The 55824-nt window shown below is 65.6% G+C and carries 53 protein-coding genes (2 of these 53 only partly in view); 25 read left to right on the top strand and 28 right to left on the bottom strand.

Going from position 1 to position 55824, the window contains the following annotated elements; genetic code table 11:
* From OVA12_RS03290 to OVA12_RS03245, 10 genes are all read left to right on the top strand, one after another.
* A protein-coding gene (locus tag OVA12_RS03290; protein ID WP_268134469.1) for an ABC transporter substrate-binding protein crosses the window boundary here: on the top strand, window positions 1-1425 show its 3' portion. 123 nt of this gene lie to the left of the window's left edge; 1425 of the gene's 1548 nt are visible here — the last part of the coding sequence; its start codon lies beyond the left edge, outside the window; it ends in the stop codon at window positions 1423-1425.
* 102 nt (window positions 1426-1527) lie between these two features.
* The gene (locus OVA12_RS03285; RefSeq protein WP_106751226.1) at window positions 1528-2493 is read left to right on the top strand and encodes an ABC transporter permease; all 966 of its coding nucleotides are present in this window, start codon (window positions 1528-1530) and stop codon (window positions 2491-2493) included.
* A gap of 1 nt (window position 2494) precedes the next feature.
* Window positions 2495-3370: an ABC transporter permease gene (locus OVA12_RS03280; RefSeq protein WP_161677055.1), complete on the top strand. Its 876-nt coding sequence runs from the start codon at window positions 2495-2497 to the stop codon at window positions 3368-3370.
* Window positions 3367-4401, top strand: coding sequence for an ABC transporter ATP-binding protein (locus tag OVA12_RS03275; protein ID WP_268134466.1), 1035 nt, complete (start codon window positions 3367-3369; stop codon window positions 4399-4401). Before OVA12_RS03280 ends, OVA12_RS03275 begins: the two co-directional genes overlap by 4 nt.
* Window positions 4398-5420: an ABC transporter ATP-binding protein gene (locus tag OVA12_RS03270; protein WP_268134464.1), complete on the top strand. Its 1023-nt coding sequence runs from the start codon at window positions 4398-4400 to the stop codon at window positions 5418-5420. Before OVA12_RS03275 ends, OVA12_RS03270 begins: the two co-directional genes overlap by 4 nt.
* A 1-nt stretch (window position 5421) precedes the next feature.
* On the top strand, window positions 5422-6873 hold the full coding sequence (locus tag OVA12_RS03265; protein WP_268134462.1) for an ABC transporter substrate-binding protein: 1452 nt from the start codon (window positions 5422-5424) through the stop codon (window positions 6871-6873).
* A complete protein-coding gene (locus OVA12_RS03260) occupies window positions 6870-8345 on the top strand; it encodes an amidohydrolase family protein (RefSeq protein ID WP_268134460.1) in 1476 nt (491 codons plus the stop codon). The genes OVA12_RS03265 and OVA12_RS03260 overlap by 4 nt, the downstream gene beginning before the upstream one ends.
* Window positions 8342-9001, top strand: a complete 660-nt coding sequence (locus OVA12_RS03255; RefSeq protein WP_268134458.1) for an aspartate/glutamate racemase family protein — start codon at window positions 8342-8344, stop codon at window positions 8999-9001. The genes OVA12_RS03260 and OVA12_RS03255 overlap by 4 nt, the downstream gene beginning before the upstream one ends.
* Before the next feature lie 21 nt (window positions 9002-9022).
* Window positions 9023-9946 carry a dihydrodipicolinate synthase family protein gene (locus OVA12_RS03250; protein WP_268134456.1) on the top strand — a complete coding sequence of 308 codons (924 nt, stop codon included), beginning with the start codon at window positions 9023-9025 and terminating at the stop codon, window positions 9944-9946.
* 11 nt (window positions 9947-9957) lie between these two features.
* Entirely contained in the window at window positions 9958-10734 is a 777-nt protein-coding gene (locus OVA12_RS03245; RefSeq protein ID WP_268134454.1) for an SDR family oxidoreductase, read from the top strand.
* A gap of 325 nt (window positions 10735-11059) precedes the next feature.
* On the opposite strand, the gene OVA12_RS03240 is transcribed toward OVA12_RS03245, so the two are convergent.
* From OVA12_RS03240 to OVA12_RS03220, 5 genes are all read right to left on the bottom strand, one after another.
* Complete coding sequence (locus tag OVA12_RS03240) at window positions 11060-12049, bottom strand: ABC transporter ATP-binding protein (protein ID WP_268134452.1); 990 nt, start codon at window positions 12047-12049, stop codon at window positions 11060-11062.
* Entirely contained in the window at window positions 12042-13025 is a 984-nt protein-coding gene (locus tag OVA12_RS03235; protein ID WP_268134450.1) for an ABC transporter ATP-binding protein, read from the bottom strand. Before OVA12_RS03235 ends, OVA12_RS03240 begins: the two co-directional genes overlap by 8 nt.
* 3 nt (window positions 13026-13028) lie before the next feature.
* Window positions 13029-13943, bottom strand: a complete 915-nt coding sequence (locus tag OVA12_RS03230; protein ID WP_268134449.1) for an ABC transporter permease — start codon at window positions 13941-13943, stop codon at window positions 13029-13031.
* 128 nt (window positions 13944-14071) lie between these two features.
* A complete protein-coding gene (locus OVA12_RS03225; protein ID WP_268134446.1) occupies window positions 14072-15055 on the bottom strand; it encodes an ABC transporter permease in 984 nt (327 codons plus the stop codon).
* 67 nt (window positions 15056-15122) lie between these two features.
* Entirely contained in the window at window positions 15123-16724 is a 1602-nt protein-coding gene (locus OVA12_RS03220) for an ABC transporter substrate-binding protein (RefSeq protein ID WP_268134444.1), read from the bottom strand.
* A gap of 485 nt (window positions 16725-17209) precedes the next feature.
* Between OVA12_RS03220 and OVA12_RS03215 the strand changes: the two genes are divergently transcribed.
* Window positions 17210-17779, top strand: a complete 570-nt coding sequence (locus tag OVA12_RS03215; RefSeq protein ID WP_268134442.1) for a histidine phosphatase family protein — start codon at window positions 17210-17212, stop codon at window positions 17777-17779.
* A gap of 13 nt (window positions 17780-17792) precedes the next feature.
* Here OVA12_RS03215 and OVA12_RS03210 read toward each other — a convergent pair whose 3' ends face one another.
* From OVA12_RS03210 to OVA12_RS03175, 8 genes are all read right to left on the bottom strand, one after another.
* Window positions 17793-18686, bottom strand: coding sequence for a LysR substrate-binding domain-containing protein (locus OVA12_RS03210; RefSeq protein WP_268134440.1), 894 nt, complete (start codon window positions 18684-18686; stop codon window positions 17793-17795).
* A 411-nt stretch (window positions 18687-19097) separates the two neighbouring features.
* On the bottom strand, window positions 19098-20363 hold the full coding sequence (locus tag OVA12_RS03205) for an ABC transporter substrate-binding protein (RefSeq protein ID WP_268134438.1): 1266 nt from the start codon (window positions 20361-20363) through the stop codon (window positions 19098-19100).
* 23 nt (window positions 20364-20386) lie between these two features.
* Complete coding sequence (locus tag OVA12_RS03200; protein ID WP_268134436.1) at window positions 20387-21340, bottom strand: branched-chain amino acid ABC transporter permease; 954 nt, start codon at window positions 21338-21340, stop codon at window positions 20387-20389.
* On the bottom strand, window positions 21337-22251 hold the full coding sequence (locus OVA12_RS03195) for a branched-chain amino acid ABC transporter permease (protein ID WP_268134434.1): 915 nt from the start codon (window positions 22249-22251) through the stop codon (window positions 21337-21339). The genes OVA12_RS03200 and OVA12_RS03195 overlap by 4 nt, the downstream gene beginning before the upstream one ends.
* Entirely contained in the window at window positions 22248-22994 is a 747-nt protein-coding gene (locus OVA12_RS03190; RefSeq protein ID WP_268134432.1) for an ABC transporter ATP-binding protein, read from the bottom strand. Before OVA12_RS03190 ends, OVA12_RS03195 begins: the two co-directional genes overlap by 4 nt.
* Entirely contained in the window at window positions 22987-23760 is a 774-nt protein-coding gene (locus tag OVA12_RS03185) for an ABC transporter ATP-binding protein (RefSeq protein WP_268134430.1), read from the bottom strand. The genes OVA12_RS03190 and OVA12_RS03185 overlap by 8 nt, the downstream gene beginning before the upstream one ends.
* The gene (locus OVA12_RS03180) at window positions 23753-24841 is read right to left on the bottom strand and encodes an aldo/keto reductase (protein ID WP_268134428.1); all 1089 of its coding nucleotides are present in this window, start codon (window positions 24839-24841) and stop codon (window positions 23753-23755) included. Before OVA12_RS03180 ends, OVA12_RS03185 begins: the two co-directional genes overlap by 8 nt.
* Window positions 24838-25293, bottom strand: coding sequence for a TIGR04076 family protein (locus tag OVA12_RS03175; RefSeq protein ID WP_326493885.1), 456 nt, complete (start codon window positions 25291-25293; stop codon window positions 24838-24840). The genes OVA12_RS03180 and OVA12_RS03175 overlap by 4 nt, the downstream gene beginning before the upstream one ends.
* Before the next feature lie 176 nt (window positions 25294-25469).
* Here OVA12_RS03175 and OVA12_RS03170 point away from each other — a divergent pair, with 176 nt between their 5' ends.
* Window positions 25470-26123 carry a GntR family transcriptional regulator gene (locus OVA12_RS03170; protein ID WP_268134426.1) on the top strand — a complete coding sequence of 218 codons (654 nt, stop codon included), beginning with the start codon at window positions 25470-25472 and terminating at the stop codon, window positions 26121-26123.
* Between the two features lie 60 nt (window positions 26124-26183).
* The gene (locus tag OVA12_RS03165; RefSeq protein ID WP_268134424.1) at window positions 26184-27680 is read left to right on the top strand and encodes an aldo/keto reductase; all 1497 of its coding nucleotides are present in this window, start codon (window positions 26184-26186) and stop codon (window positions 27678-27680) included.
* Window positions 27681-27746: 66 nt separating this feature from the next.
* Here OVA12_RS03165 and OVA12_RS03160 read toward each other — a convergent pair whose 3' ends face one another.
* Window positions 27747-28142, bottom strand: coding sequence for a hypothetical protein (locus OVA12_RS03160; RefSeq protein ID WP_268134422.1), 396 nt, complete (start codon window positions 28140-28142; stop codon window positions 27747-27749).
* A 99-nt stretch (window positions 28143-28241) separates the two neighbouring features.
* Between OVA12_RS03160 and OVA12_RS03155 the strand changes: the two genes are divergently transcribed.
* Entirely contained in the window at window positions 28242-28997 is a 756-nt protein-coding gene (locus tag OVA12_RS03155) for a helix-turn-helix domain-containing protein (protein WP_326493884.1), read from the top strand.
* A 5-nt stretch (window positions 28998-29002) separates the two neighbouring features.
* Here the strand turns inward: OVA12_RS03155 and OVA12_RS03150 are convergent, their stop codons facing one another.
* From OVA12_RS03150 to OVA12_RS03125, 6 genes are all read right to left on the bottom strand, one after another.
* Window positions 29003-30733, bottom strand: coding sequence for an ABC transporter ATP-binding protein (locus OVA12_RS03150; RefSeq protein ID WP_268134418.1), 1731 nt, complete (start codon window positions 30731-30733; stop codon window positions 29003-29005).
* Window positions 30734-30852: 119 nt separating this feature from the next.
* On the bottom strand, window positions 30853-31377 hold the full coding sequence (locus tag OVA12_RS03145) for a cyclic nucleotide-binding domain-containing protein (protein WP_268134416.1): 525 nt from the start codon (window positions 31375-31377) through the stop codon (window positions 30853-30855).
* A gap of 22 nt (window positions 31378-31399) precedes the next feature.
* Entirely contained in the window at window positions 31400-33694 is a 2295-nt protein-coding gene (locus OVA12_RS03140; protein WP_268134414.1) for an NHLP bacteriocin export ABC transporter permease/ATPase subunit, read from the bottom strand.
* A 12-nt stretch (window positions 33695-33706) separates the two neighbouring features.
* The gene (locus OVA12_RS03135; RefSeq protein ID WP_268134412.1) at window positions 33707-35893 is read right to left on the bottom strand and encodes an NHLP family bacteriocin export ABC transporter peptidase/permease/ATPase subunit; all 2187 of its coding nucleotides are present in this window, start codon (window positions 35891-35893) and stop codon (window positions 33707-33709) included.
* A 7-nt stretch (window positions 35894-35900) separates the two neighbouring features.
* The gene (locus OVA12_RS03130) at window positions 35901-37223 is read right to left on the bottom strand and encodes an NHLP bacteriocin system secretion protein (protein WP_268134410.1); all 1323 of its coding nucleotides are present in this window, start codon (window positions 37221-37223) and stop codon (window positions 35901-35903) included.
* Window positions 37224-37241: 18 nt separating this feature from the next.
* Window positions 37242-38813: an efflux transporter outer membrane subunit gene (locus tag OVA12_RS03125; RefSeq protein WP_268134408.1), complete on the bottom strand. Its 1572-nt coding sequence runs from the start codon at window positions 38811-38813 to the stop codon at window positions 37242-37244.
* Between the two features lie 548 nt (window positions 38814-39361).
* On the opposite strand from OVA12_RS03125, the gene OVA12_RS03120 reads away from it, so the two are divergent.
* From OVA12_RS03120 to OVA12_RS03110, 3 genes are read left to right on the top strand one after another with little or no spacing between them, the layout of a single operon-like run.
* Window positions 39362-40348: a hypothetical protein gene (locus tag OVA12_RS03120; protein ID WP_268134406.1), complete on the top strand. Its 987-nt coding sequence runs from the start codon at window positions 39362-39364 to the stop codon at window positions 40346-40348.
* A 10-nt stretch (window positions 40349-40358) separates the two neighbouring features.
* The gene (locus OVA12_RS03115) at window positions 40359-41141 is read left to right on the top strand and encodes a CheR family methyltransferase (protein ID WP_268134404.1); all 783 of its coding nucleotides are present in this window, start codon (window positions 40359-40361) and stop codon (window positions 41139-41141) included.
* A complete protein-coding gene (locus OVA12_RS03110) occupies window positions 41138-42160 on the top strand; it encodes a chemotaxis protein CheB (protein WP_268134402.1) in 1023 nt (340 codons plus the stop codon). Before OVA12_RS03115 ends, OVA12_RS03110 begins: the two co-directional genes overlap by 4 nt.
* A 169-nt stretch (window positions 42161-42329) precedes the next feature.
* Here the strand turns inward: OVA12_RS03110 and OVA12_RS03105 are convergent, their stop codons facing one another.
* Window positions 42330-42521 (bottom strand): DUF3307 domain-containing protein, encoded by a 192-nt coding sequence (locus OVA12_RS03105; RefSeq protein WP_268134400.1) that lies wholly within the window; start codon window positions 42519-42521, stop codon window positions 42330-42332.
* Between the two features lie 221 nt (window positions 42522-42742).
* Between OVA12_RS03105 and OVA12_RS03100 the strand changes: the two genes are divergently transcribed.
* Genes OVA12_RS03100 through OVA12_RS03075 form a run of 6 tightly spaced genes read left to right on the top strand, consistent with a single transcriptional unit; the run spans window position 42743 to window position 51314 of the window.
* Complete coding sequence (locus OVA12_RS03100) at window positions 42743-44665, top strand: methyl-accepting chemotaxis protein (protein WP_268134398.1); 1923 nt, start codon at window positions 42743-42745, stop codon at window positions 44663-44665.
* 20 nt (window positions 44666-44685) lie between these two features.
* Window positions 44686-45171: a hypothetical protein gene (locus OVA12_RS03095; RefSeq protein WP_268134396.1), complete on the top strand. Its 486-nt coding sequence runs from the start codon at window positions 44686-44688 to the stop codon at window positions 45169-45171.
* Entirely contained in the window at window positions 45158-47641 is a 2484-nt protein-coding gene (locus OVA12_RS03090; protein WP_268134394.1) for a chemotaxis protein CheA, read from the top strand. The genes OVA12_RS03095 and OVA12_RS03090 overlap by 14 nt, the downstream gene beginning before the upstream one ends.
* Window positions 47638-48132: a hypothetical protein gene (locus OVA12_RS03085; protein WP_268134392.1), complete on the top strand. Its 495-nt coding sequence runs from the start codon at window positions 47638-47640 to the stop codon at window positions 48130-48132. The genes OVA12_RS03090 and OVA12_RS03085 overlap by 4 nt, the downstream gene beginning before the upstream one ends.
* Window positions 48129-49850 (top strand): response regulator, encoded by a 1722-nt coding sequence (locus OVA12_RS03080; RefSeq protein WP_268134390.1) that lies wholly within the window; start codon window positions 48129-48131, stop codon window positions 49848-49850. Before OVA12_RS03085 ends, OVA12_RS03080 begins: the two co-directional genes overlap by 4 nt.
* 3 nt (window positions 49851-49853) lie before the next feature.
* Complete coding sequence (locus tag OVA12_RS03075; protein WP_268134388.1) at window positions 49854-51314, top strand: chemotaxis protein CheW; 1461 nt, start codon at window positions 49854-49856, stop codon at window positions 51312-51314.
* A gap of 383 nt (window positions 51315-51697) precedes the next feature.
* Here OVA12_RS03075 and OVA12_RS03070 read toward each other — a convergent pair whose 3' ends face one another.
* From OVA12_RS03070 to OVA12_RS03040, 7 genes are all read right to left on the bottom strand, one after another.
* Entirely contained in the window at window positions 51698-52030 is a 333-nt protein-coding gene (locus OVA12_RS03070; protein ID WP_268134386.1) for an NHLP leader peptide family natural product precursor, read from the bottom strand.
* Window positions 52031-52126: 96 nt separating this feature from the next.
* A complete protein-coding gene (locus OVA12_RS03065; protein ID WP_268134384.1) occupies window positions 52127-52456 on the bottom strand; it encodes an NHLP leader peptide family natural product precursor in 330 nt (109 codons plus the stop codon).
* An 84-nt stretch (window positions 52457-52540) separates the two neighbouring features.
* A complete protein-coding gene (locus tag OVA12_RS03060) occupies window positions 52541-52870 on the bottom strand; it encodes an NHLP leader peptide family natural product precursor (RefSeq protein WP_268134382.1) in 330 nt (109 codons plus the stop codon).
* Between the two features lie 43 nt (window positions 52871-52913).
* Window positions 52914-53249: an NHLP leader peptide family natural product precursor gene (locus tag OVA12_RS03055; protein WP_268134380.1), complete on the bottom strand. Its 336-nt coding sequence runs from the start codon at window positions 53247-53249 to the stop codon at window positions 52914-52916.
* A gap of 59 nt (window positions 53250-53308) precedes the next feature.
* Window positions 53309-53641: an NHLP leader peptide family RiPP precursor gene (locus OVA12_RS03050; protein ID WP_268134378.1), complete on the bottom strand. Its 333-nt coding sequence runs from the start codon at window positions 53639-53641 to the stop codon at window positions 53309-53311.
* A gap of 121 nt (window positions 53642-53762) precedes the next feature.
* On the bottom strand, window positions 53763-54107 hold the full coding sequence (locus OVA12_RS03045; RefSeq protein ID WP_268134376.1) for an NHLP leader peptide family RiPP precursor: 345 nt from the start codon (window positions 54105-54107) through the stop codon (window positions 53763-53765).
* A gap of 52 nt (window positions 54108-54159) precedes the next feature.
* Window positions 54160-54507, bottom strand: coding sequence for an NHLP leader peptide family RiPP precursor (locus tag OVA12_RS03040; RefSeq protein ID WP_108724192.1), 348 nt, complete (start codon window positions 54505-54507; stop codon window positions 54160-54162).
* A gap of 327 nt (window positions 54508-54834) precedes the next feature.
* Here OVA12_RS03040 and OVA12_RS03035 point away from each other — a divergent pair, with 327 nt between their 5' ends.
* A complete protein-coding gene (locus tag OVA12_RS03035; RefSeq protein ID WP_268134373.1) occupies window positions 54835-55806 on the top strand; it encodes a GNAT family N-acetyltransferase in 972 nt (323 codons plus the stop codon).
* Window positions 55807-55809: 3 nt separating this feature from the next.
* Window positions 55810-55824, top strand: partial view of a GNAT family N-acetyltransferase gene (locus OVA12_RS03030; protein ID WP_268134371.1) — the 5' portion only. Its footprint extends 951 nt past the window's final position; 15 of the gene's 966 nt are visible here — the first part of the coding sequence; its start codon is at window positions 55810-55812; its stop codon lies off the right edge, out of view.

Raw genomic sequence — 55824 nt, 5'->3', positions numbered from 1 at the left:
CCGCAGGCCGGCGAGGAGCTCAGCTCCAACATCATGTATTACCATCTCTACGATCCGCTGGTGCGCCGCAGCGCGGATCTGGAGTTCGGTCCGGGCCTCGCCGAGAGCTGGAAGCTGGCCGATGACACCACCTGGGTCTTCACCCTGCGCGACGGCGTGAAGTTCCATGACGGCGACACCCTGAAGGCGTCTGACGTTGTCTTCACTCTGGAGCGCCTGAAGAAGTCGCTGATGGCGAACCTCGCCGCCAACATCGAGAGCTTCCGCGCCATCGACGACCGCACGGTCGAGATCAAGACCTTCCGCCCCTATGCGGCCCTGCCCAATGATCTGGCCGCGATCCTGATCATGTCGGAAGACCATGTGAAGAAGGTCGGCGATGCCATCGACATGAAGCCGGTCGGCACCGGCCCCTACAAGCTCGGCGAATGGGTCAAGGAAGACCGCATCGTCCTGGAAGCCTTTGACGGCTACTACATGGGCGAAGCCAAGGTCGACAAGGTCACCTTCCGTCCGATCACCAACCCGGCCACCCGCACGGCGGCGCTCCTGACCGGCGAGCTGGACATCGTGCAGGATCTGGCCGTGCGCGACGTCGCACGCGTCAAGGAAACCAAGGGCTTCGAGGTCGTCACCCGTCCGAGCCTCCTGAACCTGGTGCTTGCCCTCGACATGCGCGAGAAGAGCCCGACCATCGAGGGCAAGAACCCGATGACGGACCAGCGCGTGCGTGAGGCGATGGCCCGCGCCATCGACGTCACCACCCTGTCGCGCGCCATCATGAACGGCCTGTCGACGCCCTCGGCCCAGTATGTGCCGGCGAGCCACATCGGCCATCTTGACGGCGCCGACTTCCGCCAGATGTATCCCTTCGACGTGGAGAAGGCCAAGGCGCTGATGGCCGAGGCCGGCTATCCGAACGGCTTCACGCTGACGCTGGATGCCACCAACAACCGCTATGTCAACGATGCCCAGATTGCCCAGGCGCTGGCCTCGATGCTCGCCAAGATCAACGTCACGGTGAAACTGAACCTGATGCCGAAGTCCAACTTCTTCGGCTACATCCGCGTGCCGTCCGACAACTCCAGCTTCATCATGTCCGGCTGGGACGTGCCCTCGGGCGATGCCGGCTCGATGTATGGCGTCATGTTCTACAGCCGCGGCAAGAAGGAAGGCTACGGCCAGGTCAACCGCGGCTCCTACTCCAATCCGGAGGTGGATGCCCTCATCGACAAGGCCGACAGCACCCCGCGCGTCGAGGAACGTGACGCTCACCTGCAGAAGGTGACGGAGATCCTGATGAAGGACATTCCGATGATCCCGGTCCACTACGAGCAGGACATCTACGCCGCGCGCGACGGCGTCGACTTCAAGCCCCGGACGGACAAGTTCATCTGGGCCTACGAGCTCGACGTGAAGGAATAAGCCTCATCAGGCTTTTCCGGTCCGGCAGGAGGCGTCTCCTCACGCCTCCTGCTCTGCCCTTCCCTGCCCTCCCGGCGTCCTGCCGGATGAAGGAACTGGCGCGTGCTTGGCTACACAATCAAACGTCTGCTGCAGATGATCTTCGTGCTGTGGATCGTCTCGGTGATCGTGTTCCTGATGATGAGCTTCACCGGTGATCCGGTGTTCATGGTCATCCCGATCGACTCCACCGAGGCTGAAATCGCCCAGGCGCGGGAAATCCTCGGCCTCAACAATTCCCTCATCGAGCAATATGCCGTGTTCCTTAAAGGCATCCTGCAGGGGGACTTCGGCCGCTCCTATGTCTATCGCCAGCCCGCGCTGGACCTGATCCTCGAGCGTCTGCCGGCCACCTTCGAGATCGTGCTGGTTGCCATCGTCCTGGCAGCCGTTGTCGCCATTCCGCTCGGCGTCTACGCCGGGGCCAATCCGAACCGCGCCAGCTCGCGGGCGATCATGTCGGCCTCGCTCCTCGGCATCTCGCTGCCCAGCTTCTGGGTCGGCATGATGCTGATCTTCCTGCTCGCCGTGCAGTGGCAGATGTTTCCCTCCTCCGGCCGGGGCGACACGGTCGATCTCGGCTGGTTCCGCACCTCGCTCCTGACCGCAGATGGCTGGCATCACATCCTTCTGCCCGCCCTCACCCTGTCGCTCGGCACCATGGCCATCATCCTGCGCATGACGCGCGCCGGCATGATGGAGGTGATGCGCCAGGACTACATCAAGTTCGCAAGGGCCAAGGGCGTGTCGCGGCGCGGCATGCTCTACGGCCACGGCCTGCGCAATGCCATGATCCCGGTCGTCACCATCTTCGGCCTGCAGCTCGGCGACCTCATCGCCTTCGCCACCATAACGGAAACGATCTTCGCCTGGCCGGGCCTCGGCAAACTGCTGATCGATTCCATCTACCGCGCCGACCGGCCCGTCATCGTCGTCTACCTGATGCTCGTGGCCGTGCTCTTCGTCGTCATCAACTTCCTGGTCGACATCATCTACACGTGGATCGACCCGCGCATCACGGTGAAATGACATGGCAGCGGGCTTCCTCTCCTCCGAATTCGTTCACAACTACAAGCGCAACGCCTCCGCCATCGCCGGCAGCCTGATCCTCGTCGTCTTCGCGCTGATCGTCGTCGCCGGACCGCTGATGGTGGCGCAGAACCCCTACGACATCGCCCAGCTCGACCTGATGGATGCCTTCAAGCCGCCCATGTGGCTGGAGGGCGGCGAGGCCCGCTTTCCCTTCGGCACCGACGGCCAGGGCCGCGACGTGCTGGCCGGCATCCTCTATGGCACCCGCGTGTCGGTGCTGATCGGCCTCAGCGCCATGGCCATGTCCTGCGTCATCGGCACCACCCTGGGGCTGCTCGCCGGCTTCTACGGCGGCCGGCTCGATGCGGTCATCATGCGCATCGCCGACATCCAGCTGTCGTTTCCCTCGATGCTCATCGCCCTGTTCCTGATGTCGGCCTTTGGCACGGGCATCGACAAGGTGCTCATCTCGCTCACCGCCGTCGGCTGGGTCGTCTATGCCCGCACCGTGCGCGGCTCGACGCTATCGGAGGTGCAGAAGGAATACATCCAGGCCGCCCGTGTCGCCGGCCTGCGCGACGGCAAGATCATCCGCCGCCACATCCTGCCCAATGTCATGACGCCGCTGATCGTGGTGGCAACCGTCCAGGTCGGCACCTTCATCCTGATCGAGGCCAGCCTCTCCTTCCTCGGCGTCGGCGTGCCGATCACCGAACCCTCGCTCGGCCTCCTGATCAAGAACGGCTTCGACGTGCTGTTCTCCGGCCTGTGGTGGACCTCCGTCTTCCCCGGCATCGTCATCATGGCCCTTGTCTTCGGCATCAACCTGTTCGGCGACTTCCTGCGCGACGAGCTCAATCCGAGGCTGAAATGACCGCAACACCTGCACTTGAGGCGGTCTCCCCTAAAGAGATCCCCGCAAAGACCGGCGCCCCGCTGCTGGCCGTCGAGGGCCTGCGCACCTGGTTCCACACCTTCTCCGGCACGGTGAAGGCCGTCGATGGCGTCAGCTTTGCCCTCCGCCCCGGCGAGATCATGGGGCTCGTCGGCGAGAGCGGCGGCGGCAAGTCGGTCGTCGGCTTCTCGATCCTCGGCCTGATCGACCCGCCGGGCCGCATCGAGGATGGCCGCATCCTGTTCGAGGGCCGGAACCTTGCCGGCCTGTCCGAGGCCGAGCTGCGCCAGATCCGGGGCCGGGACATCGCCATGGTGTTCCAGGACCCGATGACCTCGCTCAATCCGCTGCACACGGTCGGCCGGCAGATGGACGAGATGCTGCAGCTGCACACCGATCTGGACGCGGCCGCGCGCCGTGCCCGCTGCATCGAGATGCTGGAAAGCGTCGGGATTTCCCGTGCGGCCGACCGTCTGTCGGCCTATCCGCACCAGTTCTCCGGCGGCATGCGTCAGCGCGTCGTCATTGCCATCGCCATGCTGGCCCGGCCGAAGCTCGTCATCGCGGATGAGCCGACCACGGCGCTCGACGTCACCATCCAGGCCCAGATCCTGAAGCTCATGCGCCGGCAGATCCGCGACAACGGCACGGCGATGATCCTCGTCACCCATGATCTGGCCGTCGTCTCCGAGATGGCGGACCACATCACCGTCCTTTACTGCGGCAAGGTGGTCGAACGCGGCCCGACCGACGACGTCATTCGACGGCCGGCGCATCCCTACACGCGCGGCCTGATCGATTCCATTCCCGACCCGGCCCATCGCCAGCCGCGGCTGAAGCAGATCCCCGGGGCAGTGCCGGACATCCGCAAGCTGCCGAAGGGCTGCAGCTTCAAGGACCGCTGCTTCCGCGCGCAGGCCCTGTGCGGCGAGCAGGTGCCGGAGCTGGTCGTTCAGGGCGACCGCGCCCATGCCTGCCACTTTCCCCTGACCGAGGGAGACAGCCGATGACGGCGATGCTCGAGGTCGAGAACCTCACCCAGGAATTCCGGCTCGGCGGCTCGCTGCTGGAGCGCATGCGCTTCGACAAGGGGCACCTCTCCTTCCCCGACAAGCGGGTAAAGGCCGTCAACGGCGTCAGCTTCCGCATCGCCAAGGGCGAGGTGATGGCGCTGGTCGGCGAGTCCGGTTGCGGCAAGTCCACCGTCGCCAAGACCATCGCTCGCATCTACCGCCCGACCGGCGGCAAGATCCGCATCGAGGGCGAGGACATCGCCGGCTACGGCGTCCGCGAGCTTTTGCCCGTGCGCTCGCGCATGCAGATGATCTTCCAGGACCCTTACGCCTCGCTGAACCCGCGCCAGCGCGTCCGCGACATCGTTGCCGAACCGCTTCTGGAACAGACAACGGGCGCCGCTGCCCGCCGCGAGGTGGCCGAGCGCACGCTGGCGCTGCTGGCCAAGGTGGGCCTCAACACCGAACACGCCGGCCGCTATCCGCACCAGTTCTCCGGCGGCCAGCGCCAGCGCATCGGCATCGCCCGGGCGCTGTCGGTCAACCCGGGCCTCATCATCGCCGACGAACCGGTCTCCGCCCTCGACGTGTCGATCCAGGCGCAGATCCTCAACCTGATGATGGACCTGCGTGACGAGTTCGGGCTCGCCTATCTCTTTATCAGCCATGACCTGTCGGTGGTGCATCACATCGCCGACCGCGTCGGCGTCATGTATCTCGGCTTCCTCGTCGAGACCGGCCCGCGCGAGCACATCTTCTCCGCTCCGCGCCATCCCTACACGCGGGCGCTTCTCTCCGCCGCGCCCTCCATCGAGAAGACGCGCAGCCGGCCAGAGATCGAGCTGAAGGGCGAGGTGCCCTCGGCCCTCGACCTGCCCTCGGGCTGCTGCTTCCGCACCCGCTGCCCGCTCGCCTTCGAGCGCTGCCGCCTCGAGCGGCCGACCCTGAAGCCCATCGGCGGTGGCGCAGAGGTTGCCTGCCATCTCACCGACGAACCGGATCGCGACAGAGCCTGACATGACCACGACCATCGCCCTTCCCCGTCTGCCGCTCGGCGATCCGCACGACTGCACCGACGCCAACGATGAGCTGACGCTCTATCAGGCCTTCTACGACACGCTGATCCGCCGCACGGACACGGGCTATGTCCCGCATCTGGCCGAGACCTGGTCCGTGGAGCCGGATGCGCGCACCTGGACCTTCATCATCCGCGCCGGCGTCCGGTTTCACGACGGCAGCCCCTGCGACGCGGCGGTCGTTGCCGCCTCGCTGGACCGCATGGCCCGCGAGGACAAGGGCTACACGCTGGGCTCACCCGCTGTCTGGCGGCAATATCTCGGCGGCGCACGTCTGGATGCCAGAGGTCAGGTCCTGACCGTACATCTCGCCCGTCCGATGGCCGACCTTCTGGATGTCCTCGTGCAGGGCTTCATCGTCGCGCCTTCGGCCTTCCCGCGTCTGGATGCCGGGGAACGCACCGCGATCTGCGGCACCGGCGCCTACATCTGCGAGAGCATCGGCGAGGGCGAGGTGATCGCCCGCCGCAACCCCGACTGGTTCGGAACGCCGGCGAAAAACGCGACCCTGCGCTTCCGGCTGGAGGCTGATCCGGTCCGCCGGCTGGCCATGGTGGCCGATGGGCGAGCCGCGCTCGCCAATTCCATTCCGCAGCCGCTGGTCAATGCCGGGCCTCCGGCGGGCGTGCAGTTCAAGCGCTTCACGATCCCCGTCTGCATCATCTATCTGCTGAATGCCGCCAAAGGCCCGCTGGCCGACGCGAGGGTGCGGCGCGCCCTGTCGCTGGCCATCGACCGCACCCGCATCATCAGTGAGGTGGTGCCCGATGCGGCCACGCCCCTCAACGGCTTCGTCAGTCCCCTGCATTTCGGCGCCGGTCGCGCGCCGGTCGAGGGGCCGGATCTGGCAATGGCAAAGGCGCTTCTGGCGGAGGCCGGCCACGCCGACGGGCTGACGCTCGCCGTCGATTGCCCGACGCGCCTGCCCGACGAAGCCGAGCGGCTGACAGCCATCCTGGGGAGTGAACTTGCCCCGCTCGGCGTGCGGCTTGACGTGCACTATCACAGGGATCGCGAGGCCTATGCCCACATGGTGCGGCGCAAGGAGATCCGCGATCTCTGCGTCTTCGATTCCAGTCCCCTCTCCACCTTCCGCATCCTTTACGAGAAGATCGACAGCCGCGTTGCCGGCGCCTGGTGGGAGGGGTACCGCAACCCGGACGTGGAGCGCCTGATCGACGCCGCGCGCACCGAGACCGATGATCGCCGCCGCCAGCACATCCTTGAGGAGGCCTATGCCGAGCTGCAGCGCGACCCGCCCTGGCTCACGCTTTACAATCCGATCCGCACCATTGCGCTGCGCGGCGCGCACCCCGGCTTCGTCATGCCCGTGGACGGCGTGATCGACCCGGCCACCCTGCCGCTTCTGCCGGAAGACGGGGCGCCGGCATGAGCAGGACCATGACCGGGGGCAGCGAGGCCGACCTGATCCTGACCGGCGGCTGGGTCATCCCAATGGATCCGGCCCGCCAGATCATCGAAAACGGTGCCGTTGCGGTCCGTGACGGCCGCGTGCTGGCGGTCGGTCCCGCGGCGGACATCGCCGCGGCCTATACGGCAGAGCGTATCATCGACACCACCGGCAAGGCCGTTCTGCCCGGCTTCATCGATGCCCACGCCCATGCCGGCCACGGCCTGATCAAGACCATGGCCATGGACGGCGGCGACCGCTGGGAGGAGATCTGCGGCGAGGTCTACACCACGGGCTCAACGCCGGAATTCTGGTATGCCGAGGCGCGGCTGGCTGCGCTCGAGCGCCTGCGCTTCGGCGTCACCACCGGCGTTTCGCTGCTGGGCGGCGGTGACACGATCCTGCGCAGCGACGATCCCGTCTATGGCAGCGCCCACATCGAGGGCGTGCTGGAGGTCGGCACCCGCTCCATCGTCGCCGTCGGGCCGACCCGCGCCCCGCATCCGCGCCTCTATGCCAACGGTGCCCGGGATCCGAAATCCGTCGACTTCGCCACCCAGCTCGCCACGTCGGAAACCTTGCTGGCCCGCTGGCACGGCGCGGGTGACGGCCGCATTCGGCTGGCCCTGATCTATCCGGTGCTGCGCGACGAGCATGCGGAAAAGATGTCAGCGGCAGACTTTGCGGACGCCTGCGCTCAGGCACAGCGTACCCGGGCCCTGTCGCGCGAGGCCGGGGTTCTCTTCACCCAGGATGGCTACACAAAAGGCGCGGTCCTGCGCGCCGAGGCGCTCGGCCTCCTCGGCCCGGATGCGCTCCTCTCCCACGCCACCAACCTCACGGACGAGGAAATCGCCATCGTCGCGGCCACCGACAGCCGCATCGCCCACAACCCCTCGGCCATCGCCTCGATCCTTGGCCGCTGCCCTGCCATCGAACTGATGCAGGCCGGCGTTACGGTTGCCATCGCGTCGGATGCGACCGCCCCGGACCGCTCCGGCGACATGTTCCGCCACATGCAGCAGGCCATGCACTATCATCGCCGCCATTTCCGTGATCCGCTCGTCCTGCCGCAGGGCAAGGCGCTCGAGATGGTCACCATCGACGCCGCCCGTGCTGTCGGTCTCGAAACCGAGATCGGCTCGATTGAGCCTGGCAAGCGCGCCGACATGATCGTTGTAGGGCTGGACCGGCCGCATCTCGCCCCCGCCAACATGGTTGTTCACCGTGTCGTGTGCTTCGCCAATGGCAATGATGTGGACACGGTCATCGTCGGTGGTGAACTCTGCCTTTCGGGAGGCAAGGCACTCAAGGTGAGCGAGAAAGCGATCATCGCTGACGCCAACCGCGAGGCCGAGGCCATGATCGACCGCATCGGTGCCCGCGCCGATCTGGCCCTGCCCGCCCATTTCTGGGGCACCCCGCGCCCCGCCATGCCGGAGACCGTCGCATGACGCTGCATATCCTCAATCCCAACTCGTCGCGCGTGGTCACCGACGGAATCGACGCCGCCATCGACCCGATGCGCGCCGTCAGCCCGGTGGAGATCCGCTGCCACCTGCTCGCCGAAGGCCCGGCCGGCATCGAGACCCAGGCGCATGTTGACGGTGTCGTGCTGCCGCTGCTCGCCCAGGCCCGCGCGCTGGAGGACGGCGCCTCCGCCTTCGTCGTCGCCTGCTTCTCCGATCCCGGCCTTGCCGCCCTGCGCGAGCAAAGCCGCAAGCCCGTGCTCGGCATCGGCGAGAGCGCCTATCTGACCGCGCTGACGCTCGGCCAGCGCTTCGGCATCCTGTCGATCAAGCGCGGCTCCGTGGCCCGCCACATCAAGACCCTCGGCGCGATGGGCCTTCTCGACCGGCTGGCGGCCGACCGTCCGATTGACCTCGGCGTCGCCGAACTCAATGACAGCGACCGCACCTTTGCGCGGCTCACCGCCGTCGGCACGCGGCTGCGCGACGATGACAGCGCCGACGTTTTGATCCTCGGTTGCGCCGGGATGGCGCGCTATCGCCTTGACCTTGAAAACACCCTCGGGATACCGGTGGTCGACCCATGCCAGGCGGCCACCGCCATGGCCATCGGCCGCATCGCCCTTGCCCGTTGTTCCTGATCCTGAACCGGAAGCCTGAAAATGACCCGACTGACTGAAACGGCCCGTGGCGTCTATGTCATTGCCGCCACCCCCTTCACCGACAGCGGCGAGATCGACTTCGACAGCTGCGACCGCATGGTCGACTTCTACCTCGACGCCGGCGCGACGGGCCTCACCGTCCTCGGCATCATGGGCGAAGCCCCGAAGCTGACGACGGACGAGTCCTCGACCATCGTCGCCCGCATCCTGAAGCGCGTGAACGGCCGCGTGCCGATCGTCGTCGGCGCCTCCGCGCCGGGCTTCGCCCAGATGCAGGACCTCACCCGCCGGGTGATGGATGCCGGCGCGGCCGGCGTCATGGTCGCCCCTCCCGGCTCCCTGCGCACCGACGACCAGATCGTCACCTACTACACCCAGGTGGCCGAATTCCTCGGCGACACGCCCTTCGTCGTCCAGGATTTCCCGCTGACCACCGGCGTGCAGATGGCCGTTCCCGCGCTTGCCCGCATCTTCAACAGCCTGCCGACCGCCGTCTGCCTGAAGCACGAGGACTGGCCGGGACTGGCCAAGATCACGTCCCTGCGCAAGGAAGGCACGCTGAACCGCCGCATCTCGATCCTCTGCGGCAACGGCGGCGTCTTCCTGCCGGAGGAGATGGAGCGCGGCGCCGATGGCGCGATGACCGGCTTTGCCTATCCGGAGATGATGGTCTCCGTGGTCGAGCACCACGGCAAGGGGGACATGGAGCGCGCCCGCGACCTGTTCGATGCCTATCTGCCGCTCGCCCGCATGGAACAGCAGCCCGGCGCCGGCCTTGCCATCCGCAAGTACATCATGTTCAGGCGCGGCATCATCGCGAGCCCGGCGCAGCGCAAGCCCGGCGCCAACCTCGATGCCCTGTCGCGCGCTGAAATCGACACGCTGATGGCCCGTCTCGACCGCCGTCTCAAGGAACTCGCATAAGGAACGCTCCCATGGATCTCGGACTGAATGGCAAGCGCGCCCTGGTGCTGGGCGCGAGCCGCGGCCTCGGCCGCGCCATTGCCGAAGTGCTGGCGCGTGAAGGCGCGCATGTCATCGCCGCTGCCCGCACCGCCTCGGCCATCAACGAATGGGCCGCGGCCCTGCCCGGCGCGAAGGTCACCGCCCTGCCGCTTGACCTGACCAACCTTGCCGCCATCGACGCGGCGCTCGACAAGCTGCTCGCGGACGGCGGCGTTGACATCCTCGTCAACAACATCGGCGGCCCGCCCCCGGGCCCCGCACTCACCACCGACCGCGCCCTCTGGATCGCCCAGTTCGAGGCGATGGCCGCCAACCTCTTTCACCTGAGCGGCCGGCTGATCCCGGCGATGCAGGCGAAGAAGTGGGGCCGCGTCATCACCATTGCCTCGTCGGGCGTCGAACTGCCGATCCCCAATCTGGCGCTGTCGAACGGCATCCGCTCCGCTGTCGTCGGCTGGTCGAAGACGCTGGCGTCCGAGGTTGCCCGCGACGGCGTCACCGTCAACGTGGTGCTGCCCGGCCGCATCCACACCACCCGCATCGACGAACTGGACGCTGCCGCCGCCAAGCGCAGCGGCAAGACCGTTGAGGAAACTGCGAAGGCCTCGGCCGAGTCGATCCCGATGGGCCGTTACGGCCGGCCGGAGGAATTCGCCGACATGGTCGCCTTCCTCGCCTCGGAACGGGCCGGATATGTCACCGGCAGCATGATCCGCATCGACGGCGGCGCCACCCGCAGCCACTGACAGCTGATCTGTCCAGAAGGCCCTCCCTTGCCGCAGTCCCCTCTCCCCCCTTGAGGGGGCAGAGGGGGGTAATCGGCCTCTCGGATCCAAAGAAAGCTGTTCCCTTGCCGCGACGCTGCACACCCCCCTCTGTCTGCTGACGCAGACATCTCCCCCTCAAGGGGGGAGAGGGGTGCAAGCCGCATGGCAGCACAGACCGCCCTCGCCCTCGTCATGTCGGCCAAGGCGTAGTGCCGCATCGAACACTGGATACCGCTTCGTTCAAAGAAAAAGGCCCCGCCGGTTCGCCCGGCGGGGCCTTTCGCGTTCAGCGATCCGCGACCGGTCAGGCCGGCTGCATCTCGAGGGCGAAGCAGGCGGCCCGGCCAATTGGTGTCTCGCGATCCTTCGGCGCTTCCACCTTGCAGCGGTCCATGGCGACCGGGCAGCGCGGATGGAAGGCGCAACCGGAGGGCGGATTGATCGGGTTCGGGATCTCGCCCTCCACCGGTTTGCGCCGCCGGCCCGACATGGCAAGATCCGGCACCGCGTCGAGCAGCATGCGCGTGTAGGGATGCTGCGGCTGGCGGAACAGAGACTTGCCCTCCGACACCTCGACAAGGCGGCCGAGATAGAGCACGCCGATCCGGTTGGCCATGTGGCGGACCACCGACAGGTCATGGCTGATGAACAGATAGGTCAGTCCCAGCTCATCCTGCAGGTCGCGCATCAGGTTGAGGATCTGCGCCTGCACGGACACGTCCAGCGCCGAGGTCGGCTCGTCACAGACGATGAACTCCGGCCGCGACGACAGCGCGCGCGCAATGGCGATGCGCTGGCGCTGGCCGCCGGAGAACTCGTGCGGGTACTTCTCCGCATCCTTTGCCGACAGGCCAACCGTGTCGAGCAGCTTGCCGACCTGATTGGCGGCATCCGCCCCGCTCGCCAGACCGAAGGTATGGATCGGCTCGGCGATGATGTCACCCACATGCCAGCGTGGATTGAGGCTCGCGAACGGGTCCTGGAAGATCATCTGGAACCGGCGGCGGATCGCGCGCATATCCGCACCGACGGTCCCGGTCATGGGCGTGCCGTCAAACAGGATGCGCCCGGACGACGCAGGGATCAGCCCGACGACCATCTTGGCGATGGTGGACTTGCCCGAGCCGGATTCGCCAACGAGCGCAAAGGTTTCTCCCTTGCGGATCTCGAAATTGACGTCGGCCACGGCTGTCAGGAACTGACGGTCTTCCCGCTCGATGACGCGGTTCAGCCAGGGCTTGGAGACATCGAAGCGCCGCCACAGGTTCTCGACGCGGATCAGGGCGTCAGACATGGCTCATCTCCTTCTTGTACAGCCAGCAGGCCACCTGCCGTCCGCCGGGGCGGTCGATGGGGTCTGGCCGCTCCGTGTAACAACGGCCGAAGGCGTCACCGCAGCGCGGGTTGAAGGCGCAGCCCTTCGGGATCGACGTGAGACGCGGCATCGCACCCGGGATCTGCACCAGCCGGTCGCTCTCCTGCGTCAGGGTTGGGATCGAGCCCATCAGGCCACGGGTGTAGGGATGCTCGGCGCGCGTGATCACGTCATGCACCGGGCCGATCTCGGCGAGGCGTCCGGCGTAGAGCACCGCTACCCGGTCGGCCGTCTCGGCGATGACGCCCATGTCGTGCGTGATCAGCATGACGGCCGCGCCGCGCTCGCTGCAGATCTCCTTGATGAGATCAATGATCTGCGCCTGCACCGACACGTCCAGCGCCGTTGTCGGCTCGTCGGCGATGACGAGTTCCGGCTCGGCCGCCAGGGCCAGCGCAATCACCACGCGCTGGCGCATGCCGCCGGAGAAGTGATGCGGGTAGTCGTCGATGCGCCGGGCCGCAGCCGGAATGCCGACGCGGTCAAGCAGGGCAATCGCCCGCTGGCGCGCCTCGGCCTTGGACACCGGCATATGCGTCAGGATGGTCTCCGTCAGCTGCTGCGCGATGGTGTAGAGCGGATTGAGGCTGGTCAGCGGATCCTGGAAGACCATGCCGATGCGGCGGCCGCGGATCTTGCGCAGCCCCTCGGGCGGCAGGTTGTCAATCCGCTCGCCCTTCAGGCGGATCTCGCCGCCGGCAATCCGGCCTGGTGGCTCAAGCAGACCGATGATGGCCGCGCCGGTCAGCGACTTGCCAGCCCCGGACTCACCCACGACGCCGAGGACTTCGCCGGCATGGATGTCGAAGGAGACCTTGTTGATGGCGGTCAGGGTGCCGCGACGGGTGGGAAACTCCACGACCAGATCGCGGACGGACAGGAGAACGTCAGCCATGGCTCACCTCAGGCGCGGGTTGAGCGCGTCGCGCAGCCAGTCACCAAGCAGGTTGACCGAGAGCGCCAGCGCCAGGAGGGCAATCGACGGGAACAGCAGGATCCACCATTCGCCGGAGAATAGGAAGCCCTGGCCGATGCGGATAAGCGTGCCCAGCGAAGGCTGGGTCGGCGGGACGCCGACACCGAGGAAGGACAGGGTCGCCTCGGCAATGATCGCCAAAGCCAGATGGATCGTCGCGATCACGAGCACCGGCCCCAACACGTTCGGCAGGATGTGGGAGACCACGATACGGGCAGGATGCACGCCGATGACGCGTGCCGCCTGCACATATTCCTTGTTCTTCTCCACCATGGTGGAGCCGCGCACGACACGGGCGAAGGGCACCCACTCCGAAAGACCGATGGAGACGATCAGCACCCAGATCGCCAGTTCCTCGCGCATGTCCTGCGGAATGAAGCCGCGAGCCACGCCGAAGATCAGCAGCGCGATCAGGATCGAGGGGAAGGACATCTGCACATCGGCGATGCGCATCAACAGGCTGTCGACCCAGCCGCCGCGCCAGCCCGCCATGAGGCCAAGGCCGATGCCAAGGATCATGCCGAACAGAACCGCCGAAAACCCGACGAACAGCGAGATACGCGCGCCATAGAGGATGGCAGAGAGAATGTCGCGGCCCTGATTGTCCGTTCCCAGCAGGAACACATTGCCGGTGAAGGCATTGGGTTCGCCCGGTGGCGTGAACCCGTCCATCAGGTTCAGGCTGGCGGGATTGAAGGGATCATAGGGCGCGATCCAGGGAGCGAAGATCGCGGGCAGGATAATGGCCAGAGCCACCACCGTCGCCAGAATGGCGACGGGCGAGCGGCGAAAGGAATAGGCGATGTCGCTATCCCAGGCACGAGCGAGGGCGTTCATCTGGTTTCTCCCAACGGAGCGACCGGGGCCGGCACCGGCTGCACGGCAAGGCGTGGCGGGCGGGCATCGCTGGAAAACGGGATCTGAAGGGTGGCTTTTGCGCTGCTGTCCATGACGTCGGCCTCGTCTCAGTGACGCGCCGACGCGCGGTCGATGCGCAGCCGGGGATCAACAACGTAGTAGAGCAGGTCGACGATGAGGTTGATCACCACGAAGATGAAGGAGATCAGCAGCAGATAGGCGGCCATCACCGGTACATCGACGAATTGCACGGAATTGATGAACAATGCGCCAACCCCCGGCCACTGGAACACCGTCTCGGTGATGATGGCAAAGGCGATGATCGAGCCGAGCTGCAGGCCGGCGATGGTGATCACCGGAACCAGCGTATTCTTGAGCGCATGACCGAAGTTGACGGCGCGATTGCTGAGCCCGCGGGCCCGCGCAAACTTGATATAGTCCGTGCGCAGCACTTCCAGCATTTCGGCCCGCACCAGGCGCATGATCAGGGTCATCTGATAAAGGCCCAACGTGATCACCGGCAGCACGAGCGAGGCCCGGCCGGAATCCGTCAGGAACCCTGTTGTCCAGCCGCCAACCGTCACGGTCTCGCCCCGTCCGAAGCTTGGCAGCCACTGCAGTTCGACTGCGAACATCCAGATCAGCAGCACGCCGATGAGGAATGTCGGCAGCGATACGCCGATCAGGGACGTCGACATGATCGTGGCCGAAACCACGCCGCGCCGGTTCAGCGCGGTATAAACACCAAGCGCCACGCCAGCCACAAACGCGACAACACCTGACACAAGCGCCAGCTCCAGCGTGGCAGGCAGCCGCGACAGGATCAGCTCCATCACCGGCTGCTGCAGCCGGTAGGAGATGCCAAAGTCTCCCTGCACGGCCCGGCCGATGAAGTCGAGGAACTGCACCAGGACAGGGTCATTGAGGCCAAGCTGTTCGCGCAGTGCCTCGCGGTCGGCGATGGTGGTTTCCTGACCGACGATCGCGGCAATCGGATCGCCGACGTAGCGGAACATCGTGAAGGAAACCAGTGAGACGACGAGCATCACGAGGACGGACTGAACCAGCCGCCTCAGAATGAATGCAATCATGGTGAGTCCCCGGAAAAGCAGCCGGAGCCCCCTTCTGCGTGGGGCTCCGGCATCGTTCAGGTCAAGATTACTTGAACTTGACGGTCGTCAGCTTCGGCTGGTTTTCCGGATGCACGGCGATGCTGATGTTGTCGCGCGTCGCATAAGCCAGCAGCTGGTTGTGCACCGGCAGCAGCACGCGGTCCTTCTGCACCTGATCCCAGATCTTGGCGACATTGGCGTTGCGGGCGTTGCTGTCGATCTCGGTCGCCAGCGACTTGATCATCGCATCGACTTCCGGGTTCAGGTACTTGGTCGCGTTCCAGCCACCACGCGCGCCTTCCGGCGAGTGGATCAGGAAGTCGAACACATAGGCGCTGTCGAAGGTCGGAACGCCCCAGCCGAGCAGATAGAAGTCGGTCTCGAACTTCTGGATCAGCGGGAAGTGCAGCGTGCGCGACTGCGACACCAGGTTGGCCTTGATGCCGATGCGGCCGAGCATGCCGACATAGGCCTGGCAGATGGCCTCGTCATTCAGGTAGCGGTCGTTCGGGCAGTTGAGGTCAACCGAGAAGCCTTCCGGATAGCCGGCTTCGGCGAGCAGGGCCTTGGCCTTGTCGTAATCCGGTTTCGAATAGGCATCGAGTTCCGGCGTCCAGCCGCTCACGAACGGCGGCATGGCGACGCCGGCCGGCAGAGACTGACCACGCATCACGACCTTCATGATCGCATCGCGGTCCATGGCGAGGTGAAGCGCCTCACGCACCTGCGGCTTCTTGAAGGGGTTGTCCGGCGTGTTGGCCGAGCGCAGCTTGTCGGAGCCCTGATCATAACCGAAGAAGATCGAGCGGTTTTCCGGGCCGGTGGTGACGGCGACGCCAGCCGTGCTCTGCAGGCGCGAAATGTCCTGCACCGGCACGTCCTGGACAAAGTCGACCTCACCCGACAGCAGGGCAGCGACGCGGGTCGCAGCTTCCTTGATCGGGGTGTAGACGATTTCGGTCACTTCGGGCTTTGCATCCCAGTGGCCATCAAAGTGCTGAAGGACAGTACGCACTTCCGGATCACGCGACACGACCTTGTAGGGGCCGGTGCCGTTGGAATTGCGGACGGTGTACTTCTCTTCGGCGTTCTTGCGGTCCTGCGGCATTTCCACGGCATTCGCCGTGATCCAGCCCTTGTCCATGATGAAGAAGTTGGTCAGGTTCTGGACATAGAGCGGTGACGGGCCCTTCATCTTCACCTTGACGGTGTAGTCGCCATCGGCTTCCGCGCTGACGACTTCGGCATGCAGGCCCTTGAAGTCGGACGTTTCCTTGCGGACGCGCTCGAGCGAGGCGACCACGTCTTCCGCAGTCATCGCGGCGCCGTCGTGGAACTTCACGCCCTCACGCAGCTTGAACACCCATACCGTCGGATCGAGCGGATCGATGTTCCATTCGGTCGCCAGACTAGGCTGGAGCGTGCCATCAATGGCGCGGGTCACCAGCGTCTCGTAGATGTGATGCAGCAGGGTCGAGGTCGGGCCCTCGTTTGCCGAATGCGGATCCAGCGTCAGCGCGTCGCCGACACGGGCCCAGCGCAAGGTCTTTGCCTCTGCTGGAGCGAAGGTCAGCGCCAGCGCTGCACTGGCCAGCAAAGCAGCAGTCGTCCGGCGCAGCAGCGCCGACCGCATCAAACCGAAACTCATGGAGTTCTCCTTCCACTTTTCCTGTTGTTGCCGACCGTCACCGGCCGGGCAGCCATTTTTGTTCCCCTTAGCTGACCCAGGAGGATTTTCTTTCCTCTCTTAGCGGAGCGCGACAAAAGAGCACTCCAGCCAGAGCCAAGCTTAAGTGATATTACTTATGGGGATTGGAACTTCAAGCTTCAATGGCCAAAAGATCTTCAAGATCAATATTTTGCATTTTCACCCCCTCTCCTGCCTGTGGCAAACATCTGAGAATTCAGGGCTTTTTGTAGGGATGACTTACCTCGGACACTCAATGTTTCTTTGAACGCGGTCAGTATACATGGGCAAAAATTACGATGCCCGATGACTGATGAACCGGCTGCCCTGTCACGCCATGCTGGTTCGTTTCCGGCATTTTCCCGGCGTCCGGCGACTCATGTGGTGATCCGTGCCGCCGCACCGCGCGTCAAAGGCCGAGCGTGACCAATTGAGCGAACCCGACCATGCCGCTGACACGACGAACCTTGCTCGCCCTGCCCTTCGCCTTTGCAATTGGGCCCGCTGCCGCGCAGCTACCACCGCCCTGGCTGGAACGGCTCCGCAGGGGCGAGGTGGTTGGCCTCTTCAGACACGCACTGGCTCCGGGTACCGGGGACCCGGACAATTTCCGCCTCGGCGATTGCAGCACGCAGCGCAATCTGTCCGACGCAGGCCGCGCGCAGGCCAGAACAATCGGCGCCAACCTGCGCCAGTTCGGACTGAACAAGGCAGCCGTCTACTCCAGCCAATGGTGTCGCTGCCTGGAAACGGCGCGGCTTTTGGAGCTTGGCCCGGTCCAGGAACTGCCGGTGCTGAATTCGTTCTTTTCCGACCGCAGCCAGGCGAGTGACCAGACCCGGCAACTTGACGCGTGGCTGACCGCGCGATCAGATCCAGGACCACTGCTTCTCGTCACGCATCAGGTCAACATCACCGCACTGACCGGTGTTGTTCCGGCGAGCGGCGAGCTCGTCCTGATCACGCGAGAAAAGACGTCCGGTTCACGCGTCGTTGCCCGAGAAACCCTTGGGTAAGGCGACACCAGCATCAGTCGGCCATCTCCGCCTGTAACATTCCCACGATCCATTGCCGGAACGCCTTGATCTTGGGGCTGTTGCGCCGCGCCGGAGGATAACACAGCCAGTAGCCGCTGCCGTCGTCGCAGGTCAGCGGGAATGGTTGAACGAGTCGGCCTCGCTCGATTTCGTCGCGATAGAACCAGGGCGTCAGGATCGCGACCCCCTGGCCTGCAGCCGCTGCATTCGCTTCCAGGATCTGCGCCCCAAGCCGGGTCTGGGTCCGCGTATCAAGATCCGTGCAGGGAACGCCCGCCGCATCGAACCACAATGGCCACCATGGGTCGGAGGGATCGATGATTTTCAGCTTGAGCAGGTCGGCTGGCTCGCGCACTCCGCCGAGGCTGGCCACAAGATCGGGATGCAGCATCGGCGTGAAACTCGCGGGCAGCAGGAGATGGCTCGTCAGCCCCGGCCAATGGCCTTTTCCAGATCGAATGCCGATATCGGCGGTGTCTTGTGAAAAATCGACCACTTGCCCGGACGTGTCGACCCGCACCGCCAGTTTGGGATGAAACAGCTGGAACGTGCCCAGATGCCGGGCAAGCCACTGTGTGGCGAAGGTGGGCACACAGCTGATGATCAGTGAGCCTTCTGCTTGCGCACGGACCCCGGCAAAGGCATCTCGGATCAGCTCGAAAGCCTCACGCACTGCCGGCGCCAGCTGCCGGCCAAGGTCGGTCAGCTCAACGTGCCGCGCCGCCCGCCGAAACAACGGACCGCCGCTGCGCTCCTCAAGCAGCTTGATCTGATAACTCACCGCAGCCTGGGTCATGCCCAATTCCTCGGCCGCGCGGGTGAAATTGCCGCGCCGCGCGGCGGCTTCGAAGACGCGCAGCGCTGCTAGCGGGGGCAGATCAGCCATTAAGCCACCTTATGCCTCTGATTGGTCGTTTGATTGGTTTTCACCCCGGTTTGCGGACTAAGTTCGCTGCAGACATAGCAGCACGAAAACCTCTCCCATGACAAGCCTTGCCGTATATCTCTGGAAAAACGGAGTTTTCTCAATGTTCAGAGCCATGTTCACCAAACCACACCGCACCTTGGACGACGCCGGACGGGGCGAACGGCTCCGCGCGATCGATACAAGGAACTTATCGGTCGATCTGCAGCAGGATATTGGCCTCCGCGACGGCCGCCCCGTCCGCAAGGGCCCCTGAGGCCTCGCCGCCATCGCAGCATCGCTCCGGCAGCACCCCTTGACCCTGCCGCCGGAACGCAAACGGCCGCCCCCTCTTGCCCGGGGGCGGCCGTGTGTCATGGCCTGTCGGACTGCCTATTTCATCGAGGCAACGAACGCATCCACCTCTTCCAGCGGAATGTAGGTGTCTTCCTTGGTGCCCTCGCTGGTGAAGCTCCACACCACGGCCGGTGCCGAGACGTCACCGTTGGCATCGAACTTCACGTTGCCGGTCGCGCCCTGGTAGAGCACGGTGCCGCCGCCCGCGAGGATCTTGGCGGCTTCGGCAAAGCCGGCCGCGTCCGCCGTCACCGGCGTGCCCTTGGGATCGGTCACCTTGGCCACCATCGCGGCAATCTGCGGTCCCTTGGCGTCCTTGCCGGCCGCCTGCATCGCCAGGAGCGCGATCATGGTCGCGTCATAGCTGTTGGCGAGGCCCGGGCCGTTCGGCTGGCTGCCGAACTTCTCGACATAGCGCGTCACGAAGGCTTCTGCGGAAGGCGTGCGCGGCGAGGACGTGTCGGTGCCCACCGCATTGCCGAGATACTCGATGCCGACATTCTTGCGGAAGTCGTCGGATTTCAGCGAGTTGGCCATGATCATGTTCTGCGTGCCGCCAAGCGACAGCCACTCGCGCACGGCCGCCGTGCCTTCGGTCGGGTAAAGCGCCAGGTAGACCGCTTCCGGCTGGCCGGCCAGCGCTTCGGTCACTTCCGCCCGGTAGGAGGGCTGGGCGTCGTTCAGCGCCACCTGCGCGGTCACCTTGATGCCGAGCTTCTCCAGGTTGGCGGCAACGATCTTGCCGATGTCCTGGCCCCAGTCATCGTTCTTGTAGAGGATGGCGACCGACTTGTAGCCCTTGTCGCGCGCGACCATCGCCCCGACGGCCGCCTGCACGCGCGAGGTGGCGAAGGTGCGGAACCACAGGCCTTCGGTCTTGCCCTGTTCGGCGAGCTTGGTGAAGGCGGTCGAGGACGAGCAGCAGGACATCTGCATCACCTTGCCCGGCACGGTCACCGAGGTCAGGATCGGCATGGAGACACCGCTCGACACCGATCCGAGCAGCACCGGCACCTGGTCGATGTCGACAAGCGCCTTGGCCGCGTCCACGCCCACCTTCGGATCGGTCTGGTCATCGCGCAACACCAGCTCGATGTTGCAGCCGGCAACGCCGCCGGCGGAATTGACCTGCTCGACCACGAATTTCGCCGTCTCGGCGATGGGACGGCCCCAGTCGACCGAGATCGGCAGCACCGCGCCGATCTTCTGCGTGCAGGATTGTGCCATGGCCTCTCCCGCCACGGGCATCAGCCCCAGCCCAAGAACCAGCCCAAGCCCGGCTGTCTGAACACTCCGCTTCATCGTCATCTTCTAGTCCCCTCTGCTCAATGTCCGGGTTTTCCCGATTGCGATACGACCAGCCGTTCCGGAAACAGTCCCTGCGGACGCCAGAGCAGCATGCCGACGATGACCAGACCGATCAGGATGAACTGGATCGAACCGGTATAGAGTTGCGCCTCGACCGGCGCGAAACGGGAGAGGGCCCAGCCGCTGGCGGTCCAGGCGCCCCAGATCAGGAAGGCCCCCGCAATGGCGCCCCGGTTGTTGCCCGCGCCGCCGACGATCAGCATGGCCCAGATCTGGAAGGTCAGCGTCGGCAGCACGTCCTGCGGGCTGACGAAGGCGTAGAAGCTGCCATAGAGGCCACCGGCCAGCCCCATGATCCCCGAACCGGTGACAAAGGCGGTGAGACGGATCCGCGCCGGCATCTTGCCGAGCGAGCGGGCGGCGTCCTCGTCCTCACGGATCGCCCGGAGCAGCCGGCCGAAGGGCGAGGCCGCCAGCCGCTGCAGCACCCCGTAGACCAGCACGAGAGCCACCAGCACCACTGTCAGGAACGCGATGTTGTAGGTCAGGCCGTCGCCGAGCAGGTCCCGCAAGGGCCGCTCGAAGCCGCGCAGGCCCTTGGCCCCGCCGGTCAGCCACTCCGCATTGCGCATGACGTTCTCGAAGGCAACCGCAACGCCGAAGGTGGCGATCGCCAGATAGTCATGCCTGAGTTTCAGCGTCAGCCGGCCGACGATCCAGGCGAGCAGCGCCGCCGCCGCGATGCCGCCGGCCAGCGCCAGCAGATAGGGCAAGGCAAAGTCGCCCAGATGCTCGTCCTGCGGCTGGCCGCCGAGGATCAGCGTGACATAGGCCCCGGCCCCAAAGAAGGCCGCGACCCCGCCGTTGAAGAGGCCCGTGTTGCCCCACTGCAGGTTCAGCCCCAACACGGCGATGGCCAGGATCGAGGCCAGCGTGGCGAAAAAGACCAGATAGGACAGCACCCCGATCATGCGCGCACCTCGCCGAAGAGACCGTTCGGGCGCACCAGGAGCACCGCGAGAATGATGAGGAAGGGAACCGAGGGCGAATAGCCGGAGGGCAGGATCAGGAGCGCGAGGCTCGAGGCGATGCCGACGATCATGCCGCCCAGCGCCGCGCCGTAGATGCTGCCGATGCCGCCGACGATGGCCGCGGCAAAGATCGGCAGCACCAGGTCGCGTCCCATCACCGGCGACAGGTGGTTGGTGAGGCCGTAGAAGATGCCGGCCACCGCCGCCAGTCCGCCGCCGATCACCCAGATCAGGACGATCATCCGCTTCAGCGGAATGCCGTTGACCTGCGCCAGCGACGGGTTCTCCGCCACGGCGCGCAGCGCATAGCCGAGCGTCGTGCGCGACAGCACCAGATGCAGCACCAGCATGATGACCAGCGTTGCCGCCAGCACGAACACCTGATCCGGCTTGATCAGCAGCAGCGGATCCCGGCTGACCACCACGGCAAAGGCGATGCCCTTGGAATAGAGCTCCGTGTGCAGCCCGAAAATGAGCCCGATGACATTGCGCACGATCAGCGCGACGCCGAAGGAGGCAAAGACCATCGACAGTTCGCCGCCCTTCTCCCGCACCCGGCGAAAGACGAGCCGGTCGATCAGCACGGCGGAGGCGCCGGTGATCGCCATGGCAATGACCATCGCCACGACAAGCGATCCGGTCAGCGTCAGCGGCGCCAGTTTCACCCCCAGCGTGGCATTCACGCCCTGGAAGACCCGGTCGAACACCAGCGCCGCATAGGCGCCGATGGTCAGAAGCTCCGCATGGGCGAAATTGGCAAAGCGCAGCATGTGCATGACCATCGTCAGCCCGATGGCGCCCAGCGACAGGACCGCCCCCACGAGAATGCCGTCGGCAAGCGATTGGATCATGATGCCCTCAGCCTCTTGCCGCCCAGATAGATCTCGCCCACCACCGGATCGGCGATCAGCGCGGCGGCCGATCCGTCGATCTGGTTGCGCCCGTCGGCGAGGATGTAGCAGTGGTCGGCGATGCGCAGCGCCTGCTTCACGTTCTGCTCGACGAGCAGGATGGTGGTGCCCTGCGCCGTTAGCCCGCGCGCGAGCGTGAGCACCTCTTCCGCCGCCTTCGGCGACAGGCCGGCGGAGGGCTCGTCCATCAGGATCAGCGACGGCTTCACGGCCAGCGCCATGGCAACCGCCAGGAACTGCCGCTGCCCCCCCGACAGCGCCCCGGCCTTTTCCTTCTGCTTGGCCGCCAGCGGCGGAAACCGGGTGAACAGCTCGTCGAGCCGCGCCCTGGCCTCACCGCCCGCCTTGCGCAGGGCCAGGTCCAGGTTCTGGCGGATGGTCAGCGTGCGGAAGATGTTGTCGGTCTGCGGCACATAGGCGATGCCCTCGGCCGCCATCCGGTCCGGCGCGATGCCGGTGATGGCCCGGCCCGCCAGCGTCACCGATCCCCCGCTCACCGGCACCAGCCCGGCAATCGCCTTGATCAGCGTCGACTTGCCGGCGCCGTTCGGCCCGATGATGACGGTCACGCTCTGCGGCGCGACCGTCACCGACACGTCCTTCAGGATCGGCAGGTCCGGGATGTAGCCGGCCACCAGCCCGCGCACCTCAAGTCCCGCCCCGGCGGGTCCCGTCTCAGGCATCGGCCATGTTCCCCAGATAGGCATCCAGCAGCACCGGATTGGCCTGCGCCTCGGCGGCGCTGCCCTCGAAAACGACGCGGCCTTCGGCGAGCGCGATCACCGGGTCGCAGTGGCGCATGACGAAATCCATGTCGTGCTCGATGATGACGAAGGTCTTGCCCTGCCGGTTCAGCTCCTCGATCTTCTCGATCAGGACGCCGGTCAGCGTCGGGTTGACACCGGCCGCCGGCTCGTCGAGCAGGATGATCGCCGGATCGCCCATCAAGACGCGCGCCAGCTCCAGCAGTTTCATCTGCCCGCCGGAGATCTTGCCGGCCGGATGGTCGGCAAGCTTGGCGAGGGTCACGAACTCCAGAACCGCCATGGCCCGCTCACGGTTGCGCTTCTCCTCGGCGGCGACCCGCGCGGGGAACAGCAGCGGCCCGAGGAGGCTTTCCCCGGACTGCGCCACCGGCGCCATCATCACGTTTTCCAGCACGCTCATCCGGGCAAAGGGCCGCGGGATCTGGAATGTCCGCCCCAGCCCCTTGCGGAACAGCGCATCCGGCGCAAGTCCGGTCACGTCGGCCCCCTTCAGGGTGACACGGCCGGAACTCGGCCGCAGCATGCCGGTGAGCAGGTTGAACAGCGTCGACTTGCCGGCGCCGTTCGGGCCGATCAGGCCGGTGATGGTGCCGGCGCGGATGTCCAGCGACACGTCGTCGACGGCCCGGAAGCCATTGAAGTCGCGCGACAGGCCTCGGGTCGACAGCAGGATCTCAGCCATGGCTCGCCGCCTCGAGAACCTGATCATCCGGCCGGGTGTTGAGGTTGTATTTCATGATGCGGCCGTGCCGGCTGGTACGGTCGCCTTCAAGGCCGTAGACGGGACCGTTCGGGCCCTTCGCCTGCGCAATCACGGCGGCAATCCGCGCCCGGTCGTCATCGTCCAGCGTGAGGCGGAACACCTCCCGTGTCTTCGGCAGATGCCGGGCGTAGCGTGCGCCAACGATGGCGGCGGCCACCTGCGGCTGGTCCAGCACCCAGCGCGTTGCAACGCTCGACAGCGACACGCCGTGCCGGTCGCCAACGGCCTTCAGCGTCTCCAGCAGCGTCTGGAACAGGTCCCAGGAGCCGAACTCGTCGATGATCAGCCGGTACTTCACCAGCGACCGGTTGTCGAAGGCAAAGCCCGGATCGGGCTGGCCCAGCCAGGCCTCCGTCAGGAAGCCGCCGGCCAGGGTGCCGTAGCACAGCAGCTGCATGTCCTGCGCCCTTGCCCAGGGGGCGAGGCCCGTGGCCGGACGCCGGTCGAGGATCGAATACTGCACCTGCGCCGAGACCACGTCGAAGCCCGCATCGGTAAAGCGGGCCATCTGCATCTCGTTCCAGTTGGTCGTGCCGAGACTGCCGATCTTGCCCTTCTCCTGGCAGCGCTTCAGCACCTCGAAGGCAGAGACCGCATCGCCGATGCCGAGATCCCACCAGAAGAACTGCACCAGATGCAGCCGGTCGATCTTCAGCCGCTTCAGCGACCGGTCGACAATGGCTTCCACCTCGTCGGGGCGGATGTCGGCCAGGCGCGACAGGTCCGGCACCAGCTTGGTGTGCACGACCGCGCGCTCGGCCACCTCGGCGCCCCGGCGCTTGCGCACATCCTCGATGAAGGCGCCGATCATCTCCTCCACCCCGGTGTAGATGTCGGCGCAGTCAAAGGTGGTGATGCCTGCATCGAGGAAGGCTTCCATGTCGGCGATCGCAGCCTCGCGCTCGACCGAGCCATGGTCGCCGGCCAGCTGCCAGCCGCCCTTGATGACGCGGGAAATCCTGTGGCCGGGACGCAGGTCCGCGGTTTCGACTTGGGTCATTCGTCAGGGCCTCCCTCGGCCTTCTTCCAGTAGGGTGTGTCGCGCGCCTCCGGCAGGCCGGTGGTCTCGCTGTGGCTGAACCGGCGCTTGCCCGTCCGGGTGATCCGGAAACGGCCGCCGCAATGGGGATCGGGACAGGCCACTTCCGCGTCCGTCGACATCCAGTCATGCGGCGAGGTCTCGCGCTGCTTGGCCGGCAACAGCGGCAGCACGGCCGCAAGCGCATACATCGACACGCGCTGCCCGGGCTCGAACACCAGCGCCTCGCCCTCGACGCGGAAACTCTCGCCCTCGATGTGGCGGCAAACCGGCGTGCGGCCGTCCAGGACCGTCTCGACCTTCAGGTCATAGAGCCAGAAGCCGTCGTCGGCTGCCGCCCGAGCCGGTTCGGCTCCTGCCTGCATGGCCCCGCGCTCCGCATCCCCAGCTGCCCCTGCCTTGCTGTCGGCCACTCCGTGAGCCCTCCCCTATCGGCGTCCGGATATCTGTGATATTTGATCTTAGGTACGGGATCTTGAGATTGTCAATCGACCGCGCATGGTTAAACTTCAGGCAGGTCAGCCGGTGGCTGTACCGGCCCTGAACCGAGGCAAACCGGCAGCCGGGCGAGACATTCGGGGAGCAGCACATGAGCGCACCGCGCATCGCGAGGATCGACCAGTCAAAACTCAGGGAGAACGTCTATTTCGCGCTGCGCGACGCCTTTACACGAGGCGAGTTCGCCCCCGGCGACACGGTCAGCCTGCGCGATCTGGCCGAACAGCTCGGCACCTCGATGACCCCGGTGCGCGAGGCCGTCCGCCGTCTCGTGGCCGAGGGCGCGCTCATCGACACGCCGAGCCGCACCCTGCAGGTGCCCGCCTTTGATGCACGCCGCATGCAGGATCTTAAGCAGGCGCGGCTGGCGCTCGAAGCCCTCGTGCTCGATCTCGCCATGGACCGCATGAGCCCCGAGACCATCGCCGCGATGGAGACGGTCCTGACCACGCACTCGGACCCCGGGATCACCGGCCCCGACTTGCAGCAGAACTACGATTTCCACTTCACGCTCTACCGCGCCAGCGAGTCCGAGGTGCTGCTGCCGCTCGTCGAAGCGCTCTGGCTCCAGTACGGCGCCTATCTCAACCTCATCATCAAGCATGAGGAAGCCCTGCGCATGCCGGAGCACAAGCATCACCAGGAGATCATCGCCGCCCTGAAGTCCGGCGACCGGGCCGCCGCACATGCCGCACTCGCCAATGACATCGAGCGCAGCTTCCGCGTGCTGGTGCCGACAGCCTGACCGTTTGAGAGGCTGACCCTTTCCCTTCGCCGTTTTCGACATCGCCACAAGAGACATTTCATGACACGTCACCCGGCTTCACCGCTCACGCCCGCTCGTCCCGACCGTTTCCCGCTGGCTCCGGGGCTGGAGATCAGCCGCGCCCTCACGGGCCTGTGGCAGGTGGCCGACATCGAACGCAAGTCCGGCCCGATCGACCCCGATCTGGGCGCGGACTGGCTGGAGGCCTATGTCCGCGACGGCTTCACCACCTTCGACATGGCCGACCATTACGGCACCTCCGAGCTGATCACCGGCCGCCTGCTGTCGCGCTGTGCAGACGGCCGCGCCGACCGGCCGCTTGCCTTCACCAAATGGTGCCCCGAACCCGGCCCGATGACCGCCGACGTGGTGCGCGCGGGCGTCGAGGAGCGGCTGGCGCGCCTCGGCACCGACTGCATCGACCTGCTGCAGTTCCACTGGTGGAGCTTCGAGCATCCGGGCTGGCTCGACGCCCTGCACGAGCTGACGCGCCTGCGGTCCGAGGGACTGATCCGCGAGATCGGCGTCACCAACTTCGATGCCGCCCACCTGCACCTGGCATTGGCCGACGGCATTCCGCTTGCCACCAACCAGGTCTCCTTCTCGCTGGTGGACCGGCGCGCGGCAGGCCAGCTCGCCGAGGTTTGCAGCGCCCACGGCGTGCATCTGCTGGCCTATGGCACGCTCTGCGGCGGCTTCCTGTCCAGCCGCTGGCTTGGCCAGCCGGAGCCGCACGACATCGAGGACTGGAGCAAGATGAAGTACAAGCGCTTCATCGACACCATCGGTGGCTGGACTGCCTTCCAAGGCATCCTTGCGGCCGCCGGCGCCATCGCCACGAAGCACGGCGTCTCGATTTCCAACGTCGCCACCCGCTGGGTCCTCGAGCAGACGGCAGTCGCCGGCGTCATCATCGGCGCACGCCTCGGCGAGGCCATGCACACCGCCGACAACCTCAAGCTCTTCGGCTTCAGGCTGGACGCGGAGGATCACGCCCGCCTGGAGGCGGCCTTTGCCGCGACACAGCCCGTGCCGGGCGACTGCGGTGATGAGTACCGCAAGCCCCCCTTCCTCACCGCCTCGGGGGATCTCAGCCATCACCTCAGCGAGATGCCGCGCGCCAGCACCACGGAACTGACGCCGCACCGCCCCGGCGGCTTGCGCGTGCTGACCGGCTCGGAGTGGGAGGACATCGCCGGCTATTGCCGCGCCCAGCGCATCGGCGACCGCATCCTCGTCTCCGGCACCACGGCCACGGCCGGCGCCAGCCGCCCCGTCGCCCCGCAGGATGCCGCCGCCCAGACCACCTATATCCTCGACAAGATCCAGTCGGCCCTGACCGCGCTCGGCGCCAGCGCCGAGGACGTGGTCCGCACCCGCGTCTATCTCACTGACCCGGAGGATGCCTTGCCGGTGTCGCGGGCCCATGGCCGCGTCTTCGGCGAGATCAAGCCCGCCAACACCCTCCTCGCCGTCGCCCGCCTGATCGGCGACTACAAGGTGGAAATCGAGGCCGAGGCGATCATCCGGCCGTAAAGCAACGCTCCCGGTCCAGACAATCCGGCCCGGGGGCGTGACCATTCTGTCATTGCCGGTTACGGGTTACATTTGCCGGGCCTGCCGCTTCAGGACAAAGACAGCGACGACCAGCAGCATTTGCGCACTGATCAACACCAGGCCGGTTCCGCTGAGCCAGTCGAACTGCAGGGCAATTATGCCTGCCGAGGCCAGAACCCAGCCCGCGTCGCCGATGATATGCAGCATGTTCGCCCAGCGGGGCAATTCGATATGACGGCTGCTCCAGAGATTGAACGCAGCCCAAGGGAGCAGCATCACGCCGATCCAGACCAGGACCGAGGGGGCAAATGACCAGCCCAAAAGCTGTGTCAAAGACCCGGAGGCGAAAATAAGCAACACACTCGACGCAGCTGCCAGCACCGTGTCGACGACGTAGATGGCGCCCGGGCGGGACGCCCGGACCAATGCTTGCTCGCTCATGGTTTTCTCCTTGTCACAATTAAACGCGTTCAGGATGCGACCCCGAGGTAGCAACAGCAATTACCTGTGAGGTAATGGATCTATCCCGGCACGCGACCTATGAAGTTAGGTGACGGAGGCAAGATGATCGGACCCATCCTGAAGCGCTGGCGCGCTGAACGCGGAATGAGCCAGCTGGATCTGGCGCTGGCGGCTGATGTGTCGGCCCGGCATGTGTCATTTCTTGAAACCGGACGCTCGCGTCCCAGCCCAGACATGGTATTGCGACTGGTCGAGGCGCTAGGATTGCCGCTTCGAGAACGAAACGCTGTGCTGATTGCTGCGGGCTACATGCCCCGTTTTGGCGAAAGCAGATGGGACTCGACCGAGCTTTGCGAGCTGCGCCGCGCCGCTAGGTTGATTCTGACAACGCACGACCCCTATCCCGCATTCGTACTGGACGGACTGTTCACGATCCTCGACGCCAACACATCAGCCACGGCATTGATGGACGCTGCGGGGGCTGTACCGGGTGCCAATTTGGTCGACCCCGTGTTCCAGCCCGGCCCGATCCGCCAGATGATCGTGAACTGGGATGCCGTCGCCAACTATTTTCTGCATCGGCTGCGTGAAGGGGCGCGCTTGCATGGCTCCAATGCTCCGGTTGCGCAGAAACTGCGCCAGGCTCTTGCAGCGCCGGGGGCTGGAGGGCTTGTCCCTGCTGCGCCCGGTGTTACCCCGTCGGTGCTGCTCAAGGTCATCCTGAACAGCGGTGATGGCGAACGGGCATGGTTCACGACCCTGACCAGCTTCGGCGCACCGCTGGATGCGCTGGCGGAGGAAATCATCATCGAGCAGTTTCATCCCGCCGAATGACAGCTTCACGCGTCCAGCGTCTGGGCCGCGTGCAGGTCGGCATAGAGGCCGCCGCGTGCCACCAGCTCGGCATGGGTGCCGCTCTCGGCGATGCCGCCCTCGGCCACCACGACGATGCGGTCGGCGTTGCGGATGGTGGCGAGCCGGTGGGCGATCACCAGCGTCGTGCGCCCATGCGACAGGCTGGCGAGGGAACGCTGGATCTCCCGTTCCGTCTGGCTGTCCAGCGCCGAGGTCGCCTCGTCCAGGATCAGGATCGGCGGGTTCTTGAGGAAGATCCGTGCGATCGACAGGCGCTGCTTCTGGCCGCCGGAGAGCTTCACCCCGCGCTCGCCGATGATCGTGTCGAGCCCGTCCGGCATCGAGGTGATGAGGTCCGCCAGATGCGCCCGCCGGGCCGCATCCCAGATCTCGTGCTCGCTCGCCCCGAGCCGCCCATAGGCGATGTTCTCGCGGATCGAGCCGCCGAACAGGAACACGTCCTGCTGCACGATGCCAATCTGGCTGCGCAGGGACGTCATGGTGTAGTCGCGGATGTCCGTGCCATCGACAAGGATGGCCCCCTGTGTCGGCTCATAGAAGCGCGGCAGCAAGGACAACAGCGTTGTCTTGCCGGCCCCCGACGGCCCGACAAAGGCGATGGTCTGTCCGGCACGGATCTCCAGGTTCACATGGCTGAGCACCGCCCTTTCGCCGGAATTGGCGCCGGAATAGCCGAACGAGACATCCTCGAAACGGATGTCGCCCTTCAGCGGCGGGGCGACACGGGCCGTCGGGGCATCGGTGATGTCCGGAGCGGTGCCGATCAGGTCGAGATAGCGGCGGAACCCGGCGATGCCCTTCGGATAGGTCTCAATCACCGAATTGATCTTCTCGATCGGCCGGAAGAACACATTGACCAGCAGCAGGAAGCCGACGAAGCCGCCATAGGTCAGCTCGCCGCGCAGCACCAGATAGCTGCCCGCCAGCATGACAAGAAGCTGCACGATGCGCATGCTCATGTAGCTGAGCGTCGTCGAGGCGGCCATGATCTTGTAGGCATCGAGCTTGGTGCTGCGGTACTTCTGGTTGTCCGCCTCGAACAGGCGCTTTTCATGCGCCTCGTTGGCAAAGGCCTGCACCGCGCGCATGCCGCCGACATTCTCCTCGATGCGCACGTTGAAGTCGCCGATGCGGCCATAGATGCGGCGCCAGTTCTGCGTCATCTGCCCGCCGTAGCGGCTCGTCACCCACATCACCAGCGGCACGATGAGCCCGGTCATCAGCGCCAGATGCACATTCACCCAGAGCATCAGCACGAAGGCACCGAGGAAGGTCATCACCGCGATGAACAGGTCTTCCGGCCCGTGATGCGCCACCTCGCCGATCTCTTCCAGATCCTTGGTGATCCGCGCGATCAAATGGCCGGTCTTGTGGTTGTCATAGAAGCGGAACGACAGTTTCTGCAGGTGCTCGAAGGCCACCCGCCGCATGTCGGTCTCGATGTTGATCCCGAGCATGTGCCCCCAATAGACCACCACCGCATTGAGACCGCCGGTCACGAGATACATGACAAACAGCCCCGCCCCGGCCAGCAGGATCAGCGAGACGCTCTGCTGCGGCAGCAGCTGGTCGACAAACATCGTCACCGCAATCGGGAAGGCCAGCTCCAGCAGCCCCGCAACAACGGCACAGCCAAAGTCGAGAAGAAACAGCCCCCGATAGGGAGCGTAATAGGCAAAAAATCTGGAAAGCATGGGACCCACGCGCTTGCGGCAAGGTGATCATTCTAGGCTTGCCACCTGCCCCTGTCCCGCGCCGGATGTCGTTTTTGCGATGTTTCGGCAAGGCTGTGGCCTTTGCGCCGCAGCCCGGCCTACACAGCCTCCGGCCGGTCCAGCATTTCCAGGAGCTGCTGGAATCGCAGGCCCGCCATGGACACTCCGTCCAGCACCATGTCGTCCAGTTCGTCCTCGGCCGGCGCGCTGCCGCCCTTGCCGCGCAGCGTCGTCGTGCGCAAGCGGTCGGCGAGGAATATAGCCAGAGCCTTGTAGAACCGCGCCGCAAAGGCCGGTGTCTCGGCGAGGCGCTTCTCGATCAGCGCCTTCTCCAGCGCCAGCACGCGGGTTTCGCGCGCCGCCTCGACCGTTGCCGAGGGCGGCGCTTTGTCGACGAAGGACATTTCACCCAGGATCTCGCCGCTCGACAGGCTCGCCACCACGCCGACGCCGCTGACGCGCACATCCACCTGCCCGTCCAGCACGATGAACAGATGCGCCGTCGCGCGCCCTTCCTCGATCAGCACCTGGCCCGGCTTGAGGCTCACCCGCCGGCCGGCCTGCCCCATCCAGGCGATGTCCGCATCGTCGAGCTGACCAAGGATGTAAAGCACCTTGCGCATGAAATAACTCCCTCAAAAAATCTCAGACGAGCTGCCGGCGGGCATGGGCGGCAAACGCCCCGTTCGCCTGCATCAGCTCCGTGAATGATCCGGTCTCGACCACCCGGCCACGGTCCAGCATGACAATCCGGTCCACCTTCTCGATGGTGCTGAGCCGGTGCGCGATGACGACGCGCGTGACGGGCAGGTTCGCCAGCGTCTCGGTGACGATGGCCTGCGTACGGTTGTCGAGCGCGCTGGTGGCCTCGTCGAGCAGCAGGATCGCCGGCTTGCTGACCAGCGCCCGCGCGATCAGGATGCGTTGCCGCTGTCCGCCGGACAGGGTGCCACCGCCGTCGAGCAACACCGTATGCATGCCCATCGGCATCTGCTCGATATCCCGGTCCAGCCCCACCAGCCGCGCCGCCTCCAGCGCCTCATCAAGGCCGAGGCCGCTTTCGCCGGCGATGTTGGCGTGAATGCTGCCGGCCATGATCCGGCCATGCTGCAGCACCACGCCGATCTGGCGGCGCAGGTCCGACAGGTCGAGCCGGTTAAGCGAATGCCCGTCATAGAAGATGTCGCCCAGCTCCGGCCGGTCAAAGCCCAGGAGCAGGCGCAGCAGCGTCGACTTGCCAGAGCCAGAAGCCCCGACGATGGCAACGAATTCGCCCCGGTTGATCTTCACCGTCAGTTCGCTGAGCGCGCGTGGTGCCATCTCGCTGTAGCGGAACGACACGTTGCGGATATCGATGGCTCCGGCGAGCGTCACCGGACGGCTGTCGACCGGCGGGGTGTCCGGCACGGCGGAGATGATCGGCTCGGCACGCTCGATCAGCGGAATGGCCGTCAGCGATTGCGTCAGCGCTCCCGCCAGCGCCGAGATGGCACCCAGAACCTGCGCGAAGGCCGTTGTCACGGTGACGAAGTCTGCAAGCGAGAACGCCGGCGCGGTGCCCCCTTTCAGCGCATCCGCCTTCATCAGATAGACGATGGTGGCATAAAGGGTCAGCGTCGCCAGTTGCGGCAGCAAGGCATCCAGCGTCGCCTGCCAGTTCGCCCAGCGTCCGGCGGCGACCGTATGGCCGATGTTGCGCGAAAACAGGCTGGCCCAGCGGGCAAAGCCCATGCGTTCGCTGGCCGAGGCGCGCAGCTTGCCGAGCCCCATCAGCATCTGCACGACGAAGCTGTCGAGCCGCCCTTTCTCGGTCAGGCGCCGGCGCTCGTGCAACAGGCCCCGGTAGCTGACGAAACCATTCGCAGCCCCAAGCACCAGCGCCAGTCCCAGCGCCAGCAGCGCCAGCCGCCAGTCGACCGTCATGATCGGGATGAGACTGATCAGGCTGAAGACGCTGCTCGCCGCGGCGCTCGAAAAGCTCTGGGTGATCACCTGGCGCGCGCTCTGGATACCCAGCACACGGTCCGTAATGTCACCCACGGAGAAAGCGCGGAAAAACGCCGGCGGCATGCGCAGGAGCCGCAGCAGCAGCGCCGGCTGCAGCCGGCCCTCGAAGCCAAGTTCCGACCGCAACATGGTCAGCGCCTTGCCGGCCTCGAACACCGTTCGCGCCAGTGCCGCCGCCACCAGCCCGCCGACGATGACACCGGTCAGCCCGATGTCGCCATAGGGAATGGCGTTGCTGATCAGGAAGCGGGAGCCATAGGGCACGAGCATGGCCAGCAAGGCCGCTGCCAGCATCAAGGCCACCAGACGCACCCGGTCGGCCCCGAGCGTCGCAAATCCGAAGAAGAACAGGTCCCGGAACCGCAGCGGATGGGAGGGCAGCGCCGGATAGAGCTGCAGCGCATCGGCCGCAAGTCCGCCCTCGCCGCTGCCTTCCATGGCGTCGCGCGCAACGGGGCGGGCAACGCCCCGGTCACGCATCACCCACTGCCCCTTGATGCAGATCAGCGCCACAGGCCGCCGTTCCGGCCCGAGATAGCCGAGCATCGGCGGTCCCGGCTGGCGCGTCCAGCCCGGCCGCAGCAGGACACTGCGCGAGATCATCTGGTGCCGCGCCAGCACAGCCTGCAGCCGTGCGCCCGCGTCACGGGTCTCCGCAGCCATCTCGAAGGCCTCAAGCCGCGGCGTCACGGCCATGGCCGAGAGCACGCTGACAAGCGCGGATTTCAGCGGATCGGTGCCGCCGGTCAGGGCGAGCGCGCTGCCCCTTGCGGCCGCTCCTCCGCGCTCGGCCAGTTCAGCCAGCGCGTCGGTCGTGATCGCCTCACCACGCCGGCGGCGGCGCTCGCGCCAGTCCTCGCCGCCCGAGGGTGCAAGAGGCGCAACGCCGGCGTCAGCGCCGTTCTCATCCGGGGATGGCCGGGTCTCATGCATCGTCCCGCCTCCTCAATGTCCGCCCGAGCGGATCAGCTCGGCATAGTCGCCGTCTGCCGCCATCAGGCTGTCATGGGTCCCGCGCTCGACGATGCGCCCCGTGTCCATGACGATGATCTCGCTGCAGTCGCGCACGGTGCTGAGCCTGTGCGCGATGATGATGGTGGTGCAGCCACGCCGGCGCAGATTGTCGTCGATCAGCTTTTCCGTCTGCGGATCCAGCGCCGCCGTCGCCTCGTCGAGGATCAGCACCGCCGGGTCGCCAACCAGTGCTCTCGCAATTTCCAGCCGCTGCCGCTGACCGCCAGAGAAATTGCGCCCGCCTTCCTCGACATGCGCATCCAGCTCCCCGGGCCGTGCCACGATGTCATCAAGGATCGCCGCATCTTCCAGCGCCCGCGTGATGACATTGTCCGGCACATCCGGATTCCAGAGCGTGAGGTTCTCCCGCACCGTTCCCTCGAACAGGAAAATCTCCTGGTCAACATAGGCAATGTTCGCCGCACGCCGGTACTGGTCCAGATCGTTGAGGGGAATGCCGTCGATGCGCACATCGCCGGACCACGGCGCGACAAGGCCGCAGATGATGCGGCCGAGCGAAGACTTGCCGCAGCCCGAACGCCCCACCAGCGCGATCCTCTCGCCCGGTGCAGCAAACAGGGAAATCCCGTCAAACAGCGGTTCGTCCAGCGGATTGTAGCCATAGCGGATCGCGTTGACCTCCAGCTGCCCGCCGAGCAGAACCGGCCCGCCGGCCCCTCCGTCCGCCGGCGGTTCGGTCAGCGGATCCGGCGGGTTGCGCATGGCATCATCCACCCGGTTGAGATCGGCGCGGATGCTGGCGAGTTTCGGCGACAGCTCGACCAGGCTGACCAGCGGCGCGGTAAAGCTCGCCGCCAGCAGCTGGAACGCCACCAGATCGCCGATCGTCAGGCCGCCCTGCATCACCCGCATCGCGCCGACGCCAAGGATGGCCGCGTCGATCAGGCCACTCAGCAGCGTGGGCGCAAGCGAGGTGATCATCGACTTGGCCCCCAGCGCCTGCGATGTGTTGAGCATGCGCGCATGGATGCCGGCCCAGCGCCCGAACGAGCTGGTTTCCAGCCCCGACGCCTTGATGGTCTCGATGTTGTAGATGATCCCGACAGTCGCCCCGCCGAGCTTGCCCTGCTCCACCGACAGCCGGATCGAATCCTGCCGCAGCCGCTTCTGCACAAGGCGCAGCACGAACAGGTTCGGCAGTCCGAGGGCAACGGTCATGAGGCCGAGCGCCGGATCGTAGCCGATCAGCACCAGGGCAAAGAACACCAGCGTGCCCCAGTTCAGGATGGCATTGGCCATGTCCGACGAGATCACCTCGGCCACCCGGCCGCTCGCCTCGATGCGCTCGGCAATTTCGCCGGGACTTCGCTGCGAGAAAAATGCCATCGGCAGGTGCAGCACCCGCCAGATGAAGGCGCTCGCCCCGGTGATGGTCAGCTTGGTCTGCAGCCTCAGGATCAGCGAGGCCCGCAGATGAGTCAGCGCAGCCCGGATCACCGCCGTTGCAGCCAGCGCGATGAACAGCGGTTTTACCCAGTGCTCCTGCTGCATCATCAAGACGCCGTCGACGAACAGCTTGGCATAGACCGGCAGGACAACGCCCGGGATCACCATGGCAAGGCTGAGCAGGGCAATCAGCCCCAGCCCCTTCTTGGAATTGGCCACCCGGCTGCGGAAGGCAGCAAGAAGACCGGCAGGCTTGGCCGTGCGGCGGAATTCCGGCGTCCGCTCGAAGGTCAGCACCACACCGGTGAAGGCTTCCGACAGCTCCTCGCGCGTGATCATGCGCGGGCCGGTCGCCGGGTCATTGATGAAGGCATGTGTCGCGTTCATGCCCTCGAACACCACATAGTGGTTGAAGTTCCAGTGCAGGATCGCCGGCCAGGGCAGGTCAACCAGCCCTTCCGGTTCCTTGCGATAGCCCTTGGCGGTCATCCCGTAACGGCGGGCGGCCTTCAGCACGTTGCTGGCCTTGGAGCCGTCGCGCGAGACGCCGCAGGCAATGCGCAGTTCCTCCAGCGGGATCCACGCGCCATAATGCGCCAGGATCATCGCAAGGCTCGCCGCGCCGCATTCCACCGCTTCCATCTGCAGGATGGACGGGGTCTGCTTGCGCCGGCGATGCTGCGGCTTGATCGGGGTTTTCTGCTCGCTCATGACGCGCTCACCCGGCCAGACCCGTCAGCTTGCGCAGCCAGGGAATGACGTAGCTGATCGGCCGGCGCCAGGCCACGGTCACCTCGGCAGCGGCCAGCGACCCGCTGGTGAACTGCTGCGACGGCCCGGACCCGCCCGACCAGGCAAAGCCGCTCGGCGTTGCCGGATCCCGCGTCAGGGCAATGCGCGCGGCATAAGGCGCCCCCTTTTCCGAGAAGCTCTGGACCAGCTGATCATTGCGCAGCACCGCCTGCATCGCCTGCGCCGTTGACGGGAAGTCCGACACGTCGCTGACCTGACCTTCCATCATCCCGTATTCCTCGCGGCGCACGGTGGAGGGGGCAATCTGCACACTCATGCCGGGCTTGACCCGCTTGCCGTCGTTGGGTGGCAGATACAGCAGAAGCTCCAGCCCGGTCGCCCCGCTCTCGATGCTGATCAGCGGCTGTCCCGGCGCGATGCGCGTGCCTGGAATGGCCTTCCATTCCGTCACCCGGCCGGAGGCAGGGCTCACGATGGTCTCCTGCTGGCGCAGCTGGATCTCGACTTCAGCCATCTGGCGGCGCGCGTCAGCCAGCCGCTCCTCGGCGCTGCGGATATCGCGCAGATTGGCATTGCGCTGGGTGATGTCCTCGCTTTCCAGCTGCGAGATCTGGCTGCGTGCCTCGAGCTCGGTCTGGCGCGCCTGCGCCAGGGCCTGACGCGTCTCGTTGAGCTGCTGCCAGGTGATGAGACGGCGATCAAACAGCGAGGCATCCTGCGCTGCCTGCTTTTCCAGGACCGACACCCGCTCCTGCGCGTCCTTGACCCGCAGGTCGAGCATCTTCGCGCGGGCTTCCAGCGTGTCTTTCGTCGCCCGGCTGCCTTCGTCGATCTGGCCCCGAAGGGTTTCCAGCTGGCCGCTGCGCTCGGCAACCACCGCCCGGATGTTCTCCAGCTGCTGGCGCAAGCCGGGCTGGATCACACGGGCAACTACCTCGCCCTGCGTCACACGCCCGCCGACCGGCACCAGGATTTCCGCCAGCGTTCCCTCACCCGTTGCCACGGCATCGACAACACGGCCGCCAGACGTGATCAGGATGCCTGACCCCTTCACCCGCTCCGGCACCCGGCCGAGGAAGGACCACGCCACCGCGAGCCCGATCAAGAGCAGAACGACGAGCGTTGCCACCCAGTCGCGCGGCCGGGTGAGCCGGATCAACTGGTCCAGCTGCTCGGGCGAGGACAACCGGTCGAGCGCGGACTTGCGGAACAGGCGGGCCGCCTGGTTTTCGACCGGCGGCTGCGATGCGGGTGCGGAGGAGCTGGAGGCGTTGGCGTCAGTCGACATCTACGGTCTTTCGAAAGGTCAATTCACCGCCCCGGCAGATCCAGGGGCAATGGCCACCGTCTTGCTGGCGGGCGCGGCCGCCGCGTCGATGGCCTCACGTTCGGCAATCAGTCTGGCGACGTCCTCGTCGGTCCAGCCGCCACCGAGCGCACGATAGAGTGCGATCGCGGACTGGAACCGCGCCAGACGCACCTGCTGCAGGCTGTCGACAGCGGTGAAATAGTCGCGCTGGGTGTTGAGCACGGTGGTCATGTCCACTTGCCCTGCATCCAGCTGTTCAAGCGTCAGTTCATACGCGCGGCGCGCAGCTGCGGTGGCCCGTCCGGCGACCTTCTCCTCCCGGGCCAGTCCGCCATAGGCAATCAGCGCCTTCTCAACATCGGACAGCGAGGTCATCACCGCCTGCTGATAGGTGGCGATCAGCTCCTGCCGCCGCGCCTGCGTCCCCTCAAGCTGTGCCAGAAGGCGCGGCGCGTCGAAGATCGGCTGCGTCAGTTGTCCGGCCACCGAAAAGACACCGGCCGCGCCGGAGAACAGGGCCCCCGTGGTCAGGCTTTCGAAGCCCTTCTGCAACGACAGCGTCAGGCTCGGCAGCATCGCCGCCCGGGCGCTGGCGACATTGTTCGCCGAAGCCGCGACCAGCTCTTCTGCCTGCCGCACGTCAGGCCGGCGCCGCAGAAGATCAGCCGGCGCTCCCACCCCGAGCTTCGGGATCGCGAGCTTGCCGAGGCTGCCGCGCGTGATCCTGACCTCGCCGGGCGTTGCCCCGATCAACAGGCCAAGCGTCACCTCTTCCTGCGCCAGGGTCCGCTGCAGGCGCAACACCGTGGCCTCCTGCTGCAAGACAACCGTTTCCTGCTGCGCCAGCATGATCTGCGTGGCGGATCCCGCCTCGACCCGTGCCTTGACGTTGTCCTGCACCTTGCGCGCCAGGGTCAGGTTCTCGCGCCCCAGCGCCAGCCGGTCGCGCAGAGACAGGATCTGGACATAGGACAAGGCCGTTTCAGAGGTCACCGCCAGCCGGGTCGCGGCAACGGCAAAGGCCGCCGCGTCGGCGCGGTTGCTGGCGGCCTCGAAGTTCGAGCTGGCCTTGCCCCAGAAGTCCAGCTCCCAGCTGGCGTTGAGACCGACCTTGCGCTGCTGGCGCACCGGCATGTTGACGCCGGCTGGCAAGCCCGCCGTGTTTGCCGATGCCTTGAATGTGGTCTGGGTGCCGCCAAGACCGCCGCTCGGCAGCAACCCGCCGAAGGCTTCGTCCGCCCCCGCCTCAGCCTGTCGCAGGCGCGCAATCGCCACGGTGATGTCCCGGCTACCCAGCTCCGCGCGGCGGATCAGACTGCTGAGGTCGTCTGACCGGAAACCGGCCCAGAACTGCTCGGCTGTGTCATGTGCGCCCTGCGCCTTGCGCAAACCCGATGACCCGGCAGCTTCAGCAGCATAGGCAAACTGACCGGGCATGGCGACGTCCGCCCCATCCTGCGGCGTCAGCGCCTCGCCCATGGCAGCGCAACCCGACAGGACGCCGGCCAACAGCACAACAGTGAGGCAGCGCCTGCCTCTGCCTGGCAGGGCATTTGACACTCGATCCATGAACAGAACTGTCGCCCGCGCTACTCGGCACACCTGCCGCCCCTCGTTACTCACTACCATCCGAAGATCAGCCACACCCGGATACACCCCATTTTCGCCAGAGCGGTGAATACCTGCCTATAGCCCAGCAAGCCGGCACCCGTCCCGCAACACGCACCAAAAATCTGAGCAGAAAGCAGTGATAAAGATAAAAATCCGTGTTGCAAAAGACAAATGCTGCAACCTTGAGCACAACCAACAACTCCAGCGGCAAGCAGTCCTGAACCTCGATGTTTCATTTATTAGAATTTTACGAAATTCTCAGGCATGAAGACACAGTCTGCACAGCCCACATCAACAGCCATTGAAGGTTCACATCTTTATGGGGCGCAAGGCCGTGATAAGAATGGTCATGGCTTGATCGAAGCCTGAAACAGGTTCACACGACAGATCACCGGCCTTCCCCGCGGCTTCATTACCGTTACGGGACGCGTGCTTTGCCGCTCCAGCGGCCAGCGCTGCCGGAACGAAGGACACGCATGAACGCCCAGGTCCAACGACCACACAGCTTGAACACGGATGCTGACCCGGCCATTGCCGGCTACAGCCTCCTTGCGCAAGACACAGGCGTTGCCAATGGTGCCTTCGTGTCACGCGGGCAGATCCTTGCCCATCCAGCGTTTGCCGACGTCCGCAACGCCGTGATCAACAACCTGATCCAGCTGTTTCGCGGCGACTATCTCCTTGGCCGCCTACTGCTCGAGGAAGGCCGTTACATCACGATCCAGACGCTCCTTCACCTTGCCGCCTGCCAGCAGGCCGAGGAGCGGGCGACCTGGCTGACGCTCGGCCGGCTGCAGACGCGGCTCAGCGGATCTGAGCTGGCCAGCCGCAACCGGATCGAGGCGCTTGTCGCCATTCTGGAGCGCTACGGCTTCCTAGAACGGCGCAAGGCCGAGGAAGACATGCGCGTCACGCTGCTTATCCCGACCGCGCGCCTCTGGGGCTCTGATGCCATCCTCGTCGAAGCGCTGGCGCAGCCGCTGACAGCCTTCCGCGATCTGCAGGAGCCGGGAAACGGCCTGCGTCACGTCCTCTGTCGCAGCCGGATTGGAACCGCCGAAGCCGGCTCAGCTGGCTTTGACCCGCAGGCTCCGGCGTGGTCCAGCCGTGATCTCGCCTCGGCAGGCGCGGGCCATCGCACCTGGCACCGCGCACTCGCGCCGCATCTCGATGCCTTCTTCGCCCTGCGCGCCGCGCATCCCGAGATCCAGAGCCTGGCGGCACGGGATGGCGGCTACCTGACGTTCCTTCTGCTTCTGGCGGAGGCGAACCAGGCGCAGGACAACCGGATCAGCCTGCCCTTCGAAACCCTGTCCAATCACACGGGCGTTTCACGCACCCACGCGCGTCTCCTGATGGAACAGGCAGAAGCCTGCGGCTTTGTGCGATTGAAGGCGAAAGGCGGTCGCGAGATCGAACCTCTGCCCGCCTTGCAACAATCCGCCGACATCTGGTTCGCAGATCACATGGCCTTCGTGCTGGGTCTTGGTTAGGCTGCCGCCCATGAGTGTGGGTACCCCTTCCCTGATCGAATTCCTGTCGCGTCACACCGGCATCGCCCCGTCCTACATCCGTCCGCGTATCGACACACACCACACTCTGCCTTTTGACCATGTACCCACGGATCTGATCGAGCGACTGCTGGTCCAGGAAACCTCGTTCTTCCGTCATGCCGGTCAATGGTCGATGCTGCGCAGCATGTTGCGCGAAGATCCGGGATTGTCCGCGGCGGCCTTGCGGGTCTGGAGCTGTGGCTGCGCGACGGGAGAAGAGGCGTGGTCGCTTGCCTTCCTGCTCGCCAGCGAAGGCCGCACGTCGTCCCGCGTGATCGGCACGGACATCAGCCCAAGCGCGATTTGCGCAGCCGCGCGAGGCCATTACACCCGGCTCGAGGCCATGGGCAGCTTCCGCGAGATCCCCGATTTCGCCCGCCCCGCCTTTCCGCACAGCAGTGGCGAAGCCTGGGATGCGCCGCAAATGCTGCGCAACATGACAAGATTTTGCGTGCACAATGTGCTGGACCCGATGCTGTCGTCGGAGCTGGGGGGCTCAGCCGACCTTGTGTTTTGCCGCAACATGCTGATCTACTTCACCGAAGACGCCGTCCGCAAAGCCCTCGCCAACATCGCCCGGGCAATGCGGCCAGGCAGCATTCTGGTTCTGGGAGCCTCTGAGACCATGCGCGAGACGGGCCTGTTCGAGCCGGTGGAAACGGCCAGCGCCGTGTTCTGGCGCCGGACAGCCGCGCCCGTTGCACCGGCGGACACGGCCGCAGCGAAGCCGTGAAACGTCCCATCCTGATAGCGGCGGCTGGCGCATTCGAACGTTCCGCGCTCCGCCGCATCCTCTCCGATGCCTTCCCCTCGGCCGCCCTGCGCGACTGCCGGTCGCAGGCGGACCTCATGCAGGAACTGGCGGATCGCTTTGCCGGGCTGGTCGTTCTTGATGACGCGCTGGCGGGCGCGGAACCACAGTCAGGGCCGCTCGGAAATGCCCTGCAGCGCCTCGGCCCTCGGCTGATCCGCCTTCCTCGAGACACAGCGATGGCCGGTCCGCCAGTCGGCACCTGGGCAAGGGACTTGCCCGGACTTGTCAGCCAGGCCCTTGCCGCCCACGCCCGGCCGGATCATCTCGGCGCGCGGCCGCCTGCATCTGTCGCTGAGGACACTGGCCCATCAATGCCATTGGCAGCGCAGACGGGACGCAATCACGGCCCTCTGGCGGATCCGCAATGCCTGCTGGTCGCCAGCAGCACCGGTGGCCCCGGCGCGCTGGCGCAGTTGCTGAAAACCGCCCCGCCCGACGCCCTGCCCTGGGTGATCGCCCAGCATATGCCGGCAGACGGCACAGCTGCCTTTGCCGCACATCTGTCGGATGTCAGCGGCCGCAAGGTGTCCGAAGTCTCCAGCCAGACCCGGATTGAAGCCGGCGGCATTCACGTTCTGCGCGGTGGTCAGGATTATGAACTCGTCCGCACGCCTGCCGGGGCCGTTGCCGTTCGCCCCTCGGCGTTGACGCCCAGCCCGTTTCATCCCAACGCAGATCGCCTGATGCAATCCGCAGCAGAGGCAAACATTCCGGCGATGGCGCTCGTACTCAGCGGCATGGGCGAGGACGGCGCGCGTGGCGCACTTGCGCTCGCCGCAGCTGGAAGCCCGGTCTACGTTCAGGAGCCCGCAACCTGCGTGGTGCCGGGAATGCCCGGCGCGGCGCTTGAGCGTGTGCCGGCCGCGGTGCGGCTTGATCCTTCGCAGCCGCCCCCCTCGTTCATGCGCCTGTGCTCGCTCCGGCCAGGACGAGAATGAAACCGAAGTGCGTCAGGTGATGTAGGGTCTGGTCGAGGCCCAGCAGCCACCAGAATGATGCCTTCGCCGGCGTCGCTCCGCTGCGTCGCACCACCTCCGCCTTGGCCCGGTCGATCGCAAAATGAATGACGAAATCGACAGCCCCCAGCCAAAACAGGTCCGGCGCAAATCAGGCCGCGATCAAGCTTGTCAGAAGCCCATGGATCCCCGCATGAACGGCGAGGGGAGCAATCCAGTGATCGCGCCCCTCCTTGCCGATGGCCATCCAGTGGGTCTGGAACAGGAAATCGGCGACGAAGTGCTTGGCGAGAAATGCAAGAAACAGGACACTCAGGAGCCCGGCGGGAATAAAGTCCGGCACTGTCACGATTTCCCCAACCCACCGCAAAGCATTGAAACAAGAACGTTTTTGTAAACAATTCGCGGTTAGCTTCGCACAAACCCGACACCGTCATCCAGCCCCAAAGCTGAAACATTTCGGGTGGAACAGCCGCCCGCGCGCGCGCGGAAGCTAAAGACCTGTCACGTCTGCAAATTTTCGTGCACGCCACGGGGCGTCACAGCCTTCCTCCGGGGGTCAACTTGAAGAACATTACCCTGTCGACCCGCATCTACGGCCTCGCCGCCGTCTTGCTTGTTCTCCTCGCCCTGCTGTCCAGCGTCGGATACACCTCGGTGCGCGACCTTGCGCAGCTCTCCTCCGAGATGGACCGCTTCTACCGTGCCGTCGGACAGATGTTCCTTGCGGATCGCGATTTTACCGGCTTCCGCCTGCGCACCAATGCCGTGCTGACCTATGGCCGGTCCTCAGACTTCGACCGCACCGAAGTGCAGTCGCGGCAGATCGACGAGGCACTCACCTCGACGGCAGTTCTGCTGGAGGGGCACTCTGAAGCCGCGCTGGTCGCCGAAATCCGCGACGGGCTGACGACCTACCGCCAGCGCGCCCGCGGGCTGATGCAGCAGCGTTTGAAGCTGCAGCAAGACGGCGCAGCGCTTGCGAACGCGGTCAAGGCCCTGAAGGCAGACCCGGCAACCAGCTCAGACCTGCTGCGGGCGCTTGATGCAACGACACTGGCCTCCAGCACCCTGTCGGTCGCGACCGTCGAGGCAGCTCGTTCCGCGCTGGCCGCAGCATCAGGAGGCACGTCCCCTGCAGAACGCGCGGCTCGCCAGTCTGCGGTTGATCTTGAAGCAGCCCTCACACTGTTCCTGAAGGACGCAGGCCTTGGCGGCGCAGATGTCGTCAGCGCGGACGAGCGTGGCATCCTCGACAAGATTGCAACATTCCGCGAACGCCTGCAGACTGAAATCACCCGCCTGAGCACGACTGTCGCCTCCCAGACGGCAGAAGTGCAGCAGCTGCTCGCCATGCTTGCCGGCGGCGGCATCCTGTTCGGCCTCTTCATCGCCGTCGTCATCGCCCGCGGCATTATCTCGCCGTTGAAGCAGATGACGCATGCCATGACGCGCCTCGCCCAGGGTGATGGCAATGTCACCATTCCTGGCCTCGGCTCCACCAACGAGATCGGCCAGATGGCCACTGCAGTGGACGTGTTCAAGCAGAACGCCGACCAGATTGCGGCCATGCTGAAGGCGGAGGAAACCACCCGCGAGATCGGCGAGGTCATCTCGAAGGCTGCGGCAGGTGACCTTACCCTGCGCGTGAGCCTTGAGGGCAAGACCGGCTTCCTGCGCGACATCGGCGAGCAGGTCAACCGACTGCTGGACGTCTCGCATTCCTCGTTCCGCGACTTCGGCGAGAAGGCCCGCAGCACCGCTCTGTCCGTTGGCGAGGCCAGCATGGCCGTGTCGCAAGTGGCGGACGGTGCCCGCGTACAGAATTCATCGCTGGCCCAGGTCGCGACAGCGGTGAAGGAAGCAATGCTCGCCATTCGCGAGGTCTCCGACAACACAAGACTTGCCAGTGAAAAGGCGGATAACGCGACAGGTCTGGTCGAAAAAGGTCTCGCCTCGGTTGAGGCAATGGGAGCGCTGGTCGACCGCATCGCGCAGAACAGCCGAAAGGTGAACCAGATCACCCAGGTGATTGCCCAGATCGCCAACCGCACGCACATCCTCTCGCTCAACGCGGCCATCGAGGCAGCCCGCGCCGGGGAACACGGCAAGGGCTTCGTCGTGGTAGCACAGGAGGTCGGCAAGCTGGCCGAAAGCGCCGGCCAGAATGCCAACCAGATCGCCGAGATCGTCGAGCAGGCCAGCGAGGACAGCCTCGCAGGCAAGCAGGCGGCCGATACCGTTCGCGCAGCCATCGTGGGCATCTCGGGCGAGGCACGCCAGACCACCCAGATGATCCACGCCTCGGTTGCGGCGATCGAGCAGCAGCGCGCCTCGATCACCCAGATCGACGGCACGGTCAGCGAACTGAAGTCCATCGCCACGTCAAACTCGGCCGCCGCGGAGGAAATCACCGCGACCATGGTCCAGCTGGCGCGTCTGGCCGACGAGACCCGTCAGCGGATCGACGCCTTCAAGATGGCTTGAGGCAGCGGAAAGACGAACCGATGGCCACGCATGAGGACAGCACGCAGCACGATGCGGATGACTGGCACCTGACCCTCGTCAGCGATGACGCAGGACTGGCGCTGTCCATCCGCGCCCTTCTGCTCGCTGATCCGCAGGCCCGTGTCACCGTGACGGGCAGCGCCGATGTGCTGACTGGCCTGAGAAGCCTGACGGCGGATGTTGTGCTGATCGACGCTGACAGCGTCACGGATATTGCGCGGCTCGTCGGGTCGGCGGTTCTGATCCAGCCGGCCCCCGTCGCCGTCATTGGTCTTCATGTCAGTGCCGACCTGCGCACCTCTGATCTGTGCCGTAGCCGGGGTGCCAGCCTTGTTCGTCCCAAGGCGTGCGGCACGGCGGACATCGCGCTGGCCGGCCCCGAAGGCGAAGCACTTCTTTCCGCTCTCCAGCGCCTCGCGCGCGACCCTGCCCGCAGGATGCCCCTTGCGCGCCCGCCCGTGGAGAACGCGCATGGCCGGAGCTGATTTTTCCGCCGATCTTCTCACCGAGGCGGGCGAGCATCTCGGCGTGATCGAGCCCATTCTTGTGGCCAGCGAAACGGCGGCCGTCTCGCGCGCCGATGTGGACGTGTTGTTCCGGGCCTTCCACTCGATCAAGGGTCTTGCCCGGGTCGCCGGCATTGCCAGCCTGGAACAGGTCACGCATCTGGCGGAGGCCTGCCTCTATCCGGTCCGCAATGGCACACGCGATCTGACGCCCGACATCATCGACGCGATGTTGCGTCTGGTCGATGCGATCCGCTCGGCGCAGGCAACGGGCGACCTCGCCAGCTTCGCCGTACCCGATGGCCTGTCCGCACAGCTCGAGGCGCTCTCGGTCAGTGGCCCCACCCAGGCCACAGGCCTTGAGGCGAGCATTCCGGCCTCACGCGATGCCCTTGGGCTGGAACGCGATATGGGACGGGCCTTTGCCGAGCTGCTGGCAGAACTCCTGTCGGAACTGTCGGAGGCCCTGTCCGGCCAGGACGAGGCAGGCCTGCACGAGGCGGCAGATGTTCTCGCCCACGCGGCTCGCAAGACCGGCCTTGCCGGGCTGGAACGGTGTGCCCGCTTTCTCGCCCAGGCTGCGCTTGACCAGGCCGCACCGATCCTGTCCGGCATCGTGGCCCAGGCCCGCACGCTGGAAGCACTGACGGGAACCGAAACCGGCTGGGCAGAAGTCAGCATGTCGCTTGGCCTTGAGAGCGACGCCGGGACCCCACTGGACCTCACCAGCGACACCGCCCTGCCCGCCGCCCTCATCAGCCGGCTCGCCTACTGGAAAGTCTCGCCGCTGCATCTCCCGGCCGTTGCCGGCACAGCGCTGGAGCGCTTTTCGTCCGATCCTGCCGCGCGTCTGGCGGAAGTCGTCCTGCCGATGCCGGAGCCGGAAGCGCTCAGGTCCCTTGTCACGGCCCTGCCTGGCCTCGTTGCCTCGCGCAGCCTCACCGTCGACAGCCGCCCTTACCTCGCCCTGCTCGTTGCAGTGACCAGCGCAGACATGCCGGAAGGCCTTGAGGCAGCCGGTCAAGGCACTGCATTGCCCGGGATCGATCCGGTCAACGGGCCGGACATGTCGGCCTGGTCCGTGACCTGGCTCGACGGCACCACCGCCCCGGCCCATTTCGGCGATGCGCCAGCCCCGTCACGGATGGCAGCGGTCGAGGAAACGCAGGTTCGTGTTCCGGTCGAAGTGCTCGACCGCCTCTTCGGCCGCATCGGGTCTTTCTTCACGCTCGGCAGCCGTCTGAACGTTCTGGCCAGCGAAAGCCGCTCCGGCGAGGCCCTGCGCCGTCTCTACGACTACACGTCCTCCCGCGCACCCGAGATGCTGCCCGAGGTCGAGGCCCTGATGGCCGACCGGCGCGACTTCCTGACGCTGGAAGCCGAAGTCAGCCACTTCATCAGTCTCATCCACGAAAGCACGCTGGGTCTGCGGGTCATCCCGTTCGAGAACATCATCGCCCGCTTCCCGCGCATGGTCCGCGAGGCCGCGCGGGAACTCGGCAAGTCCGTCCGTTTCGAGCAGAGCGCCGGTACGATCAAGATCGACAAGGGCATGGCCGACATGCTCCTCGATCCCTTGATGCACATGATCCGCAATTCGATCGATCATGGCATCGAAGCCCCCGAGTCACGCGCTGCTGCCGGAAAGCCGGCCACCGCGCGCCTCAGCCTGACGGCAGAGCAGCACGGCAACCGCCTTGTACTCACCGTCAGCGACGATGGACGCGGCATCGACATCGCCCGTGTCGGCGAGAAGGCTGTCGCGCAGCGCCTGGCGAGTGTCGAGGATCTGGCCCGGATGAGCGACGCGGAAATCGCCCGCTTCATCTTCACACCCGGCTTCTCCACCCGCAGCGAGGCCAGCACCGTCTCCGGGCGCGGCGTCGGCATGGATGTGGTGCTGGTCAACGTCACCCGTCTCGGCGGGCGCATCGACATCGAGACAGAGGCCGGCAAGGGCACCACCTTCCGCCTCGACATGCCGCTCTCGGCCGCGATCCGCCCTATGCTTCTGGCCGACACCGGCCGGCAGACCATCGGCTTCCCCGAAACGATGGTCGCCGAAACCGCCGTGTTCCCGGCCGCCAGCGTCCAGTCCGTCAACGGCCAGCCGTCGCTGCTGCTGCGCGGCCGCTTCTTGCCGCTGTTCGACATCTGCGAGCTGATGCGGCTGCCTGCGCCCGAGGACGATGCCGGTGCCGATCTGTCCGTGGTCATCTGCTCCTGGAAGGGCCGCCGCGTCGGCTTCCGCACCCGCCGCATCCTGCGCCGTGCCGAGCTGCTCATCCGTGAAACGCATCTGCGCGTCGCCGAACTGCCGGGCGTCGGCGGCATCTCCATTCTGGGTGCCGACCGCATCGTCCTGGTGCTCGATCCGGACAAGCTGTTTGACCTTGCCGCCCGGGCGGTCAACCGCGGCCTGCGCAGCGCCGGGAACCCGCGGCCATGACGCAGACGCTGACCGCCTATCTGCGCGTTCATCTGGCCGGAACGCCGGTTCTGGTCCCGCGTGAGGCCGTGCAATCCGTCCGTGGCCTGTCCGGTTCCGTCCTGCCGCTGGCAGGCAAGACGCCGCGGCTACAGGGCAAGACCGGGCACAGCCGCCTGGTCGTCGATGCCGCCCGCCTGCTCGGCCTCGGCAACGTTGCCGGCCCGGATCCGACCGGCCTGCGCATGGCGTCTCCAGACGAAAAGTCTGGCTGGCTTTGCCTTGTCGACCGGGTAGAACGGATCGAGGATCACGGCGCAACCGAGGTTCTGTCCTTGCCGCCTGCACTTGGCGCTCTGCGTCGCTGGCTGTCCGGCGTGATTGTCGACCCGGCAAGCGATACCCCCGTCTGTGTCCTGCGTGCCGAACCTGTGATCCCGCCTTTCACCCTGTTGCGTCACCTGCGCGCGGCCGCTGTCGATCCTTCGCCGCTGCGGGAGGAACTGGAATGATCGATCTGCCCGCCCCGGCCGCCGGCGTCATGCGCCGCCGCATCCTCGTTGTCGACGACAGTTTCATCATCCGCCGCCTCGTCAGCGAGATCATCGCCAGCGATCCCATGCTCGAAATTGCCGGCGAAGCAGAGAACGGCAAGATCGCCCTGCAACAGGTGCGCAAGCTCAACCCGGACCTCATCCTCCTCGACATCGAGATGCCGGAAATGTCCGGGCTGGAAACCCTGCGCCGTCTTAGCCTGCGCTCGCCCTGCCCGGTGATCATCCTGTCGTCGCTGGTGGGCGCTGCCGATTCCGCCGAGCGGCTCGAGGCCCTGCGCCTGGGCGCCGCTGCCATCATCGCCAAGCCGTCCGGCGCTGTCAGTCTCGACCTGAAGCAGCAGCGCGCCTCGGAGATCGTCACCACCGCCCGCCGCGTCCTCGGCCTGCCCGCCGTCCTCGTCGATGCCGCCGGGACCGATGCACCAGCAGTCCCGCCTGCGGCCAGCGGCACGGCTGACGTCGCACCCTCCGCCCTCGATCTCATCGAGGCCCTTGGCAGCGGCGTGCTCGTGTTTGACAGCGCATCGCGTCTTGTCGCCGCAAACCGCGCCGCCCACACCATCCTGCGCATGGAGGCCCTGCCGAAAGGCCTGCCGCTGCGCTCGGTCTTTGCCGACTACAACGAGGATCTCGCCGAAGACCTCGCCACCGTCCAGACCACCCGCCAGCCTCTTGATGCACTGGACTGCGAATTTGCAACGCCGGGCGGCGACTGGATCCCGCTGCGCCTCAACGCCCGGCTGTTCGCGCCCCCCTCTGAGTCGCTTGTCGTCTCCTTTGAGGACATCTCGCGCCAGAAGGACCTCGAAACGGTGCTTGCCCGCACCCAGTCCAATCCCGTCGCCCGCATCATGATGGACCAGGGTCCGGATGCCCTCGCCGGGGCGATGCTGCCAGCGACCATCCTGTTCTCCGACATCCGCAATTTCACTTCGCTCGCCGAAGCGCTCGGACCACAGGGAACCGTCCGGCTGCTGAACGACTATTTCTCGTTCATGGCCGATGTGCTGCGCGATCAGGGCGGCGTCATCGACAAGTACATCGGCGACGCGATCATGGCCCTCTTCGGCGTGCCGCAACCGACCGGCGGCGACGCTGACCGGGCCGTCGAGGCAGCCCGCGTCATGCTGCGGGCGCTGGATCTTGTCAACGAACGCCGCCGCGATGGTCTGCCGGAGCCCCTGCGCATCGGCATTGGCCTTGCCACGGGCACGGTTCTGGCCGGTAACATCGGTTCGCCGGACCGCATGAACTACACCGTCATCGGGGATGCGGCGAACCTCTCGTCCCGTCTCGAAGGCATCACCAAGACCTACGGTGCCTCCATCCTCGCCTGCGGCGAGACCGTTTCCCGGCTCAGCCGCCCCGTCCCGATGCGCCTCGTCGATGTCGTGCGCGTCAAGGGGCAGGACCGGCCGACGGAGGTGCACGAGATCTTCGTCGAAGCCCCGGCAGCCAGCGAGGCCAACTGGCTCGACGCCCACGCAACCGGCTTCAGCGCCTACCGCATCGGCTCCTTCGCCATGGCCGAAGCCGCCTTTGGCCGTGCGCTGGAACTGGCACCCCAGGACCTTGCCAGTGCAACGCTGCTGACCCGGTGCCGTGCGCTGGCGCGGGATCCGGAAACCTTCGCCATGCCCTGGGATGGCGTCTGGTCCCTGAAGGAGAAATGACCGGTGGAGCACATCGAGTATCTCCTCGCCACCCTGTCTGGCACCCGGCTGGCCCTGCCACTGGATCTCGTCCTGTCGGTCAACGAGCCGGCGCCGGTCACGCCGCTGCCCTTCTGCCCGCGCCATGTGCAGGGGCTGGTCTTCGTGCAGGACCGGGTGATGCCGCTGATGGACCTCGCCGGCCTGCTCGGCCTGCCCGCCCGCTCGACGGCCAGTGCCACCTCGCTCGTCATCCTCGCCAATGGCGACGACGTCCGGGCGCTGGAAGTCGACCATGTCGTCGCGATGGTCGCGGTGGATGCAGCGGCCGTGCAAACGCCAGCTGAACCGGAGAAGGCGACGGCTTTCCTGGCCCAGCGCCTCAGCGCGCGCGGCGAAGACTGGCTCGTGCTCGACTACGTGCGCCTTGCCACGGACACGCGGATGGATGCCGAAGGCCTCATCGAAGATGGCGCCCTTGTTCCGGCCGATCCGGTCGGTCTTGCCGATCTGGAGGAGAGGACAGAGGACACGGCGGTGGACCGTATCGCCCATCTCCTGATCGACATCGGCGCAGACCGCTTTGCCCTGCCCACGGCGATCATTTCAGAAGTTCTTGAACCGGTTGACCTGCGCCCCATGCCCGCCGCCCCGGCCTGGGTTGCAGGCCTGATGCAGCATCAGGAAACGCCGCTGCTGGTGGTGCGCGCCGACGTCCTCCTGTCGCCGGACACCCCGGCAAATCACGTCGCCGTCGCAACGACCGCCGACAGCATCGCCCTGCGTATCCTGGACCCTGCCACGGGCCGCGCCTTCGCGCTTCTGGCAGACCGCGCCCCGGGGCTCCTGTCCCTGAGTCCCGACGAGATCTTCTCCACCGATGACGCCATTGCCGGGATCAGCCGCTATGCCGTCGTCGACGACCGGATCCTGGCAATCATCGAACCGCTGGCGCTCGTCGGAGAACGTCTGGCCGATGTCGAGCGTCTGACGCCCCAAGGCAAGCACGACGGCGTGGCACAGATGCCCATGCCGGATGTTGCCGCAGCCCGAGCCGCTGCTGCCGCCCGGCCCGGCTACCGGTTCCTCACCTTGCGCATCCGGGACGAGTTCTTCGCCATCGACCTCGACCGCGTCGACAGCATCCTGTCCACCGTGCGCCTCTCGCCCCTGCCGGATGGCGGCAACGGCTTCGATGGCCTGGCTGACGCGGGCGACAAGGTGGTTCCGGTTCTGGATTTGCGGCGGCGGCTCACCGGCCAGCCCTCACCAGACGACACACCGCCCTGCGTCCTGTTGCAGCTGGAAGGCTCCACCGCCGGTCTTGCCGTGGACCAGGTCCTGCGCATCGAAGACGTTCCCGCAGAGGACCTCGACGAGGTTGCCGAGCAGAGCGGATTGCCGGTCCATGCGGTCGCCCGCGTCCGTGACCGGCTGATGGCCGTCCTCACCCTCGACCGCCTCCTGCCCCGCCGCATCCACTGACCCAACAAAAAACCCCGGATCACTCCGGGGCTCGAGCATTTTCTAGGCGTGATGCACCAGCATCTCAGCGCCTTGGCTTCAGGCTTGGACGCTGGCGCCCTGTGCTGACGTGTGACGAGCCGCGATCTTGCCGCAGCACCCCTCTCCCCCCTTGAGGGGGAGATGTCTGCGCCAGCAGACAGAGGGGAGTATCGGCGCATCGACAGATCCAGCGCCAGTGCTGTCTCAACCGCCGCCCCCTCTGCCCCCTTACGGGGGCATCTCCCCCTCGAGGGGGGAGCGGTGCGTGCGGAAAGATCCGACCAGATCACAGGCTCAAAGGAGCTGCGGGCATCCGTTGTCCCGGACCACTCCGAGCTTGCCCGCCAATCACCGGTCGAGGATCAGCGAACGCCCGGCAGCTCTACCTTCTGGATGGTCCAGCCGTCGCCCTTGCAGCCCTTGAATGCCCCGCCAGCAGCATAGTCCAGCAGATCATCCGGCAGCTCGTCTTCGGCGATCTGGCGCGGCAGCACCAGGGTCACCTCGCCGGCAGCTTCCTCGACGACGGTGATTCTCACCGACGGAACCGGGTCTGATCCGAACAGCTCGCGCAGGGCGGCATGCGGATTGTTTTTCAGCAGATCACGAAAGGCCGCATCTGCCGCAGCCCGTTCCAGCAGCGCGGTCTGGATGTGGGCGCGGGCCGTGTTCATCGTCTGAATAAAGTCAGTCATGGCAATGTCCTTGAACAGGAAAACGTCAAAATGAAATCAGGGAAACCGCCAGGGCTCAATCGCGGTGACCCGGCAATGCCCCCTGTCCTGCGGGCCCTATCCAAACGGCTTGTTCTTGTAGAGCCAGTAGTTCAGACGGTCCCAGCACTCGCGCGCATTTCCGCCGGCTGCAAGATCCAGCAGCTCGTCGGGCAGCTCATCCTGAGAGATCTGGCGCGGCAGTACGAGCACAGCCTCGCCAGCCGCCTCTTCGACAACGCGGATCGTCAAGGACGGGACAGGGTCATTCCCGAACAGATCCCTGAGCGCAGCATGCGGGTTGGTGAGAAGCAAGGCGCGGAAGCCCGCATCTGCCGCAGCCCGCTGCAGGACCGCAGTCTGAATGTGGTCACGGGCCTTTCCGATCGTCTGGATCAAGTCGGTCATTGCAACATCCCTCCCAAAAGACGCGCCAGCTTCAAACGGCTGACGCGAATTGAGACCTGGTGACAGCACTCAGTGGCCGTCGCCTTACGGCATCCAGTCCTGCTTGTAGGCCCACTGGTTGAACTTCCACCAGCAGTCCTTGGCATTGCCGCCGGCTGCAAAATCAAGCAGTTCATCCGGGAGCTCATCTTCCGCAATCTGGCGCGGCAGCACGAGCACAGCTTCACCCGCGGCCTCCTCGACAACTCGGATCGTCAAGGACGGGATCGGATCATTCCCGAGCAGATCCTTGAGCGCGGCATGCGGGTTGGCGAGCAGAAGGGCACGGAACTGCGGATCCTCAGTGGCCCGCTTGACCACGGCTGCTTCGATATGGGCTCTTGCCTGGCTCAGGCCGTTCACGAAATCAGACATCGCATCTTTCCATCAGTTGGCGCTCGGGGCGACCGTGGTGCACTCAGTATTTCTTCGTCAGGCGGCCGAAGAACCAGTCATTGCTGAATTTTTCCCAGCACTCGCGGTTGTTGCCGCCAGCTGCGTAGTCGAGCAGTTCGTCCGGCAGTTCATCCTGGGCGATCTGGCGCGGCAGAACGAGAACGACCTCCCCGGCACCTTCCTCGATGACCGAAATCTTCATCGCGGGAATGGGGTCCACGCCCAGAAGCTGTTGCAAGGCAGCGTGCGGGTCGCTCTTCAACAATGCGCGGAGGGCGGGGTCTTCGCTTGTCTTCGCGACAAGCGCTGCTTCCATGTGGGCCCGGGCAAGCGCCCAACCCTGATTGTTCTCGGTCATCTGGCAACTCCTGAGCAAAAGGGAAAACGGAGCGGAGCCATCAGCCCCGCCCTTTCGCATCAGGTTTTCGGGCAACCCTTTGCCTTGTTGCTCATCGGCCACTCGAGAAACGCCATGAACAGCGTTCCGCCCGAAGCCAGATCCAGCAGCTCGTCCGGCAGCTCGTCTTCGGCAACATTGCGCGGCAGCACCAGCGTCACTTCACCCGGCTGTTCCTCGATGACGCGGATCGTCAGCGACGGGATCGGATCGTTGCCAAGCAACTCGCGCAGCGCTGCATGCGGGTTTTCCTTGAGCAGCTTGCGGAAGGCTGCATCTTCCGATGCCTTGTCGATCAGGGTCCGCTGAATGTTGTTGCGGGCAATCGCCATGTTCTTGCTGAAATCGTTCATCGTTCTTCTCTAATATCCGGCTTGGAAATATTGCGGTAAGTCGCTGTCACGCGCGGATCAAAGCCGCTGAGAACCAACCGGAACCCAGGCATTCAGCCCGGGCTCCGGTCTGGATGACGCCTTACTTCTTCGGGCAGAGGTTCTTCCAGCTGGTCTCACCATGGAAGCCGCCAACTGGCAGGAACGAGCTGAAGCTGATGCCACCTGAGGCCAGATCCAGCAGTTCGTCCGGCAGCTCGTCCTCGGCGATCGACCGCGGCAGCACCAGGGTCACTTCACCAGCCGTCTCCTCGACCACGCGGATCTTGAGCGACGGGATGGGGTCGTTGCCCAAGAGCTGCTTCAGCGCAGCATGCGGATCGGACTTCAGAAGCGAGCGAAACGCGCTGTCTTCCATAGCCTTCGCAATCAACGAAGCCTCGATATGCGCGCGCGCCTTGTTGATGCCTTCAACAAACTCAGTCATTTGCAATCTCCTTCCTTCTAAAAAACACTCGACCGGGATAGGTCCAGACGCCTCAATCCGTGCGCACGATCTTCGTGATCGGCTTAGCCCAACCGGCACGCGGATCCTTGCAGCCAAGGTCCTGGAACGTCGTGCCGCCAGAGGCCAGGTCGAGCAGTTCGTCCGGCAGCTCGTCGGCGGCAATGTCACGCGGAAGCACCAGCGTCACTTCGCCTGGAACTTCCTCGATCACGCGAATGCGGAACCCCGGGATCGGGTCAACGCCAAGCAGCTGCTTGAGCGCTGCGCGCGGCTCGCGAACGAGCAGGGCACGGAACTCGGCGTCTTCCGAAGCGCGAGCCACAAGAGCACGCTCGACATGCTGACGGGCGAGGGTCATCGGATCAGTGGAACCAGCCATGGGATCTCTCCGGTTTGCGTCAAACCCCGAGGCGGATCAGGCATCACCTGCCACATCAGGACAGACACAGATTGACTGAAATTAACTTCAGAAAATCTGCCATCTATGAAGCATCGAAAGTCGTTTATTCAAATCATCAGCATGACTTGAAACAATCACACCAATCGATCTTCGATGAGATCTGTATAGATCGAAGTTTCTCAGCACCGCTGAATGGACCTGAAAAGTTCCAAAACAAACCTGCGCGCCTGCGATAGGAATAATCAGGACAAGAGGTTTGGCACTGTCGGCCTCGCACACGCACAGAGTGACACTGGCGCCAGCCCCATGAATGACCTGATCGCACAGACCATCGACACGCCCCTGCCGCAGATCCGCACGGTTACAAGCGCAGATGCGTCGCGTCTGTCGGCCCTCACGGCTGGCTCCTTGCACTGGATGCTGGAGGATGACAGGCCCGAGGTCGGGATCTGCCGCCTGGCTGCGTTCGCTGGCGACGAACCCGTCGGCCTGCTGCTGTCCTGCAAGGGCGGCGATGATCTGCAGGAACTGACCTCCGTGATGGTGGCCAAGGCCTGGCGCGGTCGCGGCATTGCCACGATGCTCCTGTCCGAGCTGATGAAGCAGCTGCGCCAGATCGGGAGGAAGGGCGTTTTCGCGCGCTGGTCCAGCCAGTTGCCGCGCGCCAGCGAATTTGCCCGCCTGCTTGCATCGGCCGGCTGGAGCCAGCCGCAGGTAACGCGCCGGCGCATGTCCTGGCGCATTGGCGACTGGCCGCAGGCTTTCCCCGACCGCGACCGGATCCTGGCCCGCCTCGAAGCCAGGGGCCTGGTCGTTCGGTCGCTGGCCGAACTCGGCGCAGACGGCATTGCCGACTTCACGGCCCAGAACACGGCCCTGATTGCCGCAGGCCGTGCGCCGGAATGGTCCGACACCAGTGGCTGGCTTCAGGTGGCGGATCAGGACGCGACTGTGGTCCTCAGTGATCGGAACGGTGCGGTCGCTGGCTGGATGGTCTGCGTGCTGCAGCCACAGTTCGGCCGCTGGTACATCCCCCAAGGCTGGGTTGTTGCCGAAAAGGTCCCGCTCGGCTGGCTCGTCGGCGGCATTGCCTCGCTGTGCCGTCGGCTGGAGGCAAAGGCCGGACCGGATGCCATTTTGATCGCCCAACCGCCAGCTGGCATTCCCGGCGGAATGGAGCGTATGCTTTACAAGCAGTTCGGGGACCACACCGTGGCCACCGATTTCCTGTTTGAAAGCGAGTTCGTGTTTGCCAGTCCCGAGCAATGCGAGATCTGATTGATGCGTCCAACTCCG

This window comes from Pannonibacter sp. SL95 (assembly GCF_026672425.1).
Taxonomy (GTDB): domain Bacteria; phylum Pseudomonadota; class Alphaproteobacteria; order Rhizobiales; family Stappiaceae; genus Pannonibacter.
The sequence above is the reverse complement of the archived record's forward strand: the minus strand, read 5'-3'. Positions and strand labels throughout refer to the sequence as shown.

What these genes read in the sequence shown, in the direction of transcription:
- OVA12_RS03085 (WP_268134392.1), top strand. Translation starts at nt 47,638, where the DNA reads ATGACGCAGACGCTGACCGCCTATCTGCGCGTTCATCTGGCCGGAACG.
- OVA12_RS03070 (WP_268134386.1), bottom strand. Translation starts at nt 52,030, where the DNA reads ATGACTGACTTTATTCAGACGATGAACACGGCCCGCGCCCACATCCAG.
- OVA12_RS03045 (WP_268134376.1), bottom strand. Translation starts at nt 54,107, where the DNA reads ATGACTGAGTTTGTTGAAGGCATCAACAAGGCGCGCGCGCATATCGAG.
- OVA12_RS03125 (WP_268134408.1), bottom strand. Translation starts at nt 38,813, where the DNA reads ATGGATCGAGTGTCAAATGCCCTGCCAGGCAGAGGCAGGCGCTGCCTC.
- OVA12_RS03130 (WP_268134410.1), bottom strand. Translation starts at nt 37,223, where the DNA reads ATGTCGACTGACGCCAACGCCTCCAGCTCCTCCGCACCCGCATCGCAG.
- OVA12_RS03135 (WP_268134412.1), bottom strand. Translation starts at nt 35,893, where the DNA reads ATGAGCGAGCAGAAAACCCCGATCAAGCCGCAGCATCGCCGGCGCAAG.
- OVA12_RS03090 (WP_268134394.1), top strand. Translation starts at nt 45,158, where the DNA reads ATGGCCGGAGCTGATTTTTCCGCCGATCTTCTCACCGAGGCGGGCGAG.
- OVA12_RS03035 (WP_268134373.1), top strand. Translation starts at nt 54,835, where the DNA reads ATGAATGACCTGATCGCACAGACCATCGACACGCCCCTGCCGCAGATC.
- OVA12_RS03060 (WP_268134382.1), bottom strand. Translation starts at nt 52,870, where the DNA reads ATGTCTGATTTCGTGAACGGCCTGAGCCAGGCAAGAGCCCATATCGAA.
- OVA12_RS03165 (WP_268134424.1), top strand. Translation starts at nt 26,184, where the DNA reads ATGACACGTCACCCGGCTTCACCGCTCACGCCCGCTCGTCCCGACCGT.
- OVA12_RS03065 (WP_268134384.1), bottom strand. Translation starts at nt 52,456, where the DNA reads ATGACCGACTTGATCCAGACGATCGGAAAGGCCCGTGACCACATTCAG.
- OVA12_RS03225 (WP_268134446.1), bottom strand. Translation starts at nt 15,055, where the DNA reads ATGATTGCATTCATTCTGAGGCGGCTGGTTCAGTCCGTCCTCGTGATG.
- OVA12_RS03220 (WP_268134444.1), bottom strand. Translation starts at nt 16,724, where the DNA reads ATGAGTTTCGGTTTGATGCGGTCGGCGCTGCTGCGCCGGACGACTGCT.
- OVA12_RS03230 (WP_268134449.1), bottom strand. Translation starts at nt 13,943, where the DNA reads ATGAACGCCCTCGCTCGTGCCTGGGATAGCGACATCGCCTATTCCTTT.
- OVA12_RS03240 (WP_268134452.1), bottom strand. Translation starts at nt 12,049, where the DNA reads ATGTCTGACGCCCTGATCCGCGTCGAGAACCTGTGGCGGCGCTTCGAT.
- OVA12_RS03155 (WP_326493884.1), top strand. Translation starts at nt 28,242, where the DNA reads ATGAAGTTAGGTGACGGAGGCAAGATGATCGGACCCATCCTGAAGCGC.
- OVA12_RS03235 (WP_268134450.1), bottom strand. Translation starts at nt 13,025, where the DNA reads ATGGCTGACGTTCTCCTGTCCGTCCGCGATCTGGTCGTGGAGTTTCCC.
- OVA12_RS03265 (WP_268134462.1), top strand. Translation starts at nt 5,422, where the DNA reads ATGACCACGACCATCGCCCTTCCCCGTCTGCCGCTCGGCGATCCGCAC.
- OVA12_RS03215 (WP_268134442.1), top strand. Translation starts at nt 17,210, where the DNA reads ATGCCGCTGACACGACGAACCTTGCTCGCCCTGCCCTTCGCCTTTGCA.
- OVA12_RS03270 (WP_268134464.1), top strand. Translation starts at nt 4,398, where the DNA reads ATGACGGCGATGCTCGAGGTCGAGAACCTCACCCAGGAATTCCGGCTC.
- OVA12_RS03140 (WP_268134414.1), bottom strand. Translation starts at nt 33,694, where the DNA reads ATGCATGAGACCCGGCCATCCCCGGATGAGAACGGCGCTGACGCCGGC.
- OVA12_RS03245 (WP_268134454.1), top strand. Translation starts at nt 9,958, where the DNA reads ATGGATCTCGGACTGAATGGCAAGCGCGCCCTGGTGCTGGGCGCGAGC.
- OVA12_RS03095 (WP_268134396.1), top strand. Translation starts at nt 44,686, where the DNA reads ATGGCCACGCATGAGGACAGCACGCAGCACGATGCGGATGACTGGCAC.
- OVA12_RS03170 (WP_268134426.1), top strand. Translation starts at nt 25,470, where the DNA reads ATGAGCGCACCGCGCATCGCGAGGATCGACCAGTCAAAACTCAGGGAG.
- OVA12_RS03055 (WP_268134380.1), bottom strand. Translation starts at nt 53,249, where the DNA reads ATGACCGAGAACAATCAGGGTTGGGCGCTTGCCCGGGCCCACATGGAA.
- OVA12_RS03210 (WP_268134440.1), bottom strand. Translation starts at nt 18,686, where the DNA reads ATGGCTGATCTGCCCCCGCTAGCAGCGCTGCGCGTCTTCGAAGCCGCC.
- OVA12_RS03150 (WP_268134418.1), bottom strand. Translation starts at nt 30,733, where the DNA reads ATGCTTTCCAGATTTTTTGCCTATTACGCTCCCTATCGGGGGCTGTTT.
- OVA12_RS03205 (WP_268134438.1), bottom strand. Translation starts at nt 20,363, where the DNA reads ATGAAGCGGAGTGTTCAGACAGCCGGGCTTGGGCTGGTTCTTGGGCTG.
- OVA12_RS03260 (WP_268134460.1), top strand. Translation starts at nt 6,870, where the DNA reads ATGAGCAGGACCATGACCGGGGGCAGCGAGGCCGACCTGATCCTGACC.
- OVA12_RS03185 (WP_268134430.1), bottom strand. Translation starts at nt 23,760, where the DNA reads ATGGCTGAGATCCTGCTGTCGACCCGAGGCCTGTCGCGCGACTTCAAT.
- OVA12_RS03275 (WP_268134466.1), top strand. Translation starts at nt 3,367, where the DNA reads ATGACCGCAACACCTGCACTTGAGGCGGTCTCCCCTAAAGAGATCCCC.
- OVA12_RS03200 (WP_268134436.1), bottom strand. Translation starts at nt 21,340, where the DNA reads ATGATCGGGGTGCTGTCCTATCTGGTCTTTTTCGCCACGCTGGCCTCG.
- OVA12_RS03255 (WP_268134458.1), top strand. Translation starts at nt 8,342, where the DNA reads ATGACGCTGCATATCCTCAATCCCAACTCGTCGCGCGTGGTCACCGAC.
- OVA12_RS03080 (WP_268134390.1), top strand. Translation starts at nt 48,129, where the DNA reads ATGATCGATCTGCCCGCCCCGGCCGCCGGCGTCATGCGCCGCCGCATC.
- OVA12_RS03190 (WP_268134432.1), bottom strand. Translation starts at nt 22,994, where the DNA reads ATGCCTGAGACGGGACCCGCCGGGGCGGGACTTGAGGTGCGCGGGCTG.
- OVA12_RS03115 (WP_268134404.1), top strand. Translation starts at nt 40,359, where the DNA reads ATGAGTGTGGGTACCCCTTCCCTGATCGAATTCCTGTCGCGTCACACC.
- OVA12_RS03050 (WP_268134378.1), bottom strand. Translation starts at nt 53,641, where the DNA reads ATGAACGATTTCAGCAAGAACATGGCGATTGCCCGCAACAACATTCAG.
- OVA12_RS03180 (WP_268134428.1), bottom strand. Translation starts at nt 24,841, where the DNA reads ATGACCCAAGTCGAAACCGCGGACCTGCGTCCCGGCCACAGGATTTCC.
- OVA12_RS03160 (WP_268134422.1), bottom strand. Translation starts at nt 28,142, where the DNA reads ATGAGCGAGCAAGCATTGGTCCGGGCGTCCCGCCCGGGCGCCATCTAC.
- OVA12_RS03145 (WP_268134416.1), bottom strand. Translation starts at nt 31,377, where the DNA reads ATGCGCAAGGTGCTTTACATCCTTGGTCAGCTCGACGATGCGGACATC.
- OVA12_RS03195 (WP_268134434.1), bottom strand. Translation starts at nt 22,251, where the DNA reads ATGATCCAATCGCTTGCCGACGGCATTCTCGTGGGGGCGGTCCTGTCG.
- OVA12_RS03040 (WP_108724192.1), bottom strand. Translation starts at nt 54,507, where the DNA reads ATGGCTGGTTCCACTGATCCGATGACCCTCGCCCGTCAGCATGTCGAG.
- OVA12_RS03250 (WP_268134456.1), top strand. Translation starts at nt 9,023, where the DNA reads ATGACCCGACTGACTGAAACGGCCCGTGGCGTCTATGTCATTGCCGCC.
- OVA12_RS03280 (WP_161677055.1), top strand. Translation starts at nt 2,495, where the DNA reads ATGGCAGCGGGCTTCCTCTCCTCCGAATTCGTTCACAACTACAAGCGC.